Source organism: Geobacter metallireducens GS-15, from assembly GCF_000012925.1.
In the GTDB taxonomy this organism is placed as follows: domain Bacteria; phylum Desulfobacterota; class Desulfuromonadia; order Geobacterales; family Geobacteraceae; genus Geobacter; species Geobacter metallireducens.
Genome location: NC_007517.1, coordinates 1,485,253 through 1,542,923, shown reverse-complemented (window position 1 = coordinate 1,542,923; position 57,671 = coordinate 1,485,253). Strand labels below are relative to the sequence as shown.

Annotated in this window: 51 protein-coding genes, 2 tRNA genes and 1 pseudogene (2 of these 54 only partly in view); 9 read left to right on the top strand and 45 right to left on the bottom strand. The window is 55.7% G+C overall.

Annotation, left to right across the window (positions count from 1 at the left end; all coding sequences use genetic code 11):
• From GMET_RS06945 to GMET_RS06920, 6 genes are all read left to right on the top strand, one after another.
• Window positions 1-497: the 3' end of a sensor histidine kinase gene (locus GMET_RS06945; RefSeq protein ID WP_238378987.1), read on the top strand. It extends 1,303 nt beyond the left edge of the window; only the last 497 of its 1,800 coding nucleotides appear in the window; the start codon falls outside the window, past its left edge; it ends in the stop codon at window positions 495-497.
• Window positions 494-1,153, top strand: coding sequence for a response regulator (locus tag GMET_RS06940; protein WP_004513130.1), 660 nt, complete (start codon window positions 494-496; stop codon window positions 1,151-1,153). The genes GMET_RS06945 and GMET_RS06940 overlap by 4 nt, the downstream gene beginning before the upstream one ends.
• Window positions 1,154-1,360: 207 nt before the next feature.
• Window positions 1,361-3,520: a transglycosylase SLT domain-containing protein gene (locus GMET_RS06935; RefSeq protein ID WP_004513131.1), complete on the top strand. Its 2,160-nt coding sequence runs from the start codon at window positions 1,361-1,363 to the stop codon at window positions 3,518-3,520.
• A gap of 196 nt (window positions 3,521-3,716) precedes the next feature.
• Window positions 3,717-5,024: a TolC family protein gene (locus GMET_RS06930; RefSeq protein ID WP_004513132.1), complete on the top strand. Its 1,308-nt coding sequence runs from the start codon at window positions 3,717-3,719 to the stop codon at window positions 5,022-5,024.
• 2 nt (window positions 5,025-5,026) lie between these two features.
• Window positions 5,027-6,151 (top strand): HlyD family secretion protein, encoded by a 1,125-nt coding sequence (locus tag GMET_RS06925; RefSeq protein WP_004513133.1) that lies wholly within the window; start codon window positions 5,027-5,029, stop codon window positions 6,149-6,151.
• A gap of 12 nt (window positions 6,152-6,163) precedes the next feature.
• Window positions 6,164-7,717: a DHA2 family efflux MFS transporter permease subunit gene (locus tag GMET_RS06920; protein ID WP_004513134.1), complete on the top strand. Its 1,554-nt coding sequence runs from the start codon at window positions 6,164-6,166 to the stop codon at window positions 7,715-7,717.
• On the opposite strand, the gene GMET_RS06915 is transcribed toward GMET_RS06920, so the two are convergent.
• From GMET_RS06915 to GMET_RS06830, 18 genes are all read right to left on the bottom strand, one after another.
• Window positions 7,714-8,349 carry a TPM domain-containing protein gene (locus GMET_RS06915; RefSeq protein ID WP_004513135.1) on the bottom strand — a complete coding sequence of 212 codons (636 nt, stop codon included), beginning with the start codon at window positions 8,347-8,349 and terminating at the stop codon, window positions 7,714-7,716. The two genes, GMET_RS06920 and GMET_RS06915, sit on opposite strands and share 4 nt — an antisense overlap.
• A gap of 21 nt (window positions 8,350-8,370) precedes the next feature.
• Window positions 8,371-9,243: a TPM domain-containing protein gene (locus GMET_RS06910; RefSeq protein ID WP_004513136.1), complete on the bottom strand. Its 873-nt coding sequence runs from the start codon at window positions 9,241-9,243 to the stop codon at window positions 8,371-8,373.
• 11 nt (window positions 9,244-9,254) lie between these two features.
• Window positions 9,255-9,839, bottom strand: a complete 585-nt coding sequence (locus GMET_RS06905; RefSeq protein WP_004513137.1) for a LemA family protein — start codon at window positions 9,837-9,839, stop codon at window positions 9,255-9,257.
• Window positions 9,836-10,153, bottom strand: a complete 318-nt coding sequence (locus GMET_RS06900; protein WP_004513138.1) for a SemiSWEET family sugar transporter — start codon at window positions 10,151-10,153, stop codon at window positions 9,836-9,838. Before GMET_RS06900 ends, GMET_RS06905 begins: the two co-directional genes overlap by 4 nt.
• Window positions 10,150-10,896 carry an RNA methyltransferase gene (locus GMET_RS06895; RefSeq protein WP_004513139.1) on the bottom strand — a complete coding sequence of 249 codons (747 nt, stop codon included), beginning with the start codon at window positions 10,894-10,896 and terminating at the stop codon, window positions 10,150-10,152. The genes GMET_RS06900 and GMET_RS06895 overlap by 4 nt, the downstream gene beginning before the upstream one ends.
• A 24-nt stretch (window positions 10,897-10,920) precedes the next feature.
• On the bottom strand, window positions 10,921-11,559 hold the full coding sequence (locus GMET_RS06890) for a DedA family protein (RefSeq protein WP_004513140.1): 639 nt from the start codon (window positions 11,557-11,559) through the stop codon (window positions 10,921-10,923).
• Between the two features lie 81 nt (window positions 11,560-11,640).
• On the bottom strand, window positions 11,641-12,378 hold the full coding sequence (locus GMET_RS06885; RefSeq protein ID WP_004513141.1) for a hypothetical protein: 738 nt from the start codon (window positions 12,376-12,378) through the stop codon (window positions 11,641-11,643).
• 39 nt (window positions 12,379-12,417) lie between these two features.
• Window positions 12,418-13,368, bottom strand: a complete 951-nt coding sequence (locus tag GMET_RS06880; RefSeq protein ID WP_004513142.1) for a DUF4388 domain-containing protein — start codon at window positions 13,366-13,368, stop codon at window positions 12,418-12,420.
• 85 nt (window positions 13,369-13,453) lie between these two features.
• A complete protein-coding gene (locus GMET_RS06875) occupies window positions 13,454-14,620 on the bottom strand; it encodes an HD-GYP domain-containing protein (protein WP_004513143.1) in 1,167 nt (388 codons plus the stop codon).
• A 150-nt stretch (window positions 14,621-14,770) separates the two neighbouring features.
• Window positions 14,771-15,319 (bottom strand): 2-oxoacid:acceptor oxidoreductase family protein, encoded by a 549-nt coding sequence (locus GMET_RS06870; RefSeq protein WP_004513144.1) that lies wholly within the window; start codon window positions 15,317-15,319, stop codon window positions 14,771-14,773.
• 30 nt (window positions 15,320-15,349) lie between these two features.
• Window positions 15,350-16,168 carry a 2-oxoacid:ferredoxin oxidoreductase subunit beta gene (locus GMET_RS06865; RefSeq protein ID WP_004513145.1) on the bottom strand — a complete coding sequence of 273 codons (819 nt, stop codon included), beginning with the start codon at window positions 16,166-16,168 and terminating at the stop codon, window positions 15,350-15,352.
• 2 nt (window positions 16,169-16,170) lie between these two features.
• Window positions 16,171-17,304 carry a 2-oxoacid:acceptor oxidoreductase subunit alpha gene (locus tag GMET_RS06860; RefSeq protein ID WP_004513146.1) on the bottom strand — a complete coding sequence of 378 codons (1,134 nt, stop codon included), beginning with the start codon at window positions 17,302-17,304 and terminating at the stop codon, window positions 16,171-16,173.
• Between the two features lie 24 nt (window positions 17,305-17,328).
• Window positions 17,329-17,523 (bottom strand): 4Fe-4S binding protein, encoded by a 195-nt coding sequence (locus tag GMET_RS06855; RefSeq protein WP_004513147.1) that lies wholly within the window; start codon window positions 17,521-17,523, stop codon window positions 17,329-17,331.
• 196 nt (window positions 17,524-17,719) lie between these two features.
• Complete coding sequence (mdh, locus tag GMET_RS06850) at window positions 17,720-18,673, bottom strand: malate dehydrogenase (protein WP_004513148.1); 954 nt, start codon at window positions 18,671-18,673, stop codon at window positions 17,720-17,722.
• Between the two features lie 50 nt (window positions 18,674-18,723).
• On the bottom strand, window positions 18,724-20,946 hold the full coding sequence (locus tag GMET_RS06845; RefSeq protein ID WP_004513149.1) for an NADP-dependent isocitrate dehydrogenase: 2,223 nt from the start codon (window positions 20,944-20,946) through the stop codon (window positions 18,724-18,726).
• Window positions 20,947-21,198: 252 nt separating this feature from the next.
• A complete protein-coding gene (locus GMET_RS06840) occupies window positions 21,199-21,891 on the bottom strand; it encodes a LysM peptidoglycan-binding domain-containing protein (protein WP_011365819.1) in 693 nt (230 codons plus the stop codon).
• Window positions 21,892-21,905: 14 nt separating this feature from the next.
• Window positions 21,906-23,690: an aspartate--tRNA ligase gene (gene aspS / locus GMET_RS06835; RefSeq protein ID WP_004513151.1), complete on the bottom strand. Its 1,785-nt coding sequence runs from the start codon at window positions 23,688-23,690 to the stop codon at window positions 21,906-21,908.
• A gap of 177 nt (window positions 23,691-23,867) precedes the next feature.
• Window positions 23,868-23,943, bottom strand: a tRNA-Ala gene (locus GMET_RS06830).
• Between the two features lie 125 nt (window positions 23,944-24,068).
• Between GMET_RS06830 and GMET_RS06825 the strand changes: the two genes are divergently transcribed.
• Window positions 24,069-24,155, top strand: a tRNA-Leu gene (locus GMET_RS06825).
• A gap of 44 nt (window positions 24,156-24,199) precedes the next feature.
• Here the strand turns inward: GMET_RS06825 and rlmB are convergent.
• The 6 genes from rlmB to GMET_RS06795 all read right to left on the bottom strand — a co-directional run bounded on the left by rlmB (window position 24,200) and on the right by GMET_RS06795 (window position 30,440).
• Complete coding sequence (gene rlmB, locus GMET_RS06820) at window positions 24,200-24,952, bottom strand: 23S rRNA (guanosine(2251)-2'-O)-methyltransferase RlmB (protein WP_011365818.1); 753 nt, start codon at window positions 24,950-24,952, stop codon at window positions 24,200-24,202.
• A 19-nt stretch (window positions 24,953-24,971) separates the two neighbouring features.
• On the bottom strand, window positions 24,972-25,691 hold the full coding sequence (pyrF, locus tag GMET_RS06815; RefSeq protein ID WP_004513153.1) for an orotidine-5'-phosphate decarboxylase: 720 nt from the start codon (window positions 25,689-25,691) through the stop codon (window positions 24,972-24,974).
• A 27-nt stretch (window positions 25,692-25,718) separates the two neighbouring features.
• Window positions 25,719-27,431, bottom strand: a complete 1,713-nt coding sequence (locus tag GMET_RS06810) for a proline--tRNA ligase (protein WP_011365817.1) — start codon at window positions 27,429-27,431, stop codon at window positions 25,719-25,721.
• An 11-nt stretch (window positions 27,432-27,442) separates the two neighbouring features.
• Complete coding sequence (gene ispG / locus GMET_RS06805) at window positions 27,443-28,510, bottom strand: flavodoxin-dependent (E)-4-hydroxy-3-methylbut-2-enyl-diphosphate synthase (RefSeq protein WP_004513155.1); 1,068 nt, start codon at window positions 28,508-28,510, stop codon at window positions 27,443-27,445.
• 129 nt (window positions 28,511-28,639) lie between these two features.
• On the bottom strand, window positions 28,640-30,052 hold the full coding sequence (glnA, locus tag GMET_RS06800) for a type I glutamate--ammonia ligase (protein WP_004513156.1): 1,413 nt from the start codon (window positions 30,050-30,052) through the stop codon (window positions 28,640-28,642).
• Window positions 30,053-30,101: 49 nt separating this feature from the next.
• Window positions 30,102-30,440, bottom strand: a complete 339-nt coding sequence (locus GMET_RS06795) for a P-II family nitrogen regulator (protein ID WP_004513157.1) — start codon at window positions 30,438-30,440, stop codon at window positions 30,102-30,104.
• A gap of 333 nt (window positions 30,441-30,773) precedes the next feature.
• Here GMET_RS06795 and GMET_RS06790 point away from each other — a divergent pair, with 333 nt between their 5' ends.
• Complete coding sequence (locus tag GMET_RS06790; protein WP_004513158.1) at window positions 30,774-31,496, top strand: peptidoglycan DD-metalloendopeptidase family protein; 723 nt, start codon at window positions 30,774-30,776, stop codon at window positions 31,494-31,496.
• Window positions 31,497-31,521: 25 nt separating this feature from the next.
• On the opposite strand, the gene hrpB is transcribed toward GMET_RS06790, so the two are convergent.
• The 5 genes and pseudogenes from hrpB to GMET_RS19270 all read right to left on the bottom strand — a co-directional run bounded on the left by hrpB (window position 31,522) and on the right by GMET_RS19270 (window position 40,336).
• Window positions 31,522-34,050: an ATP-dependent helicase HrpB gene (hrpB, locus tag GMET_RS06785; protein WP_004513159.1), complete on the bottom strand. Its 2,529-nt coding sequence runs from the start codon at window positions 34,048-34,050 to the stop codon at window positions 31,522-31,524.
• Window positions 34,051-34,182: 132 nt separating this feature from the next.
• Window positions 34,183-34,863, bottom strand: a complete 681-nt coding sequence (locus GMET_RS06780; protein WP_004513160.1) for an HAD family hydrolase — start codon at window positions 34,861-34,863, stop codon at window positions 34,183-34,185.
• Window positions 34,864-34,934: 71 nt separating this feature from the next.
• Window positions 34,935-36,113, bottom strand: coding sequence for a VanZ family protein (locus GMET_RS06775; protein WP_004513161.1), 1,179 nt, complete (start codon window positions 36,111-36,113; stop codon window positions 34,935-34,937).
• A gap of 30 nt (window positions 36,114-36,143) precedes the next feature.
• Entirely contained in the window at window positions 36,144-37,337 is a 1,194-nt protein-coding gene (locus tag GMET_RS06770) for a GumC family protein (RefSeq protein WP_100206459.1), read from the bottom strand.
• 24 nt (window positions 37,338-37,361) lie between these two features.
• Window positions 37,362-40,336 (bottom strand): annotated as a pseudogene (locus GMET_RS19270) (SLBB domain-containing protein).
• A 205-nt stretch (window positions 40,337-40,541) separates the two neighbouring features.
• Here GMET_RS19270 and GMET_RS06760 point away from each other — a divergent pair.
• The gene (locus tag GMET_RS06760; RefSeq protein WP_004513164.1) at window positions 40,542-41,960 is read left to right on the top strand and encodes an MBL fold metallo-hydrolase RNA specificity domain-containing protein; all 1,419 of its coding nucleotides are present in this window, start codon (window positions 40,542-40,544) and stop codon (window positions 41,958-41,960) included.
• Here GMET_RS06760 and GMET_RS18285 read toward each other — a convergent pair.
• The 16 genes from GMET_RS18285 to GMET_RS18135 all read right to left on the bottom strand — a co-directional run.
• A complete protein-coding gene (locus tag GMET_RS18285; RefSeq protein ID WP_202943494.1) occupies window positions 41,854-42,126 on the bottom strand; it encodes a four helix bundle protein in 273 nt (90 codons plus the stop codon). The genes GMET_RS06760 and GMET_RS18285 overlap by 107 nt on opposite strands.
• Before the next feature lie 102 nt (window positions 42,127-42,228).
• Window positions 42,229-43,869: a capsule assembly Wzi family protein gene (locus GMET_RS06755; RefSeq protein WP_004513165.1), complete on the bottom strand. Its 1,641-nt coding sequence runs from the start codon at window positions 43,867-43,869 to the stop codon at window positions 42,229-42,231.
• A 25-nt stretch (window positions 43,870-43,894) separates the two neighbouring features.
• The gene (locus GMET_RS18765; protein ID WP_187148469.1) at window positions 43,895-44,041 is read right to left on the bottom strand and encodes a hypothetical protein; all 147 of its coding nucleotides are present in this window, start codon (window positions 44,039-44,041) and stop codon (window positions 43,895-43,897) included.
• Between the two features lie 83 nt (window positions 44,042-44,124).
• Window positions 44,125-44,514 carry a type II toxin-antitoxin system VapC family toxin gene (locus GMET_RS06745; RefSeq protein ID WP_004513166.1) on the bottom strand — a complete coding sequence of 130 codons (390 nt, stop codon included), beginning with the start codon at window positions 44,512-44,514 and terminating at the stop codon, window positions 44,125-44,127.
• Complete coding sequence (locus tag GMET_RS06740; RefSeq protein ID WP_004513167.1) at window positions 44,511-44,780, bottom strand: AbrB/MazE/SpoVT family DNA-binding domain-containing protein; 270 nt, start codon at window positions 44,778-44,780, stop codon at window positions 44,511-44,513. The genes GMET_RS06745 and GMET_RS06740 overlap by 4 nt, the downstream gene beginning before the upstream one ends.
• Before the next feature lie 103 nt (window positions 44,781-44,883).
• Window positions 44,884-46,824, bottom strand: a complete 1,941-nt coding sequence (locus GMET_RS06735) for a polysaccharide biosynthesis protein (protein ID WP_004513168.1) — start codon at window positions 46,822-46,824, stop codon at window positions 44,884-44,886.
• Window positions 46,825-46,865: 41 nt separating this feature from the next.
• Window positions 46,866-47,426 (bottom strand): sugar transferase, encoded by a 561-nt coding sequence (locus GMET_RS06730; protein ID WP_004513169.1) that lies wholly within the window; start codon window positions 47,424-47,426, stop codon window positions 46,866-46,868.
• 25 nt (window positions 47,427-47,451) lie between these two features.
• Window positions 47,452-48,636 (bottom strand): ATP-binding protein, encoded by a 1,185-nt coding sequence (locus tag GMET_RS06725; protein WP_004513170.1) that lies wholly within the window; start codon window positions 48,634-48,636, stop codon window positions 47,452-47,454.
• A 94-nt stretch (window positions 48,637-48,730) separates the two neighbouring features.
• The gene (locus GMET_RS06720; RefSeq protein WP_004513171.1) at window positions 48,731-49,747 is read right to left on the bottom strand and encodes a UDP-glucose 4-epimerase family protein; all 1,017 of its coding nucleotides are present in this window, start codon (window positions 49,745-49,747) and stop codon (window positions 48,731-48,733) included.
• 21 nt (window positions 49,748-49,768) lie between these two features.
• Complete coding sequence (locus tag GMET_RS18280) at window positions 49,769-50,671, bottom strand: glycosyltransferase (RefSeq protein WP_004513172.1); 903 nt, start codon at window positions 50,669-50,671, stop codon at window positions 49,769-49,771.
• A gap of 108 nt (window positions 50,672-50,779) precedes the next feature.
• A complete protein-coding gene (locus GMET_RS06715; protein WP_004514804.1) occupies window positions 50,780-52,033 on the bottom strand; it encodes an ISL3-like element ISGme6 family transposase in 1,254 nt (417 codons plus the stop codon).
• A 249-nt stretch (window positions 52,034-52,282) separates the two neighbouring features.
• The gene (locus tag GMET_RS06710) at window positions 52,283-53,272 is read right to left on the bottom strand and encodes a hypothetical protein (RefSeq protein ID WP_004514695.1); all 990 of its coding nucleotides are present in this window, start codon (window positions 53,270-53,272) and stop codon (window positions 52,283-52,285) included.
• Window positions 53,273-53,331: 59 nt separating this feature from the next.
• Complete coding sequence (locus tag GMET_RS06705) at window positions 53,332-54,354, bottom strand: hypothetical protein (protein ID WP_004514696.1); 1,023 nt, start codon at window positions 54,352-54,354, stop codon at window positions 53,332-53,334.
• Window positions 54,355-54,436: 82 nt separating this feature from the next.
• Window positions 54,437-55,546 (bottom strand): EpsG family protein, encoded by a 1,110-nt coding sequence (locus GMET_RS06700; RefSeq protein ID WP_004514697.1) that lies wholly within the window; start codon window positions 55,544-55,546, stop codon window positions 54,437-54,439.
• Window positions 55,547-55,629: 83 nt separating this feature from the next.
• A complete protein-coding gene (locus GMET_RS06695; protein WP_011365809.1) occupies window positions 55,630-56,982 on the bottom strand; it encodes a glycosyltransferase in 1,353 nt (450 codons plus the stop codon).
• Window positions 56,961-57,671: the 3' portion of an alpha-1,2-fucosyltransferase gene (locus tag GMET_RS18135; protein WP_004514699.1), read on the bottom strand. It continues 174 nt past the right edge of the window; the window shows 711 of its 885 coding nt (coding positions 175-885); the start codon falls outside the window, past its right edge; it ends in the stop codon at window positions 56,961-56,963. The genes GMET_RS06695 and GMET_RS18135 overlap by 22 nt, the downstream gene beginning before the upstream one ends.

Sequence of the window (57,671 nt, the reverse complement as noted above, 5' to 3'; positions counted from 1 at the left end):
CCGTGATCGAGCTGCAGAGTTCCGTCGAGCGCGCCATAGCGATGGTTGCGCCGGTCATGGAGCAGAGCCGGGTCACCATCGAGAACCGGATCACGACGCCGGTGCACACCATGGGTTTCGTGAACGACCTGGTGCAGCTGACCATAAACGTGCTGTTGAATGCGCGCGATCAGCTTTCCCTGGTGCAAAGTGACCGCTTCATCCTGCTCTCCTGCAACGAGGAGTCGGGAGGGGTGGTGACGGTCACCTTCCAGGACAACGGTGGCGGGATCCCCGACCATCTGCTCAAACGCATTTTCGAACCGTATGTCACCACCAAGGACAAGGCCGACGGCACAGGACTGGGACTGTATCTGTGCCACCAGATCGTCGAGAATCTGGACCAGGGGAAGGTCTGGGCGGAGAACAGGTCCTTTGAACTGCACGGGGAAACGCACTATGGCGCCCGCATCTGCCTGCAGTTCGCCAGAACAACCGAGGGAGGTAAACAGATATGAATGTCACCGCCTTGCAACAGATGACGGTGCTCTTTGTGGACGACGAGGAGATTGCACGGGAGCAGATGAAGATGGTCCTGAGCAGTTTCTGCAAAAACACAATCTGTGTAGGTAGCGCCGACCAGGCCCTGGCCGCGCTGCAGGAGCATCACCCGGATATAGTGCTCACCGACATCCGCATGCCCGGCTTGTCAGGCATAGAGCTCCTCAATGCCGTAAAGCAGAAGGATGCGTCGGTCGCCGTCGTCATAGTATCTGCCCATTCTGAGTCGGAATACCTGCTGGATGCGTTTCGCTACAAGGCGGACGGCTACCTTCTGAAACCGTTCAACTTCCACGAAATGCTCGAACTCCTGTCCGACATAGCCACCCAGAAGGAAGCCGCCAGTAGTGAGCGGAAACAGGGGCCTGACAATAGGGATTTCCTCTTGAAAATTCTCGATACACTCGGCGGAAGACGGGCCGAGATCATGGAGTACGTCATCAATCACCTCGATGCCGACAACCTGTTCCATGGCACCTATGACGAGGTGGCTGAGGCACTCAGCGCCAGCAAGCCGACCGTCGTAGCGACGTTTCAGATTATGCTGGAAAAGAACGTGCTGACCCGGCTCAAGTATGGAACATACCGGATGAACGTGGATGCTACTATCTGATTCGCTGGTGCAATAAACAAGGCAAGAGCCTTATAGATATACGGATTTCAGGAAGCGCCCCCTGCAATAATCACCTGTTCGTGGTTGATTTTTGCGGGGGGGTACGGGTAGTATGGGTCAAACGCCGACACAACGCATCATGGCCGGCTTTCTGCTCACCGAATTGACTGCCCCCGTTCAAATCCAATCCACGAAGGTTCGATGCCCATGCTTAACCGCTTGCTCCTTGCCACGGCCCTGCTCCTCTGTCTGGCTGTCTCCGCCTCCTCCCAGAACCTTACCCCCACACTCGACGAAAAACTCGCCAAGGCCGCCGTGCGGCTCAAGCTCAAGGACAACCGGGGGGCCCTGGACAACGCCACGGACGCAGCCGACTCTCCGGAAAAGCACCTGATTGCCGGCGTCGCCGCATACCGGCTCGAAGAGTGGGTCAATGCAGCCGAACTGCTCGGCAAGGCGGCAAAGGAGCTTCCCCTTGTGGCCGACTACCCGCTCTTCTGGGAGGCTGATGCCCTGTATCGCATCGCACGCCACGATGAAGCCCTTGAAACCGTGAAGAGGCTCCTCCATGAACGGCCCGAAAGCCCCCTCGTCCGCCGGGCACGGATGCTCCAGGCCGACATCCTCTTTGCCCGCGGCGACCTGAAGGAGGCCCAGGCCGTCTACATCCGGTTCGTGGAAAGCTATCCCTCGGGGAGGGATTCCCTCACCGCCATTTACCAGGCAGCCCGCTGCCGGGAAGGGCTCGGCGACAAGGCAAAGGCGGTTCAGGAGCTGCGGAATCTCTGGCTCGCCTACCCTGCCTCGCCGGTGGCCGAAGACGCCGAGGAGGCTCTGCGCCAACTGGAACGCCAGGGATTCCCGGCTGCGCCATACACCCCCGATGAGCTTTTCCGGAGAGCAAGTACCCTGTACAGCCTCGGCCGGTTCCAGCAGGCCGTCAAAACCTTTGACGCAATCCCGCTGGCGAACCAGTCGGCCGACTTCATTGCCCGGGTCACGTTCAAGAGCGGTCAGGCCCTTTACAAGGCCCGTCAACGGAAGGATGCCGAACGGACCTTTGCCCGGCTTCTGGAAAAGGAGCTGAAACCGTCCCTGGCCGAGGAGACCCGGTTCTGGCATGCCAAAGCTCTTGAGGGGATCGGGAAAAGCGACGACGCCGTCAATGCCTATCTCAAGATAGCCGAGGCCTCGCCGCGGGGAGAGCTGGCCAACGAGGCGCTTCTGGAGGCAGCCTTCATCCGCAAATTCCAGGGACGGTATCAGGAAGAGCTTCCCCTGCTTGACCGGCTCCTTGTCGCTGCCACCGATGTGAAGCTCCGGCAACGGGCCACGTGGGAGGCGGCGTGGGCCCGCTACGGCACGAAGGACTTCCGGGGGGCAGCCGACGCATTCAAGGCCCTCCAAACCATCCCGGAATACCGGGAGCGGGCCCTCTACTGGCATGGCCGCGCCCTTGAAGGGGCGGGAGACAAGGAGGGGGCTGCCGCTTCGCTAGCCCGCGTCCAGGAAGAATCTCCCCTCTCCTTTTACGGCCGCCGGGCCTGCACGGCGCTGAATACCATCGAGGAAACCCCTTCCCTGGCGGCCGAGCCGGCTGCATTGTCCCTGCCGATGCCCGCCGGGTATGAGCGTATCAAGCTCCTCATTGCCGTGGGACTCCACGACGAAGCCCGGAAGGAGCTTGCATCCGTCAGGAAGAAAAACGGTCTGAAGCAGAAGTCTCTCCTGGGAGTGGCCCGCCTCTATCTGGAAATGGAAGACTACAACTCGGCCGCAGCCATCTATCGGGACAATCTCCCCCGCCGGATTGACAGGGATTCCCTCACCCAGTGGGGGCTCCTCTATCCAAAGGCCTTCCGTGAGGCGGTAACCCGTCAGGCCACCGACCATGGGGTAGCGGAAGAGCTCGTCTACGGTGTCATCAGGGCGGAGAGCACCTTCTCGCCGACTGTCGTCTCCCCCGTGGGGGCCGTGGGGCTCATGCAGCTCATGCCGGCCACCGCCAGGGCAATGGTGAACGGCAAGGGGGCCAACATCTCCACGCGCCTCACCGATCCCGCCTTCAACATCAACCTCGGCGTGCGCCACCTGAAAGGGCTGCTCAACCAGTACCACGGCAACACAGTGGCTGCCGTGGCAGCCTACAACGCCGGCTCCACCCCGGTGGACCGCTGGCGCCGCACCCTCCCCTACCAACGTGATGACGAGTTCATCGAAAACATCCCCTACTATGAGACACGGGAATACGTGAAGAAGGTCCTCGCCAATGCGGAGATCTACCGTGCCCTCTACCGGGCAACTCTCGTAAAGACACCTGAATCCGCCATCCAGAAGGCGTATTCAGGCGTCCAGAATTCAAAATAGCGGGGCTCTTGATCTTGATTCTTTGCATCCCTCTCCGTCCTGAGCTTCCAAATTGACAGCATACTGATTGTCTGTATAATGCCCGCGCCATTGCCGCCCGGGTGACGGAAACATTCCTTTCTCCCCTCACCGCAGAGGAATGTGCCGCCCTGCGCTTCACCCTCAAGAAACTGCGCCAGTAACGGGAGGATTCTCCATGCAGAACAACCAGAATGCACCCATTCCTCAATCGACAGTACCGAGACTCCTTGCGGCCCTGGCGGCGGTTCTCTCCCTGGCGGGAACGGCACGCGCCGAAACCCTTTCCCTTGCTGAGTGCCTGCGCCGGGCAGCCGCCGGCAACTATGACCTGACCGTAACGGCCCATGACACGCGCATCGCCGCCGAGAACATTTCCCAGGCCAAGAGCGGCTTTCTCCCCCGCCTCGATTTCCAGGGGGGATACACCGCCCAGGCCAGGCCCCAGGCTTTTTCCTTCGCGGGACGCGAAACCGAAACCCAGGACGCCACTTACGGATTCTTCAACGTCACTGCCACCCAGACCATCTACGACTTCGGCCACACCTCTTCCCGCACCAGGAGGGCATCGCTCCTCCAGGAGGCGATCACACACAGCTACGACGCACGGGAGAAGGATGTCTTCCTCCAGGTGGTGGAGGCCTACTACGGGATCCTTGAAGCGAAAAAGGTTCTCGGCGCCGCCGACGAAGAGATCGTACAGCGCACCGACCATCTGGGAGTGGCCCAAAACCTGTACGAACAGGGAGTGGTGACCCGTAACGACCTTCTCCAGGCCGAGGTGAAGCTGGCCGACAGCCGGCAGAGGCGTCTCGCGGCGGCAAACTTCGTTGAGAACCGCTGGCTTTTCCTCAACTATCTGACGGGACGCCCTCTCCCGTTCCGGGCCAACCTGGAGGAGAAGGATACCCCGGCGTCCCTTCCGCCACTTGAAACAGCCGAAGAGAAGGCCCTGGCGAACCGCCCCGAGCTCGCCTCTCTCACCAGGACGGTGGAGGCAGGAGAAGCAGGGGTATCCGAAGCCCGGACCGGCTTCTACCCGGAGATCTTCGCCCAGGGGACCATCGACTACATGGAGAACAGCAAGGCGCGGGAGCAGGCCATCTATGCTGCCACCGTGGGGTTGCGCGTCAACCTCTTTGATGGCTTCGCCACCACGTCGCGATACCGCCAGGCAGTGGCAAACCTGAGGAAGCAGCGGGACAGCCTCCGTCAGGCCCGGGAACAGATCCGCCTTGAACTGGCAACGTCCCTGAACGATGCCAGGGTTGCCGCCGAGCGGATCAGGACCGTGGAAACGGCAATCAAGCAGGGGGAAGAGAATCTGCGCATCAACCGCGACCGCTATCAGGCCCAGGTGGGGACCGCGACCGACGTCATCGACGCCCAGACGCTCCTTACCCAGATCAGGACCGACTATTTCCGCGCCGTCTTCGACTACCAGGTGGCGGCGGCGCGGGTCAGAAAAGCGATGGGAGAACTGTAGTCATGGCAGTGGAAGAATCGAAGGAAAATCAAGGGGCGGGAGAAACCGCCAGAACCGCAACGGATACGGCCGGCCCAGCGGGCAAGCAGCGGGGAGGGAAGCGGACGCGGGCAGGAATCATTCTCCTCGCGGTGATCGCCATCGGGCTGTTCATGGGAACGCACTGGTTCTTACGGAGCAAGACCCTCATCACCACCGACAACGCCTTTGTTGAGGCCCACATCCACGCGATATCGCCGCGGGTTTCGGGCACCGTGACCGCTGTCCCGGTGATGGACAACCAGTTTGTGAAAAAGGGGGAGACCCTGGTGGAGCTGGACCCTACGGACTATGAGGTTCGGGTCCGGTCGGCGGCCGCCGACCTTGACATGGCGCGCAATGAAACCTCGGGGGACTACGCCCAGGTGGAAGCGGCCCGGGCAGCGGTTTCCCACGCCCGGGCGCGGCTGGACCAGGCGGAGCTGGACCTCAGGCGCGGAAGTGTCCTCTTTACCAAGGAGGTGATACCGCGTGAGCAGCTGGATCGCCTCGAAACGGCACGACGGGTGACTGCTGCCCAGCTTCGGGAGGCAGAGGAAGGGGTACGCAAGGCCCAGGCAGAGTTGGGTCTTGCCGGCACCGGCGGCAAAGAGGCCAGGGTGGCCCAGCGGGAGGCGAAACTACGGGAAGCCTCCCTCAGCCTCTCCTACACGCGCATCGTTGCCCCCGTCGACGGCTACGTGACCCGCAAGTCCGTTGAGACGGGATCCACGGTCCAGGCAGGGCAGCCCCTCATGGCCGTGGTGGCCCTTAACGACACGTGGGTGACGGCCAATTACAAGGAAAGCCAGCTTGCCCACATGAAACCGGGCCAGAAGGTGACGTTCACCGTGGACGCCTACCCCTCCCGCACCTTTACCGGCCGGGTCGACAGCATCATGGCCGGCACCGGCGCCGCCTTCTCGCTCCTCCCGTCCGAGAACGCCACCGGCAACTACGTGAAGGTGGTGCAGCGAGTGCCGGTGAAGATCGTGGTGGATACGGGGAGCGACCCCCGGCATCTGCTCCGGGTGGGAATGAGCGTGATCCCCACCGTGAACACCGGGCGCAAACTGGGGGAAATCCTCAGGGATTTCCGGCCCTTCTAGGACTGCGGGTTCATGGACGCACCGGTCAAGGACGTCAACAAGTGGATCGTCACCATCACCGTGATGCTTCCCACCATCATGGAGATCGTAGACACGTCGGTGGCCAACGTGGCGCTTCCCCACATGCAGGGGAGCCTCAACGCGGGGACCGACGAAATCACGTGGGTCCTCACCTCCTACCTGGTGAGCAATGCCGTGGTCCTTCCCATGACCGGCTGGCTTTCCAGGCTTTTCGGACGCAAACGGTTTCTCATCTCCTGCATCACCCTCTTCACTCTGGCCTCGCTTCTCTGCGGCGCGGCCCCCAACCTGGCAAGCCTCATCTTTTTCCGGGTGCTCCAGGGAGCGGCCGGGGGCGCCCTCATCCCCAGCAGCCAGGCGATCCTCCTGGAAACGTTTCCTCCCCACGAACGGGGAATGGCCAATGCCATCTTCGGCGTAGGCGCCATGTTCGGGCCGATCATCGGCCCGGCCCTCGGAGGGTGGATCACCGACAACCTGAACTGGCGGTGGATCTTCTATATCAACATCCCCCTCGGCATCATCGCCGTCATCATGGCCGCCGCCTTCATCTTCGACCCGCCGTACCTGCGCCGGGCCAGGGTGGCCATTGACTGGTGGGGGCTCGGGCTTCTCACCGTCGGTCTCGGAGCGCTCCAGATCGTCCTCGACAAAGGGCAGCAGGACGACTGGTTCAATTCATCCTTCATCCTGTCCTGCTCGATCCTCTCGGCCCTGACCCTCCTCGCCCTCGTCTATGTGGAACTGAAACACGAACACCCGATCATCAACCTGCGGCTCTTCAAGGATGTCTCCTTCTCGGCGGGGAACTTCGTCATGTTCATGCTGGGCTTCAGTCTCTACAGCTCCATCGTGCTGATCCCCCTCTTCCTCCAGACCCTCATGGGGTACGACGCCACCATGGCGGGGATGGTCCTTGCCCCGGGGGGAGCGGCTACCCTCATCACCATGCCCTTCGTCGGCGCGGTTATCTCGAAATATGATGGGAGAAAGGTGATACTGGTGGGGCTCATCATCAGCGCCTGGTCCATGTTCCTGATGCGGGGCTTCACGCTGGAGGCGTCGTACTGGGACTTCGTCTGGCCCAGGGTCATTCTCGGGGTGGGGCTTGCCATGCTCTTCGTGCCGCTCTCCACCCTGACCCTCGGCTCGATTCCGAAGGTGGAAATGGGAAATGCCGCCGGCCTTTACAATCTGCTGCGCAACATGGGCGGCAGTGTCGGGATCGCCGTGGCGGCAACGATGCTCTCCCGCCAGTCTCAATTTTATCAGAATGTCCTGGCTGGACAGGTTACACCCTACAGCCCGGTGGCCCGGCAAAAACTTGAGATGGTGAAGCAGGGATTGATGCTGAGGGGCCTCGATGCCGCCACCGCCGACAAGGCGTCCCTGGCAGCCATCTATGGCATGCTCCAGCGCCAGGCGGGGATGCTGGCCTACAACCGTATTTTCTGGATCGTGGGATTGACGTTTCTCGGTGTGATGCCGTTTCTGCTCCTGCTCAGAAAGCAGAAAACCGGCGCTGAAACCGAAGGGGTGCACTAACGCTCGGTGAGAATCTCATCCTGCAACTCGTTCACATCGTCGGCCCTGTGGGGGAAATGCCTGGCCAGTTCGGCGCCGCACCCGGCAACGACCGAGCAGAGGACATCGCAGGCCCGCCCCTCCCGAAGCCCCCGGGCCAGCTGAGCGGCCAACTCCTGCCAGAAACGCGGATCGATCTTCTTGTTGATGCCCCGATCCCCAAGGATCCATACCTTGTGCTCAAGTAGGGAAATAAAGATGAGAATGCCGGTTTCCTCACGGGTCCGGTAGAGCCCCTTTTCGTAGAAAGCCCGCACCGCCCGCTCCCGCACCGCCTCGGCGAGCCGGCGGCGTCCCGCGAAGGGAAGCTTCAGACGCGGGGCGCGCCGAAAGAGATACCAGGAAGGAAAATAGAGCAGGACAACCAGGGGGATGTACGACCAGATGGTCACATGGTGGATCGTCACGGCAACAATGACCGACAGGAGCCCGGAGAGGAGCACCGCGCCGAGAATTTCCGCCTCACGATAGCTGTCGCTGGCGTCCACGACCATGGTGGCAATCTCCCCCGAAGTGCCTCTCTCGGTTTCCGCCACGGCGGCCCTTACCCGCTCCCGCTCCTTCGGGGTGAAAAACTCCTCCGCCCTTTTCACGCGTTCCCCCTCATACCCTGATCACCAGTCACCGGACGCTCCGCCGCCGCCGAAGCCACCGCCGCCCCCGGAAAAGCCTCCCCCGCCCGATGACCATCCGCCGCCGAATCCTCCACCAAAGCCCCCCCCGTAGAAGGGACCACCCCAAGTGCCCCCTCCTCCCCGTCCCCCGCCGCCGAAGAGGAACGTCAGGAAGATGCCCAGGAGAAATCCCGCCACCGCCAGCCCTGCGAGAACGATAATGCCAAGACCCGGGAAAGTGAGCGAGGCCACCAAGGGGAGCCCTGCAGCCCCGGCGATGCCTCCGAAGACCCGTGAGAGCGCCCCGAGGAAGATGCAGGCGACACCGAGAAAGAACAGGAGCGCCGCCACAGGAGGGGCGCTCCGTTTCCCCTGTCGGAGATCCCGCGGTGTGGCGGCATACTCTCCCTTGACCACAGCCATGATGGCGGTAACGCCGGCAGTGACGCCGCCGTCGAAATCCCCCTGTTTGAAGCGGGGGGTGATCTCGCCCCGGATGATCCGCCCCGAGACAAGGTCGGTGAGGGTTCCTTCGAGGCCGCGCCCCACCTCTATCCTAACCTTCCGCTCCGCCTTGGCAACCAGGAGGATGGCGCCGTTGTCCTTCCCCTTGTGGCCGATCTGCCATGCCTCGGCAACCCGGATGGAGAAAGTTTCCAGATCATCCCCTTCCAGGGACGGCACCGTGAGGACCACGATCTGGGTCGAATCGCTCCGCTCGAACCCGGCAAGGGATTCCTCCAACTGCCGCACCGTTCCGGCGGAGAGGATGCCGGCATAGTCGTTCACATACCCCCGCAGCTGCGGCACATCCAGAGCCGAAGCTAACGCGGGGAGGAGAACGATGAGTATGGCAAGGAAGAGACGTATCATTCAAATCTCGGTCAGAACTTCACTTTGGGTGCCGTCTTGGCCCCTTCTTCCGCCTTGAAGGGTTCTTTCCGCTCCAGGTGCAGCAGGAGCTTGTTGGTGAGACTATTGGGGAAGGTGCGGATGCTGGTGTTGAAGTCCTGAACCGACTTGTTGTAGCGGGTCCGGGCCACGTTGATCCGGTTCTCGGTCCCCTCCAGCTGGTTCTGGAGATCAAGGAAGTTCTGGTTCGCCTTGAGGTCGGGATACCGTTCGACCACCACCATGAGCCGGGAAAGGGCACCGGAAAGCTCCCCCTGGGCCTGCTGGAACTTGGCGAAAGTTTCAGGGTTCGACAGCGCCTCCTTGGTCACCTGCATGGAGCCCACCTTGGCCCGGGCCTCGGTCACTGCCGTCAAGGTATCCGCCTCGTGCTTCGCATATCCCTTCACCACCTCCACGAGGTTGGGAACCAGATCCGCCCGACGCTGGTAGGCGGCCTCAACGTCGCCCCATGCGGCGAGAACCGCCTCTTCCTTGGCCTGCATCACGTTGTAGCCACACCCTGTCAACCCCGAGAGGGTGAGAGCGGCAAGCACAAGCATTACTATCCGTTTCATAGGTCCTCCGTTTGATTGGTTTGCCCTAAAGAATAACCACCATCGGCCCCGTTGTCACCCCCACGGTAGCAGAATTTCATCCCGATCAGGATGCCGTTGCAGGCGATGGAGAAGATGTTGGCTGCGATGAGCGGTATGTCCCCGATCATGACGCCATAGGTGAGCCAGAGGATCATTCCGGCGACCAGGATCACCGGCTGCCAGACCGAGATGTCCCGCACACGCTTGGTACGGTAGGCCCGGGCCACCTGCGGCACCACCGCGATGCTCGTCACCGCGCCGGCCACCAGCCCCAGCATTATCTCGCCGTTCATTGCCCCTTCTTCCCCTTGAACTGGTCGGCGGCCCAATCGATCTGGGTCATCATGCCGCGCAGGATGGCCACCTCGCGGTCATCCAGCTCGGCCCGAGAAAAGATGCGCCGCACTGTCCGCATGATGTGGTCAGGGTTCTGGGGATTGAGGAAACCGATCCGCAAGAGCGTCCGCTCCATCTGGCCGAAGAGGGCCTCCTGGGCAGCGCTGCCTGCCAGGGTCCGGGCCTCCCCCGCAACGGTTCCCTCACCCAATCCCGCAAAAAGTTCGTAGCAGAAGATCAACACCGCCTGGGCCAGGTTCAATGATCCATATTCTGCGGAGGTGGGGATGGTGGCGTGCCACCGGCAGAGGGAAAGCTCGTCGGTGGTCAGACCGCTGTCTTCCCGGCCAAAAACGAGGGCCGCACGGTTGCCGGCCAGGTTCGTGACGATCTTCCCTGCTATTTCCCCGGGAGAGTAAATCTCCTGCCGGTACTTGCCGTGACGGCGGGTGGTGGCAACGGAGAGCTCCGTGTCGGCCAGGGCCTCTTCGAGGGATGGAAAGACCCGCGCCCCCTCCAGGAGGTCCTTGGCGGAAACGGCAAACTTGTATGCTTCGGGATGGTCGAGGGGGCATCCCTTGACGATGCGGAGTTCAGCCAGACCCATGTTCTTCATGGCCCGGCAGACCATCCCCACGTTACCCGGACTCTGGGGTTCCACGAGGATGACTGAAATATTATTCTTCATCGAAACGGTCATCGAGGTCTCCAGCACATCTCTTTGTTACTGATCCACGGTTTTTCGGCTATCCCTTATCCTCTTCAACCTCGTTCGGGCCGGCTTGCGCCGGAACCAGGCATGGACGAAATGGGACAGCCACATACAGAAAATAAGGCCGGCGAGCGCTGCGAGAAGGTGCATCTCGTAACGGCTCACGTCCTCCACGAACAGCGATGCGCTTTTGCCGAAGAAGTAACCGGCCAACGAAAACAGCGTCGCCCAGAGGAGCGCACTCACCATATTGAGGGAAAGAAAGCGGGACGCCGGAAAACTGGACATACCGAGGATGATCGGCAAAACAATCCGGAAACCATAGGTGTATCGGGAGATGAAAGCAACGAACGTACCGTACTTCTCAATGAGCCGCAGGGCCTTGCGGAACTTCCGGGCGACAAGGGTGAACATCTTGAGAAGCCATGGACCCTTCCAACGCCCCAGATAAAAGTAAAACTGATCGCCGAGAAACGCCCCGCCAAGGGCCGTCACGATAACGGCGGGAAGAGTCAGATACCCCTGGAAGGCCAGGAACCCGGCCAGGATGAGACCCGCCTCCCCTTCTAGGAAGGTCCAAAGAAACAGAACCCAGTAACCATGTTGCTGCAGATACTCACCAAGCAGGTGGTTCACGTAGCCCCCGAGCATCGACGGAACAGTGCTCACTGTCCCGCAAACAAGAAAAGGGCCTCGCAGCCCTTTTCTCGGAAAATAGATCCACGTGCTGCGTTAACGCAACAACTTCAACAGGTAAATGAATGTCCCCCCCACCGAGACCCCGGAAAGGAGACCGGCATAGTCGTGGACCAAGAGCGAGAAGTCGCGACGCCCCGAATACAGATCAGGCACGACGCCCCCAAGGTTCTGCATGATGAGCTTCCAGTCCGCATCCCAGTTATAGACCTGGAGATAGAGCTCAGCCCCCTTCCAGAGGAAGATGGCGATAAAGACAATGCCAAAACCGATGAATCCCTTGGCAATGACCGAGTCCCGGATCTGGGCATAGATCTTTCGGACCATATCGAGATTGACCAGGGAGAGGAAGACCCACGTGGCATTCTCAATCACGCTGATGTTGCGAAGCACCGTGTACTGAGGCTCCGGATTGATGAATACGAAGACCACCGACGCGGCGACAACGCCGAGAACCGTCAGATAAACCGCCGTCTTGGTCCCGCCGATCTCCAGGGTACGGCTGAAGATGTAATACTCTTGAAACCCGTGGGTCATGACCATGATAGAGATGGTGCCGATAATGTAGTGGATGGCCTCAAGCTGGGTATAGGCGGTCCACGGCATATCGAGGGCCTTCTCCACCACATAGAGCTGGCTCAGGAAAATGAGGAAGAATCCCAGCGAAATACTGGTCCAGACCCGGGCATTACCGATACTGAAGTAAAAACTGATACATCCCGCCAGGAACCAGAATGTTATTTGTACAAGGTCAACCGTGGTGATGTCCGCCATTGTCCCCCCAACTACTCGGAAAAAATCATCTACAGCCTGTTAAATCCGCCGGGCAATCTCTTCCTTCATGGTGTCCAGCATCTCCTTAGTCTTGGACATGCTGGTGAGCAGCTTTGCCCCCTTTTCCACCCCGGCCAGAAACGCGCCGACAAGCGCACTATCCTGGAGTGCCCGCCGTCCCCCCCGGTCATTCAGTTCCTTCTCCACGAGGGCAGCCCCCATCCTCCCCACGTACGCCATGGCAACTTCTTTCAGATCATCCTCAAGTTCCCGAAGCTTTTCCTCTTCCTGGTACCGGTCGACAACAGCAGCTTCATTGCGGATCTTGTCGCGCTCAGAGGCGAATCTGCTGCTGGTCGATTCCCAAAGCTTCGACACGTTGACCATCTCAAGAAGGTCATAGTGCATCAACTCATCGGCGCTTTTCGTGGAGAGCACATCTATCTTTGCCCCCGGTAGCCCTGCAATCTTCTGGGACTCGGTTGCCGATGTTTCTATATCTGTGGAGCCGTCATGAAAGAAACCGAGAGGCGCCCCCTCCTTGTAAAAAATAAGGGCTGTGCGGCTCTCGGTGTAGAGCCTGAGACAACCATTGAGCCTCTGGGCTTTCATCTTCTCCAGGAGCCCCTTAATGTCGATCAGCTTCAGTTCCTGCCCCGCGTAGAGGACATCCCCATGGATCATCGCGTGCAAACACATGGTCAGATCCTTGGAAAGCCTGTAGACACTAAGACTTCCACCGCCAGCAAAAATAAGGGTGCAGACGCCAGCAATCGCTTCGAACCCCGTGAGCTTACGCCCATCCTGTTCATGCACGGCACTGATCAGCTTGCCGGCTTCAAAGAAGAGAATCGCCGTTGCCGAGGGAAACGTAAAGTTCAGGTAGCCCGTGAACCCGCCTGCCTTGAGCTTCTCGAACATATCAGGAAGCTTGACCTTAGCAGCGGCTATGTTCTCATACAGTGGGTTTCCCTTGGGAAGGAGGAACATCCCGGTCTCCTTGGTCAGAGGTTTTTCACAAAGTAATCGATTTGTGTGCGGGAGTCAAAGCCTAAGTAGAGGTAATCCAGGCCGATTAAGCACTCATACTCTTATAAATTCGGGCAAAAATATGTTCAATGGCAAAGAAAGTCGCCATAACTGCAGGATCGAAATGGCGCCCCGGATCGATGCGCCTGTCTCCAACCGTAAAGACGGAAAGCGCCTCCTCGTGACTTAAGGGCTCTTTGTAGCTTCTCCTTGAGCGCAAGGCATCGTAGACATCAGCCAATTTCACAATTCGCCCGGAGAGTGGAATATCCTCCCCGCGCAAACCATGGGGATATCCACTGCCGTCCCAGTTCTCGTGGTGTGATATGGCAATCTCACGGGCAATCTGCAGTCGGGGTGAATCACCAAGGATCTTCTCACCATAGGCGGGGTGTAGACGCATGATACGCAATTCGTCTTCGTTAAGGGGGGCTGGCTTAAGAAGTATTTCATTCGGTACCCGGATTTTGCCCACATCATGCATCTGCGCCGAGTAGGAAATCACTTCCACAAGATCAACCGGCAGCCCCATATTGGCAGCCAAAGCCCCTGCATAGCGGTTGACACGGACAATATGTTCGCCAGTACCCTCCTCCGCAGCTTCGCACGCCCGTGCTAGGGATTCAATGGTATAGATAAAAGCCTTCTCCGTCTCCCTGACACTGTTGGATAACGTGGTCAACGACCCGATAACCACGGCAAGACTCTGAAGAACCATTGCATCGTACTCCGTAGCCTCACCGGGATAGTTAAAGGCCAGGAGCGCTCCACCTGCGTCACCTCCTATGTGACAGCAGATGAAATTTGTTAAGAGCTTACCCATGTACTCCTTTACCGTTGGATGAAAATAGGCTTGATACTCCTCAACCGTTTCACAGGTATCACACCAATTGGAGATGATAACTTCATCCGTAAGGCGTTCCGGAGCATAGACCGATGCAGGATCAATAAGAATCTCTTCAGAGCCCTCCACGATCTCCCCGGCACTGAGATGGAAGACTCTGCCGCGGCTAGCTCCTGCCTTGCCATTCAGAAGAATAAAGATACTAAGAGGGCCACGCCTGCCGCTCCCGCCCAGAACTCGGCCAAGAGCTTCAACATGAAGTTCCTTGTCGGTAAACTTACGGTTCGAGAGGTTCCGGAGAGTAGCGTTTACCAACCGCAAGAGTTCCTGTGTCTGCTGTAGCGATGTGTTGCAAAGCTCCAAGGTCATGAAAAAATCTCACAGGAGAGATTCAACTGCCTGCCATACATTGTTGGTTATACTCTATAAAACCGCCTCCCGCAATGATCCAGCCCCAAAACGACAGAAGGCCCGAGCCAATGGCATCGAGCCTTCTGTTTTATTCAGGGGGTGAAGGAATTAAGCCTTCGCCGCCATTGCCTTGTCAAAACCGACATGGAAAGCCTTTTTGTTCAGTTCAAGAAAAGCTTCCGGCACCCGGGCAAGAACCGCCTTCTCAGCCGCTTCTTTCGTAACCGCGCCAGTCAGAGCCACCATAGCGCCCAGCGCAACGATGTTAGTTACAATTTCACGGCCGATTTCATTCTTGGCGGTGTTGGTGATGTTGAACTTCGTCACCTTGAAGTTCCCGGCAGGCTCGCGCAGAACCAGATCGGAATCAATGAGAAGTAATCCCCCTTCCTTGAGGTCGTGGGAATATTTGTCACAAGCCTCCTGGGTAAGAGCCAGAAGGGCGTCACACTTGGTGACCTTCGGATAGTCGATAGGACCATCAGAAATAATGACTTCCGACTTGGATGCCCCGCCGCGGGCTTCAGGCCCGTAGCTTTGTGACTGAACAGCCTGAATGCCGTCATAGATCGAGGCAGCTTCAGCCATGATCACGCCTGCCAGGATCAGGCCCTGACCGCCAGCCCCGGAAAAACGAATTTCATATCTTCCAGCCATCTGTATAGTCTCCTTTTGCAATCAGGGTGATTATTTTGCAGCCTGTGCCCGCTGAATAACCTTTGCATATTCCTCGGTATATTCAGGTTTCTCGATCTTGTGAAGAACACCCGTAAGGATCTTGCCTTCCAGTTGCTCGGCCGTCATTTTCTCGGCGGCCTTCACCGGAACGGCAACTTCCTTGAGGCGATTCATCATGTCGATAACGGAGCGGTACTTGTTGCGGCGCCCATAGGTGGTCGGGCAGTCATCGAGGATTTCGACAACGGAGAAGCCCTTGTGCTGGATCGCCTCAGCAATCAGCTTGTCAATCTGGGCAGCGTGGTATGCCGTTCCACGGGCAACAAAGGTTGCACCCGCGCCGATGGCAAGCTTGGCAATGTCGAAACCGGGATCCGGGTTGCCGTAGGGAGTGGTAGAAGCCTTGGCGCCAGTGGGGGTACAGGGAGAGAACTGGCCGCCGGTCATCCCGTAGATGTAGTTGTTCATAATGATGTACGTCATGTTGATGTTACGGCGGCAGGCATGAATGAAGTGGTTGCCGCCGATTGCGGTACCGTCGCCATCACCACCGCACAGGATAACGTTCATCTCAGGCTTCGCCATCTTGACGCCGGTGGCGAAAGCGGCGGCCCGACCGTGGGCCGTGTGCAGCGTGCAGCAATCAATATAGCCCGGCAGACGCGAAGCGCAGCCGATACCCGAAACAATGCACGTTTCTTCTTTTTTCAGGTTGAGGGAGTCCATTGCCCGGATCAACCCTTTCATGACAATCCCGTGGCCACAGCCGGGGCACCAGATGTGCGGCAGTTTACCGGGACGAATATACTTATCGTAATCAAACGCCATGGTTACTTGACCTCCTTCATCTTGTCGAGGATCTGATCCGGATTGATCGGCTCGCCATCGACCCGGAAAATACCGATAACCGGAGCATTCCCCTCGATGCACCCTTTAACCACACCCGTACACATGCCAAGGTTCATTTCAGGAGTGACGAACGCTTTGACTTTTTTGGAGAGTTCCAGGAGACGCTCTTCGGGGAACGGCCAGAAGGTAATGAGGCGGAAAAGGCCTGCCTTGATACCGTTCTTGCGGGCCTCGTTTACTGCGAAACGGGCCGAACGGGAAGTGGAGCCGAAGGCGACAACGATAACTTCAGCATCGTCACACAGATACTCTTCCCATCTCATGATATCAGCCTTGTTGGCTTCAACCTTGCGAACTTGGCGCTCTTCTTCTGCCTGTACAATCTCAGCCTTAGTGGTCGGGAAGCCGTCCTGCATCTTGTTGAGGCCGGTAACGTGAAACTTGTAGCCGGAGCCGAATGCAGCCAGCGGCGGGACATCACCGAAGGAGGTGTCGTAGGGCTTGTATTGCTCGGGCGGGACAGAGGGTCCCTTGCGATCGATCACCTCGAGTTCACCCGGCTCAGGGAAGACGATGCGCTCACGCATATGAGCAACGATCTCGTCCGGCATAATCATGACCGGCGTACGATACTTTTCAGCCAGGTTGAATGCCCGGACCGTCTCCTCGAAAACTTCCTGTACCGAAGCAGGAACGAGACAGATGGCGGGGTGATCGCCGTGGGTGCCCCATTTGGCGCACATAACGTCCGACTGCGACGGGCCTGTCGGCATACCGGTGGAGGGACCGCCACGCATTACGTTGACAATAACGGCGGGCACTTCGGCAATGCAGGCATAACCGATATTTTCCTGCTTAAGTGAAAGACCCGGACCTGAAGTCGATGTAAGCACCTTGGAACCGGTCAAGGACGCCCCGATAAGAGCAGCCATGGCACCAATCTCGTCTTCCATCTGCATAAACTTTCCACCCACCTTCGGGAGTTCCGCAGACAACACCTCTGCGACCTCGGTGGACGGAGTGATCGGGTAACCGGCGAAAAACCGGCAGCCAGCGTAGAGAGCGCCCTGTGCTGCGGCCTCGTTACCCTGGAGAAATGCAACTTTCTTAGCCACGTCAAATACCTCCTCTTGGAATGGTTACGGGGTGACTTTGATAGCAAAATCGGGGCAGCGCAGTTCGCACTGCATGCATTTGATGCAGGCTTCGAGGTTTTTCACCGCCACAACGAAACCTTTCATCTCCAGTACCTTGGTAGGGCAAAACTCAACACAGATATGGCAGCCCTTGCAGTACTTCTCAACAATCTCGATAGTCGGAAGCTTTTTTTCCATCTAGATACGCTCCTTTACTAAAATGAGGCCGTTTCCGGCAAACTTCTCTGGTATATAACACACCCATGTATACAATTTCAACGCTTAGAACGCGACGATCATAAAATACTGTTATTTTCTTAAAGGGAAGACCCGACATGACAAAAGAAGGGCACAGGGCCCTTCTTTTGCCTTGCTGCAGTGGGAATCGGAAAAATTACTTAAGGCTGTCGACGAGACTCTTCACCGCGGCAACCGACTTATCCATCATTGCCTGCTCTTCGGCGTCGAGGTTGAACTGAATGATCTGCTCAACACCGTTCTCGCCCAGCACTGCAGGAACACCGACGTAGTATCCATTCACGCCGAACTCGCCCTGGAGGAAGCAGCAGGTCGGAAGAACCCGCTTCTGGTCCTTGAGGATCGACTCGGTCATGGCGATTGCGGCAGAGGCCGGAGAGTAGAATGCAGAACCGGTCTTGAGGAGAGCGACGACCTCACCACCCGCACCGCGAGTACGCTTAACCATTGCCTCCATGACTTCCTTGGCCTTAGCCTTATCCTTATACTTACGCTCAAGAAGTTCCATGACCGGGATGCCACAAACACTAGTATAACGAACCAGAGGCACCATGTCATCACCATGGCCACCGAGGGTTACGGCAACGACATCCTTCACGGAAACGCCCAGTTCCCAGGCGATGAAGGCTGCAAAACGGGAGGAGTCGAGAACGCCTGCCTGGCCGATAACCCTGTTGTAGGGGAAGCCGGTGATTTTCTGGCAAAGGGTAACCATGGCGTCCAGCGGGTTGGAGATAACGATTACGAAAGAATTGGGGGCATATTGCTTAATACCCTCAGCAACCTGGGTCATGATCTTGGAGTTGACTTCGATGAGATCGTCACGGCTCATGCCCGGCTTGCGGGGAAGACCAGCGGTTACGATGACAACATCGGAGCCAGCTATATCCGCGTAGCTGTTGGTACCCTTGAGGCATACATCAAAACCGTCAACCGGACCAACCTCAGCGATATCAAGCATCTTCCCCTGAGGAAGACCTTCGACAATATCAAACATCACTACATCGCCAAGTTCGCGCAGGGCGCAAAGTTGAGCAAGAACGCCACCAATCTGACCACCACCGATGAGAGAGATTTTCTTACGTGCCATGTTTTCTTCCTCCGTTTTGAATTGGGGTTATCTGCGTGATACAACTACCTTTAGATAGCATCAATAATTGCGTTCAGGGTCGGGCTAGGACGCATTGCCTTTTCCACCATCTTCTTGTCGGCGTGGTAATAGCCGCCCATATCAACGGGCTTGCCCTGGGCGCCAATCAGCTCCTCGTTGATCTTGGCTTCGTTTTCCTGAAGCTTCTTTGCAACGGGAGCAAATTTCGCCTGGAGCTCGGCATCCTTTGACTGGGCCGCCAGTGCTTCTGCCCAGTACATGGCAAGATAGTAATGGCTGCCACGGTTGTCGATCTGGCCGACCTTACGGGCCGGCGACTTGTTATTGTCGAGGAACTTGGCGATGGCCTGATCGAGGGTCTCGGCCAGAACAAGCGCCTTATCATTCTTAAAGGTAGTGCCAAGATGCTCCAGAGAAGCGGCAAATGCAGAGAACTCACCGAGTGAATCCCAGCGCAGGTAACCCTCCTTCACAAATTGCTGGACATGCTTGGGAGCAGATCCACCCGCACCTGTCTCGAACAGTCCGCCACCGGCGAGAAGCGGAACAATAGAGAGCATCTTGGCGCTGGTGCCGACTTCGAGAATCGGGAAGAGGTCGGTGAGGTAGTCACGAAGCACGTTACCGGTTACGGAGATAGTATCCAGACCCTTGCGGATTCTTTCCAACGAGTAGTTCATTGCTGCGACCGGGTCAAGAATCTTGATTTCCAGTCCCGCAGTATCGTGGTCCTTCAAGTACTTCTCTACTTTTGCGATAACATTCGCATCATGGGCCCTGTTCTTATCCAGCCAGAACACGGCGTGCGCGCCCGTTGCCCGTGCTCTTCTTACAGCAAGCTTCACCCAATCCTGGATCGGGATATCTTTTGCTCTGGACATTCTCCAGATATCGCCGGCTTCAACAGCCTGCTCCATCAGCACCTTGCCGTCCTCGGCAACTACACGGACAGTACCGTTTGCAGGAATTTCGAACGTCGTGGGGTGCGACCCATACTCTTCAGCCTTTTGGGCCATGAGACCAACGTTGGGGACAGAGCCCATGGTTGCAGGATCAAGGGCACCGTTCTTCTGGCAATCCTGGATAATCGCCTTGTAGATGGTCGCATAGCAGCGATCGGGAATCATCGCCTTGGTGTCCTGCAGCTTGCCTTCCGCATTCCACATCTTGCCCGACTCGCGCACGACAACCGGCATGGAGGCATCAACGATGATGTCGTTAGGCACATGCAGGTTGGTGATCCCTTTGTCGGAGTCCACCATTGCAATAGCAGGACGCTTGACATACTCAGCCTGGATGTCTGCCTCAATCTCTGCCCTCTTGGCTTCGGACAGGGACTGTATCTTGTTGTAGAGGTCGCCAAGTCCCATGTTGGGATTGACGCCCAGTTCTTTAAAAGTAGCAGCATGCTTTTCGAAAACGTCGGAATAGAAAACGGAAACGGCATGCCCGAACATGATCGGGTCAGAGACCTTCATCATGGTTGCCTTGAGGTGCAAAGAGAGGAGTTGGCCGTTCTTCTTCGCATCCTCAATCTGCTCTGCATAAAACTTCCTCAACGCCTTCACGTTCATGAAGGTGCCGTCGAGAATTTCGCCTTTTTCGGCAACAAGCTTGTCTTTCAGAACGGTAGTTTTGCCATCTGCACCCACCAACTCAATCCTGAAACCACCGCCATTCTCCATGACAATGGATTTTTCATTGCCATAAAAGTCACCGGTGGTCATGTGGGCAACTTCAGCCTTGGAATCCGAGGTCCATGCACCCAGTTTATGGGGATGCTTCTTGGAGAAGTTTTTGACGGAAACCGGTGCGCGACGGTCCGAGTTCCCTTCACGAAGAACTGGGTTAACGGCGCTTCCGAGCACTTTAGCATAGCGCTCCTTTATCTCTTTCTCAGCGTCATTCTTCGGGTCTTCAGGGTAATCCGGTACATTGTACCCTTGGGACTGCAACTCTTTGATCGCCTCTTTGAGCTGCGGAACGGAAGCACTGATGTTTGGGAGCTTAATGATATTTGCTTCGGGGTTATGGGTAAGATCCCCCAACTGAGTCAGATAATCAGGAACCTTTTGAGCTTCAGTCAGGTTTTCCGGGAAAGTGGCAAGAATCCGGCCAGCAAGAGAAATGTCCCGTGTCTCAACCTCAACACCTGTCCCCGCAGTAAACTTCTGGATGATCGGCAGCAAGGAATATGTTGCCAATGCGGGTGCTTCGTCAATGTCTGTCCAAATAATCTTGTGTGTCGCCATGTTCCCTCCTTTATTTTTTACGGCAATCCGCCAGAGGCTTGTAAAATGGCCAGAAGATACGTCATCAACTATAGGCAATTGGTGTGAATCAGCTTACATGAAACCGAATTAACCTTTTACCATAAAGTGTGTATACAGTATGCAAAATTATATGTACTGTCAAGGAAAAACTATTTTCCGTTTACGACAAAAATACCTTGAAGTTACACGCAAAAAAGCCGGGTTTAACCCGGCTTCCGTTCATATTCACGACTATTGCAGACGACGTTCTTGGGCAATGCGGTGAGCTTCCGCAATATCATCCCGCCCCGCATTTCTCGGTATCCGGAGCACCTGCCCCGGCCAGATTCTCTTCGGGTCGCGTATCTGATCCCTGTTCGCACGATAAATGAGCGGCCACAGTAAGGCATCGCCATATACCTCGGATTGAGCTGCAATCTGGGGCAGCGTCTCCCCTCGCTTTACCGTGTGAACAGAGGGGAGATGACGAACCTCCCGCTCCTTCTCCTTGACAGCTACAGGTTTATCGACTTTCTTTCGAGTCTCTCGCGCCTCCCTTTCACGCTCTTCAATCATGCGGCGCTTTTGCTCCTCAAGGATCCTCTGCCGCTCGGCTGCACGGCGATCCTCTTCAGCCTTGAGCCTTTGTGCTTCATGACGTACATTCTCGGCAGCGAGTTGTTGTTCTGCCAACTCTGACTTCCTAAGGGCAAGGAGATAGAACTGCTCGGCATCCGAAACCCGGTTGCGCTCAAGGAGCCGATCTCCGGCTTCAAGTGCATCGGTAATACTCGTAAATTCTTCTGCCCTAGCGCGTTCTCCCCCCTGCATCCTCACAGAAGAGAATTTTGTCAGGGCCTCGGTACGGTAACGTGGCAGCCCCTGAGCACAACCAGCAAGGCAAAGAGCCAGCACCGAAACCATTGCCAGGTTTCTCGTCTTCATTCACTTTTCCGCTCTCATTGCTTGACGGTCACCTTGAGAGCAAGTTCCCTGAGTTGTTTTGCATCAACAGGGGAAGGAGCTTCTGACATGAGACAAGCTCCCTTCTGAGTTTTGGGGAAGGCAATGACGTCACGGATCGAATCGCTGCCCGTAAGAAGCATGATGAGGCGATCCATGCCGAAGGCAATACCGCCATGGGGAGGGGTACCGCATTCGAGAGCATCCAGCAGGAAGCCGAACTTTGCGCGCGTCTCATCATCAGAAAGTCCAAGCATGCTGAACATGAGGGATTGGACATGTTGCTGGTGAATCCTGATACTTCCCCCGCCGATTTCGTTGCCATTGAGGACCAGATCATATGCTTTCGCGCGGCAGCTTCCCGGATCCGATTCGACTTTCTCCAGATCCTCATCCATGGGCGCGGTGAAAGGATGATGGACCGCGGCCCACCGCTTTTCATCCTCATCCCACTCAAGGAGAGGGAAATCGGTGATCCAGACGAATCTGAACGTATTCTTGTCCGCAAGCCCAAGAATTCCGGCAAGATGATTGCGGAGCTTACCGAGAGAATCGTTGACCACCTTCGGCTTGTCCGCCACAAAGAGAAGAAGATCACCATCTTCGGCGCCGAACGCCTGGTTCATTGTAGCGATTTCTTCGGCAGAGAAAAACTTGGCAATGGGGGAATGCCATTGGCCCTCTTCAATCTTGACGTAGGCAAGCCCTTTAGCACCGTAAATCTTGGCGAACTCGGTGAGATCGTCGATCTCCTTGCGGGAAAACCGTGCGCAGCCTTTAGCGTTCAGTCCCTTGATGATTCCACCGGAGGCTGCGACATCGGCAAAGACCTTGAAACCTGCTCCCTTGACGATATCTGTCAGCTCAACAAGCTCCAGGCCAAAGCGTACGTCGGGGTTATCGACGCCGAAGCGGCGAATGGCCTCAGCATAGGTCATGCGTGGCATGGGGAGGGGAACATCCACCCCCTTGGCAACCGTGAAAATCTTCGCAATGAGCCCCTCCATGACCGAAATGATGTCCTCGCGATCGATAAACGACATCTCGCAGTCGATCTGGGTGAACTCAGGCTGACGGTCAGCTCGCAGATCCTCGTCACGGAAGCAGCGAACAATCTGGAAGTAGCGGTCAAAACCGGAGATCATCAGAATCTGTTTGAATATCTGGGGAGATTGGGGAAGCGCATAGAAGTTCCCTTGATTTATCCGCGACGGGACGAGAAAGTCACGGGCACCTTCCGGAGTTGATTTGGTGAGGAAAGGAGTTTCGATCTCAAGGAATCCGTTTTCTGAGAGATATTGACGGGTTATCTGGGCAACCATCGAGCGGAGAATGAGGTTCTGCTGGAGCACCGGGCGCCGAAGGTCCAGATAACGGTACTTGAGACGGATGTTCTCAGCGACGTCGACATAGTCGTCAAGGGTAAAAGGTAGAGCCTTTGAGCGATTGAGAATCTTGCACTCCGTAACGAGAACTTCGACCTCGCCGGTCTTCATGGCGGAGTTGACAGTCCCTTCAGGACGAGGAATCACCTCCCCTTTTACGGCGACGACGTATTCATTCCGGATCGCTTCGGCCTTATGATGGGCATCGGTGTTTTTCGCTGGGTCAAAGACGATCTGGGCGAGTCCCTCCCGGTCACGGAGATCGGCGAAAATAAGGCCCCCATGATCACGGCGGCGCAGAATCCATCCCATGAGGATAACCTCGCGCCCCACATCGGCCTTCGTCAGATTGCCGCAATAATGACTTCTCTTCCATTCACCCAGAATATCTTCCATCGGAAAAACCTCCTCGTAGGTCGCTAAAATCGGGTAAGCATACTGAATATGAAAGAACTCTTCAAGAAAAACATAACTGTAAGGGAGCGGGAAGTTGATGCATTGGTGACGTATCACCAAAGGTCACCAGATTGAACGCAAAAAGGGGCTGGCCTTTCGGCCAACCCCTTAATGTTTTGGTGGAGCTGATCAGGATCGAACTGACGACCTCTTGAATGCCATTCAAGCGCTCTCCCAGCTGAGCTACAGCCCCGTTCAAAAGAGATTTGGTTTATACCAAAATGGCATCAAGAGTGTCAATACATTTTTCCTAAAAAAATTAGCGGGGGATTTACCCTTGACGCTCTCCAGCACATGTGGTTTAATCCGGCCACTTTTGCCGGAGTGGTGAAACTGGTAGACGCAGCGGACTCAAAATCCGCCGGGAGCAATCCCGTGTCGGTTCGATTCCGACCTCCGGCACCATTCAAAATCAGAGGGTCTTCAGCATCATTGCTGAAGACCCTTTTTCAGTTCTGAGGTGAAAAAGCCAGCCTCTGGCGAAGGACCTCGAAGAGAATTACCCCCCCAGCAACCGATGCGTTGAGGGAACTTACGCCTCCCCTGAGCGGAATGGCAACGAGGAAATCACACTTCTTCCGCACCAGGGGCCTCACCCCCTCCCCTTCACTGCCAATCACAATAACTACATTTCCAGACAGATCCTGATCATAGAGGGACGAGGCGGCACTGTCGGCAGCGCCGTAAATCCAGAAGCCAGCCTCCTTCAACTCGTCGAGGGCTTGGGCCAGATTGGTGACCTGGGCAACGGGTATGGTTTCAGCGGCACCTGCGGCGCTCTTCTCCACCGTGGCCGTCACCCTGGCGGCCCTATCCTTGGGGATGATGACCCCGTGTGCACCAGCACAGGCGGCGCTCCGGATGAGGGCACCCAGGTTGTGGGGGTCCTGCACACCGTCGAGGGCGAGGATAAGTCCCCTCTCCCCGGATTCGCGCCAGGCGTCGATAATATCGCTCAACCCGGTATAGGGAAACCCCTCTAGCTTGAGTGCCACCCCCTGATGGTGATCGGTGCCACAGAGACGACTGATATCGCGCTTGTCACGGTTGCGGACCGGGACTCCCTTCTCTGTGGCAAGCTTCAGGAGCTTCTCCATGCGGCGATCGCTGGCATCGCGGGAGACGAAAAGCTCAAAGGCCCTCCGCTTGCCGCGCAGGGCCTCCATGGCACTGTTGATCCCGTAAAGTATCTCTTCTTTCACTCGTAGCCTTTCATCCGGCTCAGCCGGCAACAATCTCGCCGAGAATCAGCTCGGCGGCAGCGGCCGGGTCCGGCGCATCACCAATGGGGCGGCCGATGACGAGATAATCACTCCCCGCCTTCACCGCCTCCGCCGGCGTCATGACCCGCTTCTGATCATTGAGGGCCGCGAAGGACGGGCGAACGCCAGGAGTGACAATGAGGAAGTCGCTCCCGCATGCTTCGCGGATGAGGGGAATCTCCCGGGGCGAAGCCACGACGCCATCGATGCCGGCTTTCCTGGCAAGGGTCGCGAGCCGCACCACCATGTCGGGGACGGTGTGTTCAATCCCCAAATCCTTGAGGGTCTCCTCGGTGGAAGAGGTGAGAATAGTGACCGCCAGGACCTTTGCCCTATCCCCTCCCTTGAATTCCTTGTCGAGGGCCTCCACTGTTTTCGCCATCATCTCATAGCCACCCAGGGCATGGAGATTGAAAAGTTTAACTCCCATGCGGGCCGCCTCCACCGAGGCCATGGCAACGGTATTGGGGATGTCGTGGAACTTGAGGTCGAGAAAGACCTCGCCGCCGAACTTCTGGATCATTCGCACCGCGGCTGGGCCGCAGGCGGTGAAGAGTTGCTTGCCGATTTTATACATCCCGACCTTGTCGGACAGCGTTTCGGCCCAGTACTGCACATGGGCGAATTCACCGGTATCAAGGGCAAAAATGACCTTTTCGCGGGCCTGGTCTCTCGTCATTGTGCGTATCGTCTCCTTGAATGGATATTACTGATTGAGAGCTGCAACGACGAGCCCCTTGACCGTCTCCACTGCCTCGGCCAGGGGGAGGAGAGAAACCTCACCGCCCTTGCGGGATTTGAGTTCAACCTTACCTTCCGCCAGGTTCTTGCTCCCCACGACTATCCTGAGCGGGATGCCGATAAGGTCGGCGTCCTTGAACTTGGAACCGGGGCGCTCGTCGCGGTCGTCAAAGAGAACCTCGACGCCGACAGCAGTGAGGGCACGATAGAGTTCATCGCACGCGGCCACGACCTCCGCATCCTTCGTGCTGACGGCCGAGATGATGCAGTGGAACGGCGCGATGGGGATCGGGAAGATGATGCCGTCGGCGTCGTGGTTCTGCTCGATGCAGGCGGCCACGGTCCGACTGATGCCGATGCCGTAGCATCCCATGAAGATGACCTGCTCCTTGCCGTCGGCGTCCAGAAAGGTCGCCCGGAGGGACTCGGAGTACTTGGTTCCCAGCTTGAAGACGTGCCCGACCTCGATGCCGCGCCACATCTCCAGGTGCCCGGCCTCGCAGCGGGGACAGGGGTCGCCGTGGACCACGTTGCGGATGTCGGCAATGAGCGCAGGGGTAAAATCCCTACCGATGTTCACGTTCTTGAAATGGAGATCACGGGCATTGCCGCCGGTGACAAAGTTTTTCATTCCCTGGATCGTCAAGTCGGCGACGATCTTGATCTTCAACCCCACGGGGCCGGCAAAGCCGACGGGAGCGCCGGTGACCCGCTCCACGATCTCCTCACTGGCCATCTCCAACTCTTCGCAGCCGAGAAGGTGCTTGAGCTTGATCTCGTTCAGGTCGTGGTCGCCACGCACCAACGCTGCCACCGGCTCTCCGTCAGCAACGCAGAGGAGGGTCTTCACCAGAGACGAGGCGGGAATGCCGAGGAAGGTGGTCACCTCTTCGACGCTCCGCTTCTGGGGGGTCTCCACTTTTTCCAGTTCCCGGGGCTCGGCATGCTCGGACGGGAAGAGCCGGGCCTCGGCCTTCTCCACGTTGGCGGCATACTCGCAGGCGGTGCAGGAGACGATGGCATCCTCACCCGAATCGGCAAGCACCATGAACTCGTGGGACGAGGAGCCGCCGATGGAGCCGGTATCCGCCTCCACTGCCCGGAACTTGAGGCCGCAGCGCTGGAAGATGCGGCGGTAGGCCTGATACATCTTGTCATAGGAGGTATCAGCCGCCTCGGAGCTCACGTCAAAGGAATAGGCATCCTTCATAATGAACTCGCGGCCCCGCATGAGACCGAACCGGGGACGGATCTCGTCCCGGAACTTGGATTGTACCTGATAGAGATTCAAGGGCAGCTGCCGGTAGCTCTTCACCTCGCGGCGCACGAGGTCGGTAATGACCTCCTCGTGGGTCGGTCCAAGGCAAAATTCGGCGTCCTTGCGATCCTTGAAGCGGAGAAGTTCTTTGCCGTACTGCTCCCACCGCTTCGACTCCTGCCAGAGCTCAGCCGGCTGGACGCTCGGCATGAGAAGCTCGATGGCACCGGCCCGGTTCATCTCCTCGCGGACAATCTGTTCGACCTTGCGGATGGAGCGGAGCCCCAGGGGAAGATAGTTGTAGATGCCGGCGGCGAGCTTGCGGATCATGCCAGCACGGAGCATGAGCTTGTGGGAAACGACCTCGGCGTCGGAAGGAGTCTCCTTGACCGTGGGGATGAAATACTGGGAATAGCGCATTAAACGAACCTCTATGAGTGTGTTTTTTCCTTGGCCATTTGCTCCACCTCGGCGATCAAGGCATCGGCCATCTCGGCTTCGGGGACCTTGCGGACGATCTCGCCATGCCGGAAAAGGAGTCCTTCACCCTTCCCTCCGGCGATCCCCACATCGGCCTCCCGCGCCTCGCCCGGACCGTTCACCACACACCCCATGACAGCCACGGTCAGAGGAGTATCGATGGCGGCGAGGCGGTTCTCCACCTCCTGGGCGACGCCGATCAGATTGATCTGGCAACGGCCGCAGGTGGGACAGGAGACGAAATTGATTCCCCGCTGCCGCAACCCCAGGGCCTTGAGAATCTCGAAGCCGACCCGCACTTCGTCCACGGGATCGCCGGTGAGCGATACGCGCATGGTGTCGCCGATGCCGTCGGCCAGGAGGATGCCGAGCCCCACGGAGGACTTGATGGTGCCGGAGAAGATGGTGCCGGCTTCGGTGATGCCGATGTGGAGAGGGTAATCGACCTTCTGAGCCAGGAGCCGGTAGGCTTCCACGGTCTTCATGACGTCGGAGGCCTTGAGGGAGATCTTGATCTGGTCGTAGCCGATATCCTCGAGGATGCGGACATGGCCCAGGGCCGACTCAACCATGGCCTCGGCGGTGGGATGGCCGTACTTTTCGAGGAGCTCCTTCTCCAGGGAACCGGCATTGACACCGATCCGGATCGGGACGAGGCGCTCCCGGGCCGCCTTCACCACCTCTTCCACCTTCCACCGCTCGCCGATATTGCCGGGGTTGAGGCGCAGGCCGTCAATCCCCCCTTCGAGCACCCGCAGGGCAAGGCGATAATCGAAGTGGATGTCGGCGATGACCGGGATCGGGCTCTGCCGCTTGATCTCACCCAGCGCTTCGGCCGCCGCCATGTCGGGCACGGCGCAGCGGACGATCTCACAACCCGCCGATGAAAGGGAGAGAACCTGGGAAAGGGTGGCTGCCACGTCGCGGGTATCGGTGTTGCACATGGACTGCACCGAACAGGGGGCTCCCCCGCCGATGGCGACATTTCCTACGTGAATCTGCCTGGTTTCGCGTATCATAGCGGAGCATAGTAGCCGGAACGGCCGCGGAAAGTCAAGAACGGTTTGGCTTCATAACATGGGGCTACAGGATAAAAAAAAGGCGGGATCGCTCCCGCCTTTCGTGATGATGCAGTACCGCCTATGGGCCTAGATGTCGTAGTAGAGGGCGAACTCAAGGGGAACCGGACGCATCCGGACCGGGTTGACTTCGGCCTCCATCTTGTACTCGATCCACTTCTCGATGACGTCGGGGGTGAAGACGTCACCCTTGAGAAGAAACTCGTGGTCGTCCCTGAGGGCGTTGAGGGCGTCTTCAAGGGTCCCGGGAGCGGACGGAATGTCCTTGAGCTCTTCGGGGGAAAGTCCGTAGATATCCTTATCGAGAGGCTGCCCCGGATCAATCTTGTTCTCGATGCCGTCGAGGCCGGCCATGAGCATGGCGGCGAAGGCGAGGTAGCCGTTGCAGGAGGGGTCAGGGGTCCGGTATTCGATCCGCTTGGCCTTCGGGTTGGTGGAGAGCATCGGGATCCGGATGGATGCCGAGCGGTTACGGCTGGAGTATGCCATGTTAACCGGGGCCTCGAAGCCCGGCACCAGACGCTTGTAGGAGTTGGTGGTCGGGTTGGTGATGGCACAGAGGGCCTTGGCGTGCTTGATGATGCCGCCGATGTACCAGAGGGCCATCTGGGAGAGCCCGCCGTACTTGTCGCCGGCGAAGAGGTTCTGGCCGTTCTTCCAGATGGACTGGTGGCAGTGCATGCCGGAACCGTTGTCGCCGTACAGGGGCTTCGGCATGAAGGTTACGGTCTTGCTGTTTCTGTAGGCAACGTTCTTGATGACATACTTGAACCACTGGAGCTGGTCAGCCATGTCCACCAGGGAAGAGAAACGCATGTCGATCTCGGCCTGGCCGCCAGTGGCAACCTCGTGGTGCTGGCACTCGACCCGGATGCCGACCTTCTGGAGCTCCATCACCATCTCGTTGCGGAGATCGTTCTGGGAGTCGGTGGGGGAGAGGGGGAAGTACCCTTCCTTGTGGCGCGGCTTGTAGCCCAGGTTCGGGAACTCTTCACGGCCGGAGTTCCAGGCACCTTCCACGGAATCGACCATGTAGAAGGACTGATTGGAGCTGGAATCGTAACGGACCTCGTCGAAGATGAAGAACTCGGCTTCCGGACCGAAGAAGGCGATTTCGCCGATGCCGGTGGACTTGAGGTAGGCCTCGGCCTTGCGGGCGATGTTCCGGGGATCGCGGGTGTAGTCTTCCTTGGTGATCGGATCGAAGACATTGCAGATCAGCGACAGGGTCGGCACCGCCACGAAGGGGTCCATCTTGGCCGTGTCGGGATCGGGGAGAAGGATCATGTCGGAGGCGTGGATCGGCTGCCAGCCACGGATGGAAGAGCCGTCAAACCCCTGCCCCTCTTCGAAGGTATCTTCGCTGAACTCCGTGATGGGTACGGAAATGTGCTGCCATGTCCCCACGAAATCCATGAACTTGAAATCAACCATCAGCGCGCCGTTTTCCTTGGCGAAGCTTACTACTTCTTGCGGTGTCATCAAAACGTCTCCTTTCAATGGTAAAACTACCTGGCGTATAGTAGTGATTCTACAGGGCGTCCTCGCCCCGCTCACCGGTGCGGATGCGGATCACTTCCTCCACCGGTGTCACGAATATCTTGCCATCACCGATGCGGCCGGTCTTGGCGGCCTGCTCGATGGTCTCGACAACCTTTCCGACAATATCGTCGCCGACAATGATCTCCATCTTGATCTTGGGGATAAAATCAACCACATACTCGGCGCCCCGGTAGAGCTCCGTATGCCCCTTCTGCCTGCCGAACCCCTTCACCTCGGCGACCGTAATCCCCTGGATGCCGATCTCGTTCAGGGCTTCCTTGACCTCGTCCAGCTTGAACGGCTTTATGATCGCTTCGACTTTTTTCAAGACACAGCACCCCCTCTTGGAAATGGTTAAAAACTGGCTGATTATAGGTGCGTCAGGGTTCAAAAGCAAGATTCCAGGAAACCTTGTCAGTCGATACTATTCATGGGCAAAGCAAATACTTTGCCCAAAACGGCAGACTTTATTTTCACTAACGATTACAATACTTTTCACAACAAAAGCGCACTCTAATGCGAGGAGCGGAAACGTATCAGCTCAAAAATAAGGCACAAACAGAATCACCATGCACAAATCAGAAGCATCGCACGAAAAATATACTCTCATCTCAAGCTTGCAGGCTCTGATGCCGATAGGTATAGTACCGGAGTCCAGACCATGAGAAAGAGCACCCTCATAATCGCTGCACTCGTTATTGTCCTCCCCCGGGAAGGAGTCGCCGACATCTACCGCTATGTGGATGAAGAGGGAGTGGTCTGCTTCACCGATGCCCCCGGGAAGAGCGGTGCGACGCTGGTCATGAAGGAGCGGCCTGCCCCTCGCCGCGGCAGACGGAGCATACCCGGCCATCTGGCCGCCACCGGCATCGGAGAAAAGCCGTCACAGGCGTCATCTCCCACGTTTTCCCCTACCCTTCCCGTCCACGGGAGAATCTCCTCACTGGTTGGGCTCCGCCACGACCCCATCAACGGCAACCTCCGCGAACACCACGGAATCGACATCGCCATTGCCGAAGGAACCGCCGTCCGTCCGGTGGCTCCGGGAAGGGTGGTCTTTGCCGGATTGCGCGGTGGCTATGGCAACATGGTCATCGTGGACCACGGCGACGGAACCATTACTCTCTATGCCCACAATTCCGTCAATCTTGTGGCTGAAAATGACTCAGTGGACGGCACCTCCCCCATCGCCCTCTCGGGCTCCACGGGGCGCTCAACGGGCCCCCACCTCCACTTCGAAGCATGGCGGGGCGAAACCAACATCACCTCCACCTTCCTGGCTGGGGGACCGTCCATGGGGAGTGCCTCCAACCGGCGCAAAGTCGATGCCATCCGTCGCATCGTCCAGGCGGACGGGACCCTCTATTTAAGCAATATCCACTGACTCCACAACTATATCAAACATCTTACTATTTTCTCTCATGCCCCTTTGTCCTGCGCGTGGGTATGGCAGTCCACGGGTCATCGGGCCACGGGTGCTTTGGGTAGCGTCCCCGCATTTCCTTTTTCACCTCCTGGTAGGCCCCGTTCCAGAACCCCCGCAGGTCTGCGGTCACCTGAAGGGGGCGGCCAGCCGGCGACAAGAGATGGACAACCACCGGCACCCTCCCCCACGCCACGGTGGGGGTCTCGGCAAGGCCGAACATCTCCTGGAGCTTCACCGCCAGGGTCGGTGTCCCGTCATCTCCGTAATCGATAGGGACCCGCGAACCGCTCGGAACCACCAGATGGGTCGGCGCCCCTTCATCGAGGCGGCGGAGCAGATTCCAGGGGAGGAGCCCCTGCAGGGGAGGGAGCAGGTCCACCGCAGCCGCGTCGGCAAGTCGCCGCACCCCGTCCAGTTGAGGTCCCAGCCACTCGCCAAGGGTTGCCAGGAGGGCCTCATCGGAGAGATTGGGCCATCCCTCGTCGGGAAAAACGCGGGCCATGAGCCGCACCCGCGCCCTGAACCGGCGTGCGGCCGTGGACCAGCTAAGGGCTGACAGGCCGGGCCCCCTCACGATTCCCTCCACCAGTGCGCTTCGCACCTCGTCAGCCGTGGCAGCGGATGGCCTGCTTCCGAGGACGAGGGCACCGAACCGCTCCTCCTCGCAGCTTACCACCCTCCCTTCCCGCTCATCCCAGAACACGTTCCTCCCGGTGACGATGCCGTCGGAGAACTCCCTTCTGAAGGTTTCCAGCGTCAGAACACTTGCCTGGCGAATCAGGTCGTCTCCCCTCTCCCCCCGCTCCACCACATGGGCCACCAGAAGCGGCTCGTCATGGACCGAGCTTCGTTCGGAGAGAAGCGCCCCGCGTCCTCCGGCAAGGAGATACCGGCGCCCGCCGTCACCGCGGCGCAGCGCGATTCGATCCGGGTAGGCCCAGGCGAGCAGGAGGCCCACCGTTTCGGCATCCGCGCCGACAACCGCATGCTCCTTCCCGATGTTGAGCAACCTGCGCAGATGCTGGGCAGAGCGGTCGACGGTGCGGCAGGTCGCGGCATCCCCCCCTGCAAAGCGCCGCCCCTTCCGCCACCCATTCAGCACCTCAACCCGAACGAGCATGTCGCTTTCGCTCCGCTCCAACGCCGTCCCTCCGGAAGCCTTCACGAGGTCACGCTCCGACATGATCGCCGCCACGTCACAGGCAAGGGGACCAACGCCCCTCCCGACGGCCCTGGTAAGCATGTGGGCGAGGCGGGGATGGACCGGCAGCTCCGCCATCCGTCGGCCAACCTCGGTGATCATGCCGTGGCGGTCGAGGGCTTCAAGCTGAACAAGGAGCTGTCGCCCCTCCTCCAAAGAGGATTTCGGAGGGGGCGTGAGCCACGAAAGGGTGGAGGCATCGGTCACCCCCCAGGCAGCCAGGTCAAGGGCCACCGGTGTCAGGTCGGAGGTGGCGATCTCGGGAGGGTCGGCGGGAATGAGGGTCCGCTGAGTGTGTTCGGACCAGAGCCGGAAGCAGGTGCCAGGACCGAGCCGGCCGGCCCGCCCTGCCCGCTGGGTGGCGGAGGCGGCCGAAATCCGCTCCGTGACGAGCCGGTCAAGCCCCGACCCGGGATCGAACCGCAGCCGGCGGCAAAAACCGCTGTCGATGACCACCCGCACCCCTTCGATGGTGAGACTCGTTTCCGCTATATTGGTGGCGAGCACCACCTTGCGCCGGTCGGCGGAAAGAATGGCCCGTTCCTGTTCGGCAAAGGGGAGGTCGCCATAGAGGGGAGCAATGAGAGGCGCAGAATGGAGCGCTTCCCCTTCCTGCAGGAATTGGTGACAACGCCGGATTTCCCCTACTCCCGGCAGAAAGGCGAGGATGTCCCCCTCTGTGACAGCAAGGGCCGTGCGAATGGCGCGGGAGACGGCAATCGGGAGGGGGTCGCGGGAATCCTCGGGAAGGTGGCGGATCTCCACGGAAAAACTCCGCCCCTCGCTCGTAATGATCGGCGCGTCCCCCAGAAGCCCTGCCACCGGCGCCGCTTCGAGGGTCGCCGACATGACGATGATCCGCAGCTCCTCCCGCAATCCCTGCTGCACGTCGCGACAGAGGGCCAGGGCCAGGTCCGCATGGATGCTCCGCTCGTGGAACTCGTCGAAGATCACCGCGCCAACCCCCTCGAGGAGCGGGTCTGTCTGGAGCCGGCGAGTGAGCACTCCCTCGGTAACCACCTCCACCCGGGTTTGGCGCGACACCTTCCGGTCGAAGCGGATCGTGTAGCCCACCGTCCCTCCCGCTTCCTCGCCAAGGATGGACGCCATCCAGCGGGCGGCATTGGTGGCCGCGAGCCGTCGCGGCTCGAGCATGACAATCCCCTTCCCCCGGAGCCATGGGGCGTCCAGGAGTGCAAGGGGAACACGCGTCGTCTTGCCGGCTCCGGGCGGAGCCTGGATGACCACGGAATTGTGGGTCTGAAGGGAGGATGTCAGCTGAGGCAGGATGTCTTCAATGGGAAGAAGCATGGCGAGATGGTGAGATAGCGAGATAGCGAGATAGCGAGGTAGTGAGTGGTAAAAGAGTGAGATAACGAGGGCGCAGAGAGACTTCGCTACTCGCTCCCTCGCGCCCTCGCTACTTGCTCCCTTACTCCCTCGCTATCTCGCCAGGTTCTCGATGTCCGCAAGAGCAAGCCCCGCAAGTGAGTCAACCACCCTGACGGCGCCGCTGAGCATCTCGGCGGGATAGCTGTTGGTGACGGCGATGACGGGAATGCCGGCGCCGGTGGCGGAGGCGATGCCGGCGGGAGTGTCTTCGATGGCGATGCAGCGGCCGGGGAGAATCCCCCGGTCGACGAAGGCAGCGGCGAGCCGCTCCACGGCAAGGGCGTAGCTGGCGGGATCGGGCTTGCTGGCAGTCACCTCTTCGGCGGTGACCATCACGTCAAAGGCGTTGGACAGGCCGAGGCCCGCCAGTATGGGGAGGATGTCGCACCTGAGGGCGCCGCTGCAAAGCGCCAACGGGAAGGTACCGTTGATGGATCGGATGAGTTCGACAACTCCCGGATAGGGAGCAACGCCACTGGAGATGATCTCCTGGAACGCCGCGGCCTTGCGGTCGATGAGCAGTTCCAGTTCATGGTCGTTCAGGGTCCTGCCGTGCACCCTGAACGCCTCGCGGAAGGCATCGCGATCGTCAAACCCCATATAGAGATTCACATACTCCTCCCAGGCATAACCGAGCCCCAGGGGCTCGAGAATAGCCTGGAAAGCCCGGTAATGGAGCGGCTCGGTATCGACGATGATGCCGTCGAAATCGAAAATGACTGCGGAAAGCATTAAAAAACCTCCGGGATCGGGGACCGGTGATCAGGGACCGGGTGAGACCTGAAAAACCATTACCCCTTAATCTAGAACTTCTTTACCAGCATTAAACTAGCCGACGATCCGCTGACGGAAGGGACCAGGGTCACACTCCCCTTCCGCGCATAATGGTCTGTGACGACCCGCCCTGCCAACTCGCCGATGACAGCGCCCAGGAGCACGTCGCTTGCCCAGTGTTTGTCCTCGTACATGCGTGAAAACCCCACAAAGGCGGCGGTGGCATAGGAGAGAACCCCCACCGGGACGCTCCCCGAGGTACGGGAGATGACCGAGGCCATGGCAAAGGAGCTGGCCGTGTGCATGGAAGGGAATGAATCGTAATCGGACGTGAACTGAAAGGGACGGAAGCTCCCCTTGCTGCTCCCCGTGAGGGGGCGCGCCCGTCCGACGGCTTGCTTCAGGACCAAGGTGGCGGCATCGGCGATGACCGCCGCCTCCCCCATCATGAGCCCCGTGTCCCGCCATCGGGGTGAATCGGCAAGGAGCCCCCCGCCCCAGACGGCACCGGCAACCCCCAGGTGAACAAAGGGATTGCCGATCACGTTCCCGGCATCGGCTGCCCGGCCAAGGGTCTTTCCCCTTGTTTCCTGCACCTTGTCCCGGATGTCAGTGTCGTATATGTAGGTAAGCCCGACAGCACCGGCAACGGCCAGGGTCTTCCAAATGGCGTTGTTGTCGGTCCGGAAGGGAGCAGCGAGAAATTCCCCGGTCTCGTCGCGAAGGGTTACGGCCTCGTCACGCACAAAGGCCCCCACTCCGTTGTCATCGGCTTGGGCTCCCCGCACACCCGCAAGGAGCGTCACGGCCACGACAAAGGCCAGGGATAGTCTTCTCGCACTCCAGGCGCCGGCAGCAAGGCTCACGGCACCTGCTCCAACCGCATCGGCAACGAGGTCGCCGAACTCGGCGGTCCTGGCCGTCGTCAGGACTCCCTGGGCCACCTCCATGAGGGCGCCGAAAACGACGGCACCCGCGAAGGCCATGAGCCAGCAGTGCCGTTGGCACCGGCGGTACGTCACCAGGAAATTCCCCCACAGCAGGGCAAGGAGCCCGTAGGCCGAGGCGTGCTGGAACTTATCCCACCCCAAGATCCCCACGGTGGGATGGGGCGGAGACGGATCAAGCGAAAGCCAGATGATGGTTCCCACCCACCCCGCGAGGAAAAGGAATCGAAGGGAAGGGAATTTCTTGGCACTGTCGTTCATGTGGTCTCCATTCAAACAGTATCTCGCCGGTCAACCGCGCCGAGCCCGGGTCGGGGAGAGGGATTCCCTGATCTCGTTCCAGCGAGTGCGGTCCTCGTCACTCATCTTCTGGGCATATTCCTGGATGAACGCAATGAAAATACCCAGAAACAACGCCGTGACCGTTGACAAGATAACGATCAGGGAGCGCTTGGGCTTGCTCTTCTTCTGGGGAGCGACTGCTTCATCGAGCACCTGAATCGAAGAAGAATCCTTGGCCTCTCCCAGCTTGGCAACCTCGTACTGCTTGGTGAGCTGCTCAAATATGGCCTCCTGGGTCTTCACCTCGCGCATGAGTCGTACGTACTCAAGCCCTAGGGTCGGCATGGCCCCGGCCGACAGCATCAGGTCATTGCTTCTTCCCCCGCCGGTAAGGGCGCCCAACTGCCCCCTGAGCCTGGCAAGGGCGGCCTCAACGGCCTTCACTTCGGGATTTTCGTTGGTCTGGTAGCTGCGCAACGAGGCAAGCTGCACCTCCTTCGAGACGATCTCGGCCTTGAGTTTTGCTGCCCCTTCGATCGTGGCGGTGGCCTGGTCGTCAACCTTGAAGGCGCGGTTCTTCTCCTGGAATCCCCTGAGTGCTTCTTCCGCCTTCTTGAGGTCTGCCTTCACCACATCGAGCCGCTTCTCCAGAAAAATCCGTTCCGTGCCGGCTTTGGTCAGATTCAGTTCGACACTTTTCTTCCCCAGTTCATCGACAAAGGTATTGGCCAACCGGGCCGCCAGCTGGGGGTTTCTGCTGTCGGCGGCAACGGTAATGATGCCGTCTTTACCGGCCTGGATTTTCACGACATTCTGCAGCTTGGTGCGTGTCTCGTCGGGAGTTTTGGTCTCCAGTTCCTTCTGGAGATCGAGCTTTTTGATCACCGCGTCGGCAACAGAGCGGCTCTTCAGAATTCCCACGTAGAGATCCGCCCCGCCTCCGAGCCCTCCGACGCCGGCCAGTCCGGCAAGGGCCCCCGCCTGCCCACCAAGCAGGGCCGACAGACCGCCCCCCCCGTCCTTCTGGGGAGGAAGCACCCGTGCCGTGCCGGTATAGATATTGGGCAGGGTGAGACTGTACGCAGCCGACAGGAGCGCCGCGGCAACACACATCACGGCAATGAGCCGCTTGCGCCGTACCAGCACCTGGAGCAGCTCCAGAAGGTTGATCTCGTCCTCTTCGACCATCTGTTCATTTCTCATGGGATCAGTCATGTCGTCTCGCCCCTACAGCCCGGCCGCCACAACCACCCCGGCGGTCAGGGCAACCTGCGACAGGATAGTGGTCATGTCCTTGATCTCCCGCATCCAGGCGACCCGCTCAAGCTTCTGGGGCACCACCAGGGTGTCCCCCGGATCGAGGGGCGTTGCCAGGAACCCGCCAAAGGTCCAGCGGCGCTGGGAATCGCTCCAGCTGATGCCGAAGGAGGTCTGATGGCGGCTGAGAACCGACCCGTCGGCGCTGATGATGTACATGTCGTCTTCTTCGCCGTCACGGGTGGGGCCGCCGGCATCCTTCAGGTAGTGAGCCACATCTTCACCCGGCAAATGGACAAAGGAGGTGGGGTTGTAGACCTGCCCCATGACGTTCACGACACTGGAAACCTGGGGCACTTCGAGGATGTCTCCCCCCATGAGCTCCAGATCATAGGGAGACTTCCTGAACGTGTCCAGTTGGGCAAGGCGGATCACCACACGCCCTTCGGCCTTTGACTCTCGCAGCTTGGCCAGGCTCTTCTGGAGCCCTTCCAGGGCCGTGCGGGTCGCTTCGAGTTCCTCCTTGGACGCCGCAACCGCCGCCAGTTCCCCCTGCTTGCGGAGGATTTCCTGCTCGGTTCGGGTGATCACCTCGTCCATCCTCTTCTGCTGCTCGTCGCGAACCGACTTCCGCTTGAACTTGGCCCCCTTCAGATAGGCCTTGTCGGTGAAACCGCCGGCTCGGGCAATGACCGAGCTCAGGCGCTCCCCCTTGGCAATGGAGTAGGTCCCGGGGAATTTCACCTCTCCCCTCAGGGTCACGAAGCGATCGGTGGCCTCAAGCCAGTTCTCGATTCCCCGTACGATCAGGGCATCTTCGGGCTCCAGCACCAGGTTGTGGGCCGGGTCTCCGGCAAGGGCCTTGCCCAGGTTGATTTCCAGGCGGGACGCCTTGGCACTGTTGCCGCCAACCGCCACCCTTGTCAGTTCGGCGCTCTCCAGGTAGGCGTTGCGCTTGGGGCTGCCGGCAGCGGTGACCAGGTCACGGACCGTCATCCGGGGAAAGTAGTCATAGATGCCGGGATTCACCACCTGTCCATTGATGGAAACCCGGGGACGCTCCACCATCTCGTCCCGGGAGAAAATCTTGATCGTATCCTGCTCCTGCAACTCCACGTTGTCGGCCGGATTCCCCTTCAAGGCCTCACGGAGATTGACGGTCATGACCTCGCGGCGGTAGTCGGTGGGCGAGAGGCGGGTAATCTCGGCACTCTCCAGGTATGACTCGGGAAGAAGAACCGACGCGTCGGGAATGAGGTCCTTCACCCGCATCCCCTTCCGGAACTGATAGGGGCCGGGACGTGCCACATTCCCCGCCAGGGTCACCACCTCGCGCATCGCCTCGCGGACCGGGAAGACGTTCACCAGGTCGTGGTCCCGCACCTCGACCTTGGCCAGTTCAGTGTCCGGCGACCTTCCATCGGTCAGGTAATCGGCGACCACCCGGGTGCTGTTCCCCTCGATCCGCTCCACCTGAATCCGCCCCGTGTCGCCGGCAGCGGTTATCCCCCCTGCCATGGCAAGAAGCGCCGGCAGGGCCGTTTTCCCCTTGACCTCATAAATGCCGGGCCGCTTGACCTCCCCCGCCACGGCAACCACCGGCCCGATGACCGGCACGAAGACTGTGTCGCCGTTTTCCAGGCGGATATCACGGCTCCGGTCCCCGCTCAGGAACATGTCGTAGAGGTCGATCTCCTGGACCGCCTTCCCCCCCGGGAAATCCGGATCGAGCGGAGGCTGCCGTTTTTGGATGGCCCGCCTGCCGCGGCAAGGGCATTGATGACGGTGGCAAGGGAACTGACATTATAGGTGCCGGGCACCTCAACCTCACCAACCACGTAGACCTGGATGGTCCTGAGGCTGCCGAGGGTGACGTTGAGTTCGTACCCCTTGTAGTAGCGGGAGAAGGCCTTGTTGATCGCATCCTTGGCCTGACCATAAGAGAGCCCCCACACCTTGACGGCGCCGACCCGCGGGATGGTTACCTCGCCGTTGCGATCCACCGGCGCGTCGTAGCGGGCCTGGAGGCTCCCCCAGACGTCGATCCGCAGTTTATCGCCCGGGCCGATCACATAATCGGAACCGACCGGCAGATTATCCACCGCCGGCAGGTTGGCGATGCTGTTCTTGAAAAATTCGTAGCCGAACTGCTTGAGGGTCCGGTCCACCGGCGTGGGCTCGATCTTGTCGAGAAGGGTGGGGCTCTTGCGGGCAAAGGCCCGCTCCAGGGGCGAGCCCAACTCTTCCACCGGCACGGGCATCGCCTTCATTTCTTCCGAGACGAGAGCCTTCAGTTGGCGCTGGCCAGGACCGGGGAGCCCCTGTATCCTGAAATAATAGATCTGGTTGTTCTTCAGCTCCCGCACCCGGAAGCTGGTGGTGTCGCCCACCGGTACTGCCTTCAGATACTTCTCCGGTTCGCTCCCGTACAGAACCACAAACCGGGGAGGGATATCCTCGGCCTTGCGGCGCACGCCGGTCACCGTCCAGGAGAGTGACACCATGCCGTCGCCCGGCTCCGCCTTGAGCAGCAGTTTCGGCCCCTGCTCAACCTCTTTGCCTTCGTCCATGAGGCGAAGCCCCTGCTCCTGTTCGGTATCCTGCTGGTACTGGATCGCGCCTGGAACCTGAGGAGCGCCATATCCGCCCGGAGCTGTCACCCCATACCCGCCGGGTTGCATGGATCCGGGAACGGCATACCCTCCGGGTTGCTGGACTCCCTGAACGGCATACCCGCTCCCTGACAGAGGGGCTCCCTGCATCATGTACCCGCCTGCCTGCGGAGCGGTCTGAACGCCGTATCCGCCGCCCGGTCCGGAAACATCCCACTGGCTCCCGGTGTAACCCCTGCCGGCGCCATTGGGCTCGACCGCCCAGGCGACTGCGGCAATGGCAAACACCCCTCCCAGGAAAAACAGAAATGCAGATTGTATGGATCGCTTCATTGGTCCCTCATGTGTCAATTAATTCAGATGCACAACGCTGCGTAACGAACATGGATAAGTACCCCGTTCCCACCCCGCCCGTCAACTCGAAAACACTCTTCCCGCCGAAGCCCCGATCCCCGGTGCGTCCTGATCTCCCTTGACTTTCCCTGGCGAGTTTATTATTAGCTTCTCATTCGTTACGATCAGACTGACAGGGGAGATCATGGAAATCATTCACCACGGCGGGCAATACGGCGTAACCGGGTCGTGCCACGAACTCGTCATCTCCGAAAATGCAAGTATTCTCATTGATTGCGGTCTGTTCCATGGACATGATGCGGACACCGGAAAGGGGAAGAAGCATACCCCTTTCATCGATTTTCCCCTCGACCGGGTCCAGGGTCTGGTCCTGACCCACGTCCATATCGACCACTGCGGCCGCATACCCCACCTCATGGGGGCCGGCTTCCAGGGGCCAATCTGGTGCAGCGAGGCCTCGGCCCTTCTCCTTCCCCTGGTCCTCGAAGACGCCGTCAAGGTGGGGATCACCCGGGACGAGGGTCTCATCGAGCGGTTCATCGGGGCCATGAAAAAGCGCCTAGCGCCCCTCCCCTACGGCACGTGGCGCAAGCTCGGTACCTGGGACGGCATGGATGTATCGCTCCGCCTTCAGCAGGCGGGGCACATCCTCGGCTCGGCCTATGCGGAACTCAGCGTCGCCCGCCCATCGGTACAGGAAACAACTGCATCGCGACACGACAACGAAACGGTCGTGGTTTTCTCCGGCGACCTCGGAGCCCCCTTCACACCGCTCCTCCCCGACCCGGCACCACCGGAGCGGGCCGATATCCTGGTGCTGGAGTCAACCTACGGCGACCGCCTCCATGAAGGGCGGGAACAGCGGCGGGAAAAACTGCGGCAGGTCATCATCCGGGCGCTGGAAAACCGGGGAGCCCTCCTCGTCCCTGCCTTCAGCATCGGCAGAACCCAGGAACTCCTCTACGAGATTGAATCTCTCATCGCCGAACACAGGAATGACGAGGCGGCCACGAACCTCCCCTGGGACGACCTTGAAATCATTGTCGACTCTCCCCTGGCCCTCCGCGTCACCGAGGTCTACGACCGGCTCCGCCATCTCTGGGACCAGGAAGCGACAGAGGTCGTCTCCCAGGGGCGCCATCCCCTCTCCTTCGAGCAGATGACGGTCATCGAAAACCACAACGACCACCGGGCCACCGTGGACTACCTCCGCGGGACCGCCCGCCCCTGCGTAGTCATCGCCGCCGGCGGCATGTGCGCCGGAGGACGCATCGTCAACTACCTCAAAGCCCTCATGGGTGACCCACGCACCGACATTCTCTTTGTCGGTTACCAGGCCCACGGGACGCCGGGGAGAGGAATCCTTGAGGCAGCGCAAACGCGTACCGGCACTGGGGAACATACCAGCATCGATCTGGATGGCGGCAGCTATCCCCTCAGGGCCACGGTCCACAGTATCAGCGGCTACTCGGCCCACGCCGACCAGAGAGATCTGGTCAATTTCGTGCGCGGAATTCCCGTGGCGCCCCGATCCATCCGTCTGGTGCATGGGGAGGAAAAGGCGCGAAAGGCGTTGGAGGGAGCATTAGGAATAGCGAGGTAGCGAGATGACCTCCTTTTCTTGCCGCACCCTCAGCTATATTTGAAGGAACGCTCACTGCCGAACGCCGCATCTGGCTGGAGATGCCAAATTGCTCATGTCGTGGGAAACCATCTGTAACCCTATACACCGTCGCCGCCAGTTCTACGGATTTCTCCCATACTAACAATTTCCTATGCGGCTTCTCCAATCCAGTCCTCCCACCGTCTTACTCCTCAGCACTTGCTTCTTTCTTTTTGCTACCTCACTACCTCGCTCCTCGCTATCTCACTCAATACCGATACCGCAACTCCGCCTTGAAGAGCTGGTTGGTGCGGTCATTTCCTGACCGCAGGTCAACATTTTCGACCTTCTCGATGCCGTATAGAAGGTTCATGTCCAGATCGCCATGGACCGGGAGGGTCCAGGAAATCCGGCCAGCATGCTTTTTCTCGATGGCCTGCATGACGCCATTCGGATCAAAGTTGCCTGCGGCGTCCACCTTCACCCTCCCCTCGTGGCCCCGGTCGGTGCGGTAGAACTCCAGCGCCAGATTGTTCCGCGCCGAGAACCAGTGGCTGTAGCGGAGATAGAACTCGATGACCGCTCCCCCCTGGGAGTGGCCGATAGGCATCCCCTTATAGAGGTATCCCTCCGGGAATGTGCCGCTGGTGTAGAGGATGTTGTTCCCCTTGAAGAACTCGAAGCGGAGGTCGTCCCTGCCGCCGGCAGTGAGACGGGGGATGAAGAAGCCGGCCACGTAGCTCTCCACGATGGGCCAGAATGAGGCCGAATCCTCCCCGGAGAACTCGCCGTAGATCTCGGTATTGCGCAGGAACGGGAGCCTCAATCGCATCTCCACCCCGGCCAGGTTGTTGGTATTATCCGCGCTCGTGCCGCCGACAATCCCCCGCACGTAATCACCGAAGCTGTTGTTCACCCCTGGCCCGCCGAACTCCTTCCCCAGGTTGATCCCCAATTCAAAGATATCAACGGGCTTCACCGACAGTTTCGCGCCGAGAAACCAGGGACGGCGCTCCACGCCGTTGGTCACGGTGGCATCGAAGCGGGAGCCGATGAAGGTATACTTGATGGCGCCGATATACTTCAGTTGAATGGGCTCGGGGCTCGATAGCTTCACCAGGTCGAAGTTCTCGGCGTTGTTGGTCAGGGTCACCGTTCCGCGGTTCCCGAGCCCCAGCCAGTTGGCATCCCGCCCCACCTCCAGCTCCAGCCCACCGCCGCCGAGCTTCAGGTACCCCTTGACGAGCTTCACCGTAGCCCCGTCCCCTCCCCTGCTATAGGAAAGCTGCGGCTCCACCAGGGCGGACGCCACGCTCTTCACGTGGGCCTCGGCGCTGAACCGCAGCTCGGCATTGTGGCCGTCCCGGTAGATGATCCCCTCGTTGTTCTCCATGAGGGGCGTTCCCTCGGTGCCGTGCTGCTGTATGGGAGAAGGATAGGGATTGGCGGGCCGAAGCCCCGAGCCGATGCCGAACACCCCGTCGTTGCCCGGGTCGTGGACCGGCCGCTCGTAGGAGCGGGGTTTGCCATCCAGGTACACATACCTGATCCGGGCGCTCGACAGGGGGTTCACATCCACGGCCGACGCCTTGTCGGGTTCCGTGTAAAGAGCCGCTTCGCGGGGAATCTTCCGGCGCAACTCCTCCATGATCGACCGGGCAAACGCCGGATCACCGGAGCCCCCCCCCGCCTCCAGGGCCCACTCCGCCTCCAGCAGAAGCCGCGCAGCCTCGGCCCGGGAAAAAGGCTTGATCCCCGCCACGTCTGATTGCACCAGTCCGAAACCGGCCAGCTTTTCAAGATAGGAATAGACGGGGCTGTCCAGGGGGATGTTGGGGGAAGAAAGTGCCGATGCGCTTGAAGCAAGCATCGGAAGAGCCAGGATCGCAAGCAAAACTGCGCGAAGCATCCTGGTACCGGGAAAAAACAATGAATCATGCTGGGACACAGATGAACCCCTGTTCCTTGAAATGCCTGTCAAAAGTAAAGGCCGACACAATCCCTTCCATGCGCATGAGCTCGAAACTCACACAGTCCACCAAGCTCGATTTACGACGGGCAACCGCAAGCAGAATAGCCATGGCGGCATTGTGCAACGTACTGTCCACCCACCGCACGTGCAGCACCGGAACAGCTTGAACACCTTCGAAGAGGGAAGCAGATGCTACCCCTTCTCCACCCGGGCACCAATCTTTTTCCCCCTTTTGACAAATGCAGCATCAAAGCTGAAAAAAGAATCAGCATGACAACTGGACGCAAGATGCAGGGCATCAGCGAAGTCAAGCCGCCGGCTGTAATAATCAAGAGCCAGTGACACCTCTTCCGGATTTTCCGCGACAACGTTAGGGAGTCCGAGAATATGGAGAAGCGCTTTCAGGATAGACTCAACCGGCAATTCATAGACAGCACGCAACACCCACTCCGTCTCCAGAAGGACCGTTTTGGGAATGAAGATATCTTCTTGTCTTGCAAGAATAGCGAGCGCTCGCCTTGCCTGGAGCGGATCGTCATTAGTTACGTAACGCACCAGGATATTCGTATCGACAGCGATCACCGATTCACTCCCTTCAGCCACTTCCGCTTCAGATCTTCGAGGATGCCCTGCTCCATTTCCGCCAGAGTCTTGGCAGGCCCACTGTAGCCCGCACAGCCGAGGCCATCCTCAAGTCGAGTAGGAGGAAACGGTTTGCGCGGCCTGAGAAGGATGCCGTCGCCTACGCTCTCTATAACGAACTCCATACCGGTCTGCCAATGATGGGCCTCTCGCACCTGTTTTGGAATAATTATCTGTCCCTTGCTGGACAGTTTACTCGTTTCCATACGGTTACCCTCAGGTAAGATTTAGTAAGACATGATAGCAGGAGTTGAAATGATGGTCAATCAACGCGTACCCTGAATTGCCCCCCTCCAGGTTGCGTTATCTTCACGACTTCTGCAACTTGACCACCTTCGAAGACGGGGGCGGGAAAAGATCGGGACGGACCCGCTGGAACGCAATGGGGGCCGGACCGTTGAAAGAATACTGGGGCGAGAATTCCGGGATAAGCACCCGAAGCTGCTTCACGATACCCGCGATGTCGGCGTTCCCGGCCATGGCAAAGAGAACGCCCAGATTCCTTTCAACGGCATCGAAATCGGAATCCATAGCCGCAAGAACCTTGATCTTCCCGTGCCGTGTCGGCTTGATCCCCTCGCCGTCGATGAGCAGTTCCTCAAAAAGCTTCTCGCCGGGCCGCAATCCCGTGAAAACGATATCAATCTCCTCATGGGGAACAAACCCCGAAAGCCTGATCAGCTCTTCCGCCAGGTCAAGGATGCGGACCGGCTCCCCCATGTCGAGTACGAAGATCTCGCCGCCGTTGCCGATGCACCCTGCCTGGAGCACCAGCTGGCACGCCTCGGGGATGGTCATGAAGTAGCGGATCACCTTGGGGTCGGTGACCGTAACCGGCCCTCCCGCCTTGATCTGCTCCTTGAAGAGCGGGATCACGCTCCCGTTGCTCCCCAGCACGTTACCAAAACGGACAGTGGTAAAATTTGTCCGGCTCTTCCTCGCCAGGCCCTGGACATACATCTCCGCAACCCGCTTCGAAGCCCCCATGATGTTGGTCGGGTTCACCGCCTTGTCGGTGGAGATCATGACGAAATTCTTAACCCCGAACCGATGGGCTGCATTCGCCAGCGTTCGAGTACCGCCGATATTGTTGGTAACCGCTTCCACCGGGTTATACTCCATCATCGGCACATGCTTGTAGGCTGCCGCGTGAAAGACCACCTCGGGCTGGAACTCGTCAAAAACCATCTCGACCCTGGCCTGGTCCCGCACGTCGCCGATGACCGGAATGATCCGGAGATCAGGGTGGCTGGCCGTAAGCTCTTTTTCGATCTGGTAGAGGGGGGTTTCCGCGCTCTCGAAGAGGAGCAGCTTGTAGGGGGAGAACGCTGCCACCTGGCGGCAGATTTCGCTGCCGATGCTCCCCGCCGCGCCGGTCACCAGTACGCGCTTGTTGGTCAGGTATCCCCGGATGGTTTCCAGGTCCAGCTTCACCGGCTCACGGCCGAGAATGTCCTCGATCTCCACATCCTTGATCTGGGAGATGGAGACCGTGCCATCGATGATATCCTTGATCCCCGGCAGGGTCTTGAACCTGACCTTGGTCTCCTTGCAGCAGGAGACAACCTGGCGCGTTAGAGCACCCTGGGCAGTCGCGATGGCGATAATGACCTCTTCAATCCGGTGCTTCCGGATGGCGGCCCGAAGGCGGCCGAGATCACCCATAACCGGAATCCCTCCCAGGCGCATCCCCTGCTTTGCCGGGTCGTCGTCGAGGAATCCGATGACCTGGTTTGCTGGATTTTTCTGCTTTCTTATTTCCTTCAATAGCAGGTTGCCCGCCTCGCCGGCTCCGACGATCAGCGTCCGCTTGCCGGTATGGTAGCGGGGGATGATGTAGGTCTCACGGTAGACCCGCCACAGAAGCCGTGACGTCGATACCATGGCAAAGAGCAGAACCCAGTCGAGCACATAGATGGAACGGGGCATGGCACTGGTATCATGCAGGAAAAAAAGGACAAAGGAGGTGATGAGCGTGGAAAGGGTTACTACCTTGAAAATTTCGATGCCGTCCTGTAATGAAGCGTATTTCCAGATACTGCGGTACATGCCCGAAAAAAGGAAAACCAGAGGCTTTACAAGCAGGACAACCAGCAGGCCGTCCTTGATAATTTCGTGGTACAACGGCGGAAAGGTGAAGTCGAAGCGGAGGAGGAAGGCGAGGAGGAACGACGCAGCGATGGACGCCGTATCGAGGGCGAAGACCATCAGGCGACGTTGGGAGAGCATGAAGGTGAATGGTTTGAGCATGGTTGACGGCGGTCCCTTCACTTGCTTGTATTTGTATAAACTTAGTGGGTCACACCATCGCGGCGTAACACCTTGATTGCAGTCAAAATCATTATTTTCAGGTCGAAGAAAAGAGAGCGGTTCTGCAAATAGTATGCGTCGTACTCGACCTTGACAGGTATGGGCAATTCATCGCGGCCATTGATCTGTGCCCAGCCGGTCAGGCCAGGGGTAAGCCGATGAACCCCCTTCTCGGTCCGCAGGGCAACGAGATCGTCCTGATTGAACAATGCAGGTCTTGGGCCGACAAAACTCATGTCCCCCCTCAGAATGCTATACAGCTGCGGTAATTCGTCAAGGCTGGTTTTGCGGAGGAATTTACCGATGGGGGTCAGCCAGCGGTCAGGGTCGCTGAGGAGATGGGTTGCCACTGCCGGGGTATCAGTGCGCATAGTGCGGAATTTGGGCATTCTGAAGATGGCGTTGTTCCTACCCACCCGGTCTGACCAGTAGAGTATCGGCCCCCTTGAGGTCAATTTCACCAGGAGAGCCGTCACGAGCATCGGAAGAGAAAAAACCAGCATCAGCAGAAATGACAGAACTAAATCGAATACTCTTTTCATGTGGGATCCTGCCCGTGAGACAAATTCAAAATTCAACATTCAAAATTGCCTTTGCGTGAATTTCGGCAGCCAGCTGCGGGAGTGGAATCGCCTCTATGTCAGGTGCAATTCGATAGCGTTCGGCACCAGGGTACACGACATATTTTTTCGCCGGGGCCAGATCGGAACAGGCCGAGTAAAATCCCCGTTCAGGCCTGGGGCTGAGGCTTCTCTTGATCTCCACAGCCCATATCTCCTCGTCAGGCCATGTCAGCAGCAGATCTATTTCAGCACCTCCGCCGGTCCGGTAGAAAAAACCCTGCGGAGCCCCAATCCCTGCCCCAAGGAGATTTTCCACCACAAAACACTCCCAGCTCTGCCCGACAACCGGGTGCGCCAGCAAACCCTCTTTATCCTGTATGCCGAGCAATGCATGCACAAGGCCGCTGTCACGCACATACACCTTTGGTGACTTGACCAGCCTCTTCCCGATATTGCCGTGCCAGGGTGGGAGACGACGGACCAGCATCAGATCAACAAGCAGATCAAGGTAATTAGTGACGGTTTTTACATCCACACCCAGATTGCGTGAAAATTGAGCCGCATTCAGTACCCCCCCTTGATTATGGGCCAGCATTACCCAAAAACGGCGCAACGCTTCTGCGGCTATCCGCGGGCCGAACTGCGGAATATCGCGTTCAAGATAGGTGCGGATGAAATCCTGTCTCCAGCGCAGGCTCTGGCGCGGGTTTTTCGCCAGCAGGCTTTCCGGGAACCCGCCTGCAACCCAGAGATCTTCTGATGTCCTCTCGCCTGTTTCAAGGATATTAAAAGGGGATAACTCAAGGTAGGAAATCCTCCCGGCCAATGTTTCGCCGGACTGTTTCAGCAAATCAAGCGAAGCAGAACCAAGCAGAAGAAAGCGCCCCGTGCGCAATCCGGCACGGCGCCCCTTGTCAATAAATCCACGCAATACAGGGAATAATCCTGGCAGACGATGCACTTCATCAAAGATCACCAGCCTGTCCTGATGATCCTCAAGATACAATTCGGGCTGGGCAAGCTTGGCGAGATCCTGCTCGGATTCAAGGTCCAGATACAGTGCGCCGCGCACCTTGCCTATCTCAAGGGCCAGGGTGGTCTTGCCGACCTGGCGTGGCCCCAGCAACGCGACGGCAGGTGAAGAGTCAAGCGCCTCTGACAGGAATGGATAAAGTGCGCGGGATATCATATTTGTAATTTTGGAATATCACTCCATGATTTGCAAGGATAAAACATGCCAAATCTGCTCTTTTGCCAGTCATCCAGAATTCGACATCCAAAATTCAACCTTGCTTTTCGAACCATTTTGCAGTCTCCTGCAATCCCTCTTCCATGGTAAACGGCGGTTGCCAGCCAAGCTCCCGCCTGATTTTGGAGCTATCAACAGTCAGAGAACCGGTCAGCCGATTGACCGCAGCACTCTTGTCAATCAGTTTACCAGCAAGCTTCATAAGAGGAACTGGGAATGGGAACAGTCGTGCCGGCACCCCAAGAGCCGCGGCCGTACGACGGATAAGTTCGGGAGTAGAAACATCTTCACCATCACTGACGAGGTATGTCTGCCCAACTGCGGCAGGATGTGTTGCGCAAGTTACCAGTGCATCAACAAGGTTGCCGACATAGATCAGGCTACGTTTGTTATTGATTGAGGCAAGTGGGAGGGGTAAGACTTTCAATCCAAAATTCAAAGTTTTGAATCCATAATCGCCGTTGACAGCCTTCAGCAGAGAGAGGAAATTACCAGGATTTCCCGGCCCATAGACGAGGGGTGCACGGATTATCACAACCTCCATGCCTGTCTCGGAAGATATCTGCCGCAACAGTTGTTCGGCTTCATATTTCGAAACAGAATAAGGGTTGTGGGGATATGGCGGGCTGGATTCAATGTAAGGGGCATCTCCCGAGTTGTCGCCATTGACACCTATCGTGCCCATAAAGACGAAACGTTTGACGCCGGCTTTGGCAGCTTCCCGTGCAAGGTGTGCAGTCCCCTCTGTATTTACAAACCGGAACTCTTTCAACGGATCAGCAGCACGCTCCCGCATCACATGCACACGAGCCGCCAGGTGGATAACCGTGCCAGCACCAGCAAGCGCATGGCCCCAGAATGTGGCAGGCCCAATTGGTTCGATCAATGCCTGTTCAGTGCCCTTGACAAGAGAATCGGGATTTTCAGTAACTAGAAAGGTTCCACGGACAGACATCCCTTCGGCAAGCAGACGCGAGCAGAGAAAACTACCTACAAAGCCGGTTGCGCCGGTAACGAGGATGTTATGCAGAAAATAGGTATTTGGTTGCATGTTGAATATTCCGCGGTAAAGCTATTTTTTCTGCGGCAACAATAGTAAAAAAAATAATGCTATTCGATCCCGAAACGACCTACGGAATGCAAAGACATTAAAAAGCAGCAACATTCTGTCCAAAAGAGAAAATCGTCTCATACGCTTAATTGGCCAGGAATCCTCCGCTCCGACAAGATCACCGATAAGAATCACCTGATTGCGATACCAGCCATTACTTGTTTTCCTAAATCGTGACAGTGCCGCTGTAACACCGCTATTAACACCAAACTCGTTAGACTCATGTTGTCGATACATCATAGTTGGTTGAGAATCAATCCACCAACTATAAGAATTGCTGCGCGCAAAAGCATAGGTAAACCAGTCGTGCAAAGCTACACCTTTTGTCTTTTCATAATTATTGTGTAAAAAATTAGCCAAATTACACGCAAGCTTTTTGGTAAGAACAAAAGTACAGCCTGGCCCAGCTGACTCAAACAAAAAATCCCACTCTCTTTGGGGCTGATCCTTAACAATCAATCTAGCTCTACCATCAGGCCAAAAAGCAGTAACATTGGAAGAAAACGCATCCGCGCAATGTGCGTTCAATTGCTCAATTGAATAAGAAAGCTTATTTGGGTTCCAAAGATCATCTTGGTCAGCAAAAGCTATATAGTCATATTCAGAAAAGTCAACATCTCTAACTAATCTGAAAAAGTTTTGGCAAGCTGAACCAAACTTGTATGAACTAGCTAGAATATGAATACGAGAATCATTCAATAAAGCTAGTAAATCAGTTGTTGAATCGGAAGAAAGATCATCGCTGACAAAAACTTCTAAGTTAACATCTTCTTGATTTAATATTGATTTGACCTGATCGAGACACCATTTCGTACCATTGTAGGTAGCAAGTAATACACACACTTTTGTACTGTTATTAGTCATGATTATAGTTTCATATACAATTTAGAAGCCATATCCTTGGTATACCAGCAACTGTAATTTAATGGAAACTACGTCCACTTATATGATTAGGTCAATAAATATGGCTCTTTAGCAGAATCTGTGGTGACACAGGGGTTCTGGCAAGTCGCCAAGTGTGTGATATAGCGCCACTTGCAGGCACTTGATGGTTCGGAAACCGTACGCTTTTCTGATAGTCAGTTTTGCTTTGAGGTTCAGACCCTCTACCGCGCCGCTGGAAAGTCGGCCTTTTGCCTTGAACCAGTTGAGAATCATCGGTTTGTGGTTGCGTAACATCCTGGCAACCTTCTTCATCGGTTCCAGGTCAGTTTGCATTGTCCTGATGACCCAGTCGTCGAGGAACTTGCCAGCAAAGTCAGACCGCTGGTAGTCCCAGAACTGCTGAAAGTCCTCGCGCAGCAGATATGCCTTGATTGATGAGAGGTTGAGCTTGAGCAAATCTCCCAATCGTGACGTCTGCTTCTCGGACAGATTTTCCGGCCGTTTCAGCAGCAACCAACGGCCCTTTTCCAGGACGTTCTCCTGCTTGGCGGCCTTGAACTCCTTGGCTTCGGTGCGCCGAACCTCGTCAATCGCTTCGTTAAACTTCCGCATGATGTGGAAGCGGTCGAGGATGTTCACGGCATTGGGTGCCCGCTTGGCGATAACCTTGAGATACGGTGCCCACATGTCGCTGCAGACATACTTGAGCTTGGCGCTGCGTTCTTTGCCGAATTCCCGAAAGAAGCGCAGTAGCGTTCTTATCCGACGTTGCGGACCACACCAGAGAAGACGCCTGACGCCGGCATTGAGCTGATAGACCATCGTAAGATACTGATGGCCCTTGAAGACGGCAATTTCATCAACACCGATTTCCGTAACGCCATCAAGGTTTCTGTTTGCCAGGCCGTAATCGACAGCATACTGCACCGCCCGAAAGATGCTGTCCCAACTGGTCTTAAAGATTTCGGCAACTTCCTTCCAGGAGAGTCGCCGAGCCCACCGGGCAAGATAGACCTGGTACGAGATCGTCATTTGCTCTTTGCCATACCCCCAGGGGAGGGATTCAACCTTTACCCCATGGATTGGGCACAGAACCCGACGGGGAGCGTAGCGAAAGAAGACCTTGAACGCCCAGATCGGCACATACTCGAACAGTCGGGCCGGTTGCGTGTCGTATGTCTTGCCTCGCTTGCCACATTCCGGGCATTCGGGCTTGCTGTTGCGACGAGCCTTGATGTCAATGACCAGTGCTTCTGAGCCGCCGACTTTCGCCAGTCGGCAATCTCCGTAAATGAAGGACTTGAAACGCTCGAACTTGTTCAGTACAGTCTTGATAAGCATTGCTTCTCCCGTGTCGGACTTGATCGTTTCTCGCAAAAACAATCTTATCCTTCACGGAGGGGCAATGCCCTTATTTTTTCAGCCAACTACCCACAGATTCTGCGGACGAGGCATAAATATGAGACTTCATCTGAATCTGTGGATTACAACAGGTTCCGGCAATTCGCCAAGTGTATGATATAGAGCCGTTGTAGGCACTTGATCGATTTAAAACCGTATGCTTTTCTGAGGCAGCAGTAATGCAACATGTTAATTTTGGGATAGTACAGCAAGTGCATTCTCGTAAGCCATAATATATTCAGACGAAGGTAGAAAATTAACTTCAGGTAGTTCCTTTGTTGTATAAGATATCATCTCAAGCACCATCTCGGATACTGTTTCATAGAAAATAGCGCCAGGATCAAAAAACTCCTTAAATACTTTACGTTCAAGCAGAAAACAAGGAACACCTAGCAATAAAGCAACGGCTATTGGGCGACCAAAACCTTCATGGTTAGCAACAGAAACAAGAATATCGATGTTTACAAAAAACTGCTCTAGCGTCACAGTATCACTATTAATGATCGAGATATTTATTGATTTAAAATCAGCGCAAAGATCGTGATAGTACTTGTTTTCATGTCCATATATATAAAAAATGAATTTATCAGTTACATTATAATCTACAATCATATGAAATAGTTCATCGTAATTTTTTTTGGGTGAATCCGTACCCACAAGCGCTACTTTTAGAATTGCCCCCCGTTTATAGTTAGATCTAGTTTCAATATCCAATTTAGATGGAAATCTATTCGGTGCAAACAAACATCTTTTCTCCTCAATGCCCATGCTTAGTATGGATGGAAGCATTTCAGATTTATTAATATACGCAACGCGACAGTTTGAACTTGCTAGTGATATTTTTAAAAGTAGTTTCTTTAAGGTTGAATACTTACCATAATTAAACGGATAAAAATCGTGCATTACAATTAACTGATTGTTTAAAAAAGGCATCGGGTGTGGCGTTGGAGTATAGATCAGCATATTAGTTTCATCTGCTGAAAACAACTCTCTCACCAAGCTTACCCAACTACATATTTTTACTGTAAGAGCTGGAAAAGTATTAATTATATGCTCGTACAGCTTAGGCCTGACAAGTATTTTTAATATTCTACCATCTAACTGTTTGATATAATCAAGAGCATAGAAATAAAGTCCATTAGTTGATTTTATATGATATAAATTAACGATAACCTTCATTATAACCTACTCAGTATAAAGTTTGCACTCATTTGCAAAGCAGATATTAATAATTTCGCCTATAATTCAGATATTTTTAAATATGCATTTGATAGCTCATTCCAATTTGTGATCCCAGATTCATTATGGTAGGAAATTGAATTAAGTTGTTGACTAGTTAACAATTCATTGTTTGATAGGAAATATAAAATCTTTTCAGCCTCATGACCTCTTTCCAGTGGAATGAATGCACTTGTTAATCCGCTAGGAGTCCATGTCCCAACGTATGAAGCCACTACAGATCCATGTTGAATTGCTGCCAAAAATGATCCACGTCGTTCTGAAATACCATCTGGATAAGGAAGAAAACAAATTTTAGCTTCACCAAGCATGGTATGAACCAAGTCAAGATCTGCATTTAAAGTAGTGATGTTCATAACTTGAGGATAAATAGCCTGAAGCGATTTTATATAATTTTCATAGCCTTTTGGAATTTGCCCAACTAACTTAATACTTAGATTTTTGTTTACTATTTTGCTCGAGCATATAACTCTAAGGAAATCTTCGATACCTTTATTGGGACGAATATGACCAAAGTATAGAATATCTATCGATCTATCTGAAATTTGTTTTATTTCTTTTGGGTTAGGAATATTGGAAAGAATCGGTAATACATTTGCTTTTGATAATATGCCTGGAACATGTTTAGCTAAGTTATTCAACTCAAAGTTTGTAGTAAATATAAGCTGTGACGATTTAGAAAGAATGTTCCTGATAAAAAAACGACTTTTCCATGAAAGACTTGAATATTCATGCAATACAGTAATGAATTTTATTTTTTTTATAAATACATAGTAAATTAAAAGCATATGAGGGACAAGTGACCACCCATAACCCTCGGCTGGATATTGCATAAATATTACGTCTGGCTTTCTTTGATCAATCGATTTAAGTATGAATGATAGTTTTCTAAATCTCCAAGATTCTGCGACATAAGGTGACCATAATTTACCTATTTCAGTGTCTAGTAAGTTTTTTGTATAATCACCAACACCACAAACTTTGGGGGGCAATACCCCAGTTATAATTAATATGTTTTTCATCTCACTGCTGTCCCATAGTTTAGTTGAATAAATAAAAGGCTCTGAGATCAGAATCAAAGCGGTTTAGTTTTTCGACAACCTGCTAAAATAAAACACTCCTATATGGGCTAAACAATTCTGGGAACACTGAAAGATTGGAATCGTAGGATGCATACGATATTACTAATATGTAAATTAGAAAAACTCTCTTCTCATATAAACGCAATTTACTGTACACACGAGAAGCTAATAGAACTTCCATAAATAGAAAATACACTGACAAAACCTGTATAACCATAGCACCAATAAAAAGTGTATAAATCATAATTCCAATTACATATATGTTGAGTGAAATATCATCTAACGAATTTGAATTGCGAGCTAATCCTCTTGTGAAAAAGAATAAATAAATTATTTTTTTTATCATGGATAATAATGATTGCATCTGTGGATTTACATTTTCTGGAGAGTATAATTTATAGTTTTCACCTGAATAGTTCGCTATAGTTTTCACAAGCCCAATATCAGGACCTCCAACGGTAATCATTAATAATTTTTCCAAGATAAGGTCAATTAAACCAATATAGTTGATAAAATATGCAGCACCAATTAAAGCAATTATAACCTTTACAGAAAAACGTTTCTTTGGCACAATTAATTTAGTTATTCCTATTATAGACGTTTTATGCTGGGCAAAAGCGAACATCATAATGATATAAGATTTGATCTTATTTTTATATTGTATTGAATAAATAAGAAATAAGAATACGAATGTAATCGCTATCGACCTTCTTATACTTCCCATAAAATGGATTGGTAAATAGTTTCCCAAGAAAATCAATTGACCAAGATGCGGATTATTCGATTTTTTATAAATGATATAGTTCACCAAAACGGTGGATAAAACTGTAGTTACTATTAAAAATATTGTGTAATTCCCGTTTATATTTGCAATAACAAAGTTAAGCAAATAAAATCCTATATCAAAATGATTATCATATGAACTTCCTGACCCATTTTTTATTCCTACAAAATATTCGTAGTACGAATTCCAATCTGTACCTATTTCCCATCGGAATGCTATTATAGCACTCATAAAAAATGTCGATGCTGAAAACAGTATAAATTTAAGAGCCTTATCTTGGCATAGACTGCTAACAAACGCAGAGACAGCAACAAATACAAATAGTAATATATATACTATATCATGCATATCAACCAACTATTATATATAATACAATCAACTATCATTGTTATCAATTCGACAAGGTAACATCAAGAAACTATAATAGATTGCTATAATTTATTCATATTCTGATAAACATTATGAAGTTGTGCCTCTGCTCGAGAATACGGGCGCATTAAACGCAACAACAAAAGAAAGTTTTCTAAACCAATGATTTTTCTAATTACTCTCATCATTCTATTAATTATAATCAATTTATCGCTTAGATTCGGATAATTATATTTATTAGATCGATCAGATTTCTTAACCACGGCCCTGTTTAATAAAAGTTTATGTTTAACAAGCTGACTATGAAAACTATGATTATCAGTGCTAAATGGGTTGCCGACATTGTGCCCAGACTCAACAGCTGAACGATATAAGCGACGATGAAAAGAAATTATTAGGCTGCCATCTTGAAATGATTCGTAGCCATAGGTCATGCCTAAAAACTTGAGGACTGTTTCCTTTTGTGCTTGGATAGATGCCACATATATATCAATTAACGACTGAAGATCATTATATATACTTAAGCCACTGATGTTATACTGAACTGCCTCGCCTTTACATAACAAAGTGTAGTCAAAACCAGAGAAATGCACAAATATAATTGGTTCCTGCTTACACTCATTATTAAGTAACAATGATTCATTTGGATCTAGTCGACGTCGTACAACTAGACTATCCTCTTCTGTAATCAATACTTCCCTCTCATGAAAATTCCAAGGAGCAATGTTTGTGCCAGAATGCCTTAGCACACAAACATCTTCGCTAGGGAAGAGTCCTGGAATAAAATCAGCCCATTTTTGGTCAGTAAATAAAGCGTCATGGCTGTCAATGAAACACTGATCAAGAAGCCGCTGCCTCCACCATCTAATAAATGTAAATCCAGTATTAGATCGACAAACCCCTATAAAGCCGAGGTTGTAAATACCAGTGGCCATAATCCCTCTATCAGACCGTTTGCCCTCAAGCGAGGATGGGAATAAAATGTGTGGGGTCAGCACGATTGAGGCATATTGCAGACAATCAAAAACGGGAGTCAGTGAAGAAAAAACTAAAATATCTGGATCTAGATAAATAATTTGATCAACATCTGTTTGGTTAAAAAGGTACTCAAAACAGAACGGTTTAATAGCAGTACAGTATTCAGTAAGGTTGTATTTAAAAGCCATCTCCTGTAACTTTTCAGGAGCAACAAAGTGCTGCATTACTACATTTACATCAATAGCATCAGCACTGAACAGTGCACGATTATCACTAGGAATACCATCAGCAATAAATGCATAGAATGTTATGTCATCGTTGTATTTGATAATAGATTGCCGCAACACCTGTGCAAGACCATAATAATTACGAGCAACTATAGTAAATATAATTTTTTTAATAACCATAGCTGGATTCAACCTTCTATTTGATGCCAAGCAGCTGGATAAATTGTTTGATTTGGAGAATCTGTGTTAATAAATTTTGTTGGACAAATTACTACTTTATTTGGCTGCTGATTTAACCATGCTGCCCACCAACTGAAAGTACTATTTGCAATAATATTGGCACGACAGTGAGACATAAGTAAGATATCTTTCCACGAATCAGTCTTGCTGTTACCGCTAACATAAACGGCATCCCTTAATCCAAGATTTTGCTTACACCAGTCAATATCGTCAGAGAAGACATAAAATTTAATCTCTAAACTTCTATGCTTACAATAAGTAATGGCCCAACCTATTGCATTCCTGTAATATTCAAGAGTAGCAATACCTCCAAAAAGATTCGAGTTTATCCCCTTCAAATAGTCCCCGCGACGCACGTGAATAGAAACACCGTAAACGGCATCAATTTGCTGAAGGATAGCATCGTTTACATCATCGAGTGGCGGGAATGAGAAAGCAGTACGCACAGCAGCTTCAGAAGGGTGAAAATAACGGGAGTCGTGCCATCCACCATAAAGTATACGTATTCCAAACCAAGGCTTTAGTAGTGAAGGATCGAATTCATAATTGTACGCTTCATCTATGACTTTTATACGGAAGAGTGAAAGTACAAAATCGGCCGTTCGCTTAGAGTAGAATCGGCGGGATATTCCAAGACGGAATACAACTCGTACAAATTG

What these genes read in the sequence shown, in the direction of transcription:
- GMET_RS06940 (WP_004513130.1), top strand. Translation starts at nt 494, where the DNA reads ATGAATGTCACCGCCTTGCAACAGATGACGGTGCTCTTTGTGGACGAC.
- GMET_RS06935 (WP_004513131.1), top strand. Translation starts at nt 1,361, where the DNA reads ATGCTTAACCGCTTGCTCCTTGCCACGGCCCTGCTCCTCTGTCTGGCT.
- GMET_RS06930 (WP_004513132.1), top strand. Translation starts at nt 3,717, where the DNA reads ATGCAGAACAACCAGAATGCACCCATTCCTCAATCGACAGTACCGAGA.
- GMET_RS06925 (WP_004513133.1), top strand. Translation starts at nt 5,027, where the DNA reads ATGGCAGTGGAAGAATCGAAGGAAAATCAAGGGGCGGGAGAAACCGCC.
- GMET_RS06920 (WP_004513134.1), top strand. Translation starts at nt 6,164, where the DNA reads ATGGACGCACCGGTCAAGGACGTCAACAAGTGGATCGTCACCATCACC.
- GMET_RS06910 (WP_004513136.1), bottom strand. Translation starts at nt 9,243, where the DNA reads ATGATACGTCTCTTCCTTGCCATACTCATCGTTCTCCTCCCCGCGTTA.
- GMET_RS06905 (WP_004513137.1), bottom strand. Translation starts at nt 9,839, where the DNA reads ATGAAACGGATAGTAATGCTTGTGCTTGCCGCTCTCACCCTCTCGGGG.
- GMET_RS06900 (WP_004513138.1), bottom strand. Translation starts at nt 10,153, where the DNA reads ATGAACGGCGAGATAATGCTGGGGCTGGTGGCCGGCGCGGTGACGAGC.
- GMET_RS06895 (WP_004513139.1), bottom strand. Translation starts at nt 10,896, where the DNA reads ATGACCGTTTCGATGAAGAATAATATTTCAGTCATCCTCGTGGAACCC.
- GMET_RS06890 (WP_004513140.1), bottom strand. Translation starts at nt 11,559, where the DNA reads ATGCTCGGGGGCTACGTGAACCACCTGCTTGGTGAGTATCTGCAGCAA.
- GMET_RS06885 (WP_004513141.1), bottom strand. Translation starts at nt 12,378, where the DNA reads ATGGCGGACATCACCACGGTTGACCTTGTACAAATAACATTCTGGTTC.
- GMET_RS06880 (WP_004513142.1), bottom strand. Translation starts at nt 13,368, where the DNA reads ATGTTCCTCCTTCCCAAGGGAAACCCACTGTATGAGAACATAGCCGCT.
- GMET_RS06875 (WP_004513143.1), bottom strand. Translation starts at nt 14,620, where the DNA reads ATGACCTTGGAGCTTTGCAACACATCGCTACAGCAGACACAGGAACTC.
- GMET_RS06870 (WP_004513144.1), bottom strand. Translation starts at nt 15,319, where the DNA reads ATGGCTGGAAGATATGAAATTCGTTTTTCCGGGGCTGGCGGTCAGGGC.
- GMET_RS06865 (WP_004513145.1), bottom strand. Translation starts at nt 16,168, where the DNA reads ATGGCGTTTGATTACGATAAGTATATTCGTCCCGGTAAACTGCCGCAC.
- GMET_RS06855 (WP_004513147.1), bottom strand. Translation starts at nt 17,523, where the DNA reads ATGGAAAAAAAGCTTCCGACTATCGAGATTGTTGAGAAGTACTGCAAG.
- mdh (WP_004513148.1), bottom strand. Translation starts at nt 18,673, where the DNA reads ATGGCACGTAAGAAAATCTCTCTCATCGGTGGTGGTCAGATTGGTGGC.
- GMET_RS06845 (WP_004513149.1), bottom strand. Translation starts at nt 20,946, where the DNA reads ATGGCGACACACAAGATTATTTGGACAGACATTGACGAAGCACCCGCA.
- GMET_RS06840 (WP_011365819.1), bottom strand. Translation starts at nt 21,891, where the DNA reads ATGAAGACGAGAAACCTGGCAATGGTTTCGGTGCTGGCTCTTTGCCTT.
- aspS (WP_004513151.1), bottom strand. Translation starts at nt 23,690, where the DNA reads ATGGAAGATATTCTGGGTGAATGGAAGAGAAGTCATTATTGCGGCAAT.
- pyrF (WP_004513153.1), bottom strand. Translation starts at nt 25,691, where the DNA reads ATGACGAGAGACCAGGCCCGCGAAAAGGTCATTTTTGCCCTTGATACC.
- GMET_RS06810 (WP_011365817.1), bottom strand. Translation starts at nt 27,431, where the DNA reads ATGCGCTATTCCCAGTATTTCATCCCCACGGTCAAGGAGACTCCTTCC.
- ispG (WP_004513155.1), bottom strand. Translation starts at nt 28,510, where the DNA reads ATGATACGCGAAACCAGGCAGATTCACGTAGGAAATGTCGCCATCGGC.
- glnA (WP_004513156.1), bottom strand. Translation starts at nt 30,052, where the DNA reads ATGACACCGCAAGAAGTAGTAAGCTTCGCCAAGGAAAACGGCGCGCTG.
- GMET_RS06790 (WP_004513158.1), top strand. Translation starts at nt 30,774, where the DNA reads ATGAGAAAGAGCACCCTCATAATCGCTGCACTCGTTATTGTCCTCCCC.
- hrpB (WP_004513159.1), bottom strand. Translation starts at nt 34,050, where the DNA reads ATGCTTCTTCCCATTGAAGACATCCTGCCTCAGCTGACATCCTCCCTT.
- GMET_RS06780 (WP_004513160.1), bottom strand. Translation starts at nt 34,863, where the DNA reads ATGCTTTCCGCAGTCATTTTCGATTTCGACGGCATCATCGTCGATACC.
- GMET_RS06775 (WP_004513161.1), bottom strand. Translation starts at nt 36,113, where the DNA reads ATGAACGACAGTGCCAAGAAATTCCCTTCCCTTCGATTCCTTTTCCTC.
- GMET_RS06770 (WP_100206459.1), bottom strand. Translation starts at nt 37,337, where the DNA reads ATGAGAAATGAACAGATGGTCGAAGAGGACGAGATCAACCTTCTGGAG.
- GMET_RS06760 (WP_004513164.1), top strand. Translation starts at nt 40,542, where the DNA reads ATGGAAATCATTCACCACGGCGGGCAATACGGCGTAACCGGGTCGTGC.
- GMET_RS06755 (WP_004513165.1), bottom strand. Translation starts at nt 43,869, where the DNA reads ATGCTTCGCGCAGTTTTGCTTGCGATCCTGGCTCTTCCGATGCTTGCT.
- GMET_RS18765 (WP_187148469.1), bottom strand. Translation starts at nt 44,041, where the DNA reads ATGGCTATTCTGCTTGCGGTTGCCCGTCGTAAATCGAGCTTGGTGGAC.
- GMET_RS06740 (WP_004513167.1), bottom strand. Translation starts at nt 44,780, where the DNA reads ATGGAAACGAGTAAACTGTCCAGCAAGGGACAGATAATTATTCCAAAA.
- GMET_RS06735 (WP_004513168.1), bottom strand. Translation starts at nt 46,824, where the DNA reads ATGCTCAAACCATTCACCTTCATGCTCTCCCAACGTCGCCTGATGGTC.
- GMET_RS06730 (WP_004513169.1), bottom strand. Translation starts at nt 47,426, where the DNA reads ATGAAAAGAGTATTCGATTTAGTTCTGTCATTTCTGCTGATGCTGGTT.
- GMET_RS06725 (WP_004513170.1), bottom strand. Translation starts at nt 48,636, where the DNA reads ATGATATCCCGCGCACTTTATCCATTCCTGTCAGAGGCGCTTGACTCT.
- GMET_RS06720 (WP_004513171.1), bottom strand. Translation starts at nt 49,747, where the DNA reads ATGCAACCAAATACCTATTTTCTGCATAACATCCTCGTTACCGGCGCA.
- GMET_RS18280 (WP_004513172.1), bottom strand. Translation starts at nt 50,671, where the DNA reads ATGACTAATAACAGTACAAAAGTGTGTGTATTACTTGCTACCTACAAT.
- GMET_RS06715 (WP_004514804.1), bottom strand. Translation starts at nt 52,033, where the DNA reads ATGCTTATCAAGACTGTACTGAACAAGTTCGAGCGTTTCAAGTCCTTC.
- GMET_RS06710 (WP_004514695.1), bottom strand. Translation starts at nt 53,272, where the DNA reads ATGAAGGTTATCGTTAATTTATATCATATAAAATCAACTAATGGACTT.
- GMET_RS06705 (WP_004514696.1), bottom strand. Translation starts at nt 54,354, where the DNA reads ATGAAAAACATATTAATTATAACTGGGGTATTGCCCCCCAAAGTTTGT.
- GMET_RS06700 (WP_004514697.1), bottom strand. Translation starts at nt 55,546, where the DNA reads ATGCATGATATAGTATATATATTACTATTTGTATTTGTTGCTGTCTCT.